This is a genomic window from Pseudomonas sp. NY5710 (genome assembly GCF_013305665.1).
Taxonomy (GTDB): domain Bacteria; phylum Pseudomonadota; class Gammaproteobacteria; order Pseudomonadales; family Pseudomonadaceae; genus Aquipseudomonas; species Aquipseudomonas juntendi.
Genome location: NZ_CP045554.1, coordinates 5,403,538 through 5,460,084, shown reverse-complemented (window position 1 = coordinate 5,460,084; position 56,547 = coordinate 5,403,538). Strand labels below are relative to the sequence as shown.

At 61.1% G+C, this 56,547-nt stretch carries 54 protein-coding genes (2 of these 54 cut by a window edge); 31 read left to right on the top strand and 23 right to left on the bottom strand.

Going from position 1 to position 56,547, the window contains the following annotated elements; translation table 11 throughout:
- Nucleotides 1-254 carry the final stretch of a multidrug effflux MFS transporter gene (locus GEV39_RS25105; protein ID WP_173891614.1) on the top strand. Its footprint begins 937 nt before the window's first position, so only the last 254 of its 1,191 coding nucleotides appear in the window; the start codon falls outside the window, past its left edge; it ends in the stop codon at nt 252-254.
- Between the two features lie 176 nt (nt 255-430).
- Here the strand turns inward: GEV39_RS25105 and lpdA are convergent, their stop codons facing one another.
- Complete coding sequence (lpdA, locus tag GEV39_RS25100; protein ID WP_173891613.1) at nt 431-1,831, bottom strand: dihydrolipoyl dehydrogenase; 1,401 nt, start codon at nt 1,829-1,831, stop codon at nt 431-433.
- Between the two features lie 207 nt (nt 1,832-2,038).
- Here lpdA and cfaB point away from each other — a divergent pair, with 207 nt between their 5' ends.
- Nucleotides 2,039-3,223, top strand: coding sequence for a C17 cyclopropane fatty acid synthase CfaB (gene cfaB / locus GEV39_RS25095; protein ID WP_173891612.1), 1,185 nt, complete (start codon nt 2,039-2,041; stop codon nt 3,221-3,223).
- 26 nt (nt 3,224-3,249) lie between these two features.
- On the opposite strand, the gene cls is transcribed toward cfaB, so the two are convergent.
- Complete coding sequence (gene cls, locus GEV39_RS25090; protein ID WP_173891611.1) at nt 3,250-4,689, bottom strand: cardiolipin synthase; 1,440 nt, start codon at nt 4,687-4,689, stop codon at nt 3,250-3,252.
- 131 nt (nt 4,690-4,820) lie between these two features.
- On the opposite strand from cls, the gene GEV39_RS25085 reads away from it, so the two are divergent.
- Entirely contained in the window at nt 4,821-5,348 is a 528-nt protein-coding gene (locus GEV39_RS25085) for a DUF3617 domain-containing protein (protein WP_009683544.1), read from the top strand.
- Here the strand turns inward: GEV39_RS25085 and folE2 are convergent.
- Both folE2 and GEV39_RS25075 read right to left on the bottom strand, forming a co-directional pair.
- Nucleotides 5,332-6,237, bottom strand: a complete 906-nt coding sequence (gene folE2 / locus GEV39_RS25080) for a GTP cyclohydrolase FolE2 (RefSeq protein ID WP_173891610.1) — start codon at nt 6,235-6,237, stop codon at nt 5,332-5,334. The two genes, GEV39_RS25085 and folE2, sit on opposite strands and share 17 nt — an antisense overlap.
- 22 nt (nt 6,238-6,259) lie before the next feature.
- Nucleotides 6,260-6,640 (bottom strand): glutamine synthetase, encoded by a 381-nt coding sequence (locus GEV39_RS25075; RefSeq protein WP_173891609.1) that lies wholly within the window; start codon nt 6,638-6,640, stop codon nt 6,260-6,262.
- A gap of 115 nt (nt 6,641-6,755) precedes the next feature.
- On the opposite strand from GEV39_RS25075, the gene zigA reads away from it, so the two are divergent.
- The 3 genes from zigA to GEV39_RS25060 are packed head-to-tail and all read left to right on the top strand — an operon-like array spanning nt 6,756 to nt 9,598.
- Complete coding sequence (zigA, locus tag GEV39_RS25070; RefSeq protein ID WP_173891608.1) at nt 6,756-7,964, top strand: zinc metallochaperone GTPase ZigA; 1,209 nt, start codon at nt 6,756-6,758, stop codon at nt 7,962-7,964.
- Nucleotides 7,961-8,587, top strand: coding sequence for a DUF1826 domain-containing protein (locus GEV39_RS25065; protein WP_173891607.1), 627 nt, complete (start codon nt 7,961-7,963; stop codon nt 8,585-8,587). The genes zigA and GEV39_RS25065 overlap by 4 nt, the downstream gene beginning before the upstream one ends.
- Nucleotides 8,588-8,626: 39 nt before the next feature.
- Entirely contained in the window at nt 8,627-9,598 is a 972-nt protein-coding gene (locus GEV39_RS25060; RefSeq protein WP_173891606.1) for a CobW family GTP-binding protein, read from the top strand.
- Here GEV39_RS25060 and GEV39_RS25055 read toward each other — a convergent pair whose 3' ends face one another.
- Entirely contained in the window at nt 9,599-9,991 is a 393-nt protein-coding gene (locus GEV39_RS25055; protein ID WP_009683538.1) for a DUF3301 domain-containing protein, read from the bottom strand.
- 121 nt (nt 9,992-10,112) lie between these two features.
- Here GEV39_RS25055 and pdxY point away from each other — a divergent pair, with 121 nt between their 5' ends.
- Nucleotides 10,113-10,985, top strand: a complete 873-nt coding sequence (gene pdxY, locus GEV39_RS25050; RefSeq protein WP_173891605.1) for a pyridoxal kinase PdxY — start codon at nt 10,113-10,115, stop codon at nt 10,983-10,985.
- Here pdxY and GEV39_RS25045 read toward each other — a convergent pair.
- On the bottom strand, nt 10,982-11,467 hold the full coding sequence (locus GEV39_RS25045) for an acyl-CoA thioesterase (protein WP_009683536.1): 486 nt from the start codon (nt 11,465-11,467) through the stop codon (nt 10,982-10,984). The two genes, pdxY and GEV39_RS25045, sit on opposite strands and share 4 nt — an antisense overlap.
- A gap of 136 nt (nt 11,468-11,603) precedes the next feature.
- Nucleotides 11,604-11,813: a hypothetical protein gene (locus tag GEV39_RS25040; protein WP_173887063.1), complete on the bottom strand. Its 210-nt coding sequence runs from the start codon at nt 11,811-11,813 to the stop codon at nt 11,604-11,606.
- Here GEV39_RS25040 and GEV39_RS25035 point away from each other — a divergent pair.
- A complete protein-coding gene (locus GEV39_RS25035; RefSeq protein ID WP_173891604.1) occupies nt 11,808-13,568 on the top strand; it encodes a cation:proton antiporter in 1,761 nt (586 codons plus the stop codon). The genes GEV39_RS25040 and GEV39_RS25035 overlap by 6 nt on opposite strands.
- Before the next feature lie 101 nt (nt 13,569-13,669).
- Here the strand turns inward: GEV39_RS25035 and GEV39_RS25030 are convergent, their stop codons facing one another.
- The 5 genes from GEV39_RS25030 to zwf form a co-directional block, all read right to left on the bottom strand.
- A complete protein-coding gene (locus tag GEV39_RS25030) occupies nt 13,670-14,077 on the bottom strand; it encodes an SMI1/KNR4 family protein (protein WP_173891603.1) in 408 nt (135 codons plus the stop codon).
- A gap of 114 nt (nt 14,078-14,191) precedes the next feature.
- Nucleotides 14,192-15,040 carry a Tim44 domain-containing protein gene (locus GEV39_RS25025; protein ID WP_115295151.1) on the bottom strand — a complete coding sequence of 283 codons (849 nt, stop codon included), beginning with the start codon at nt 15,038-15,040 and terminating at the stop codon, nt 14,192-14,194.
- A 176-nt stretch (nt 15,041-15,216) separates the two neighbouring features.
- A complete protein-coding gene (gene uvrD, locus GEV39_RS25020) occupies nt 15,217-17,403 on the bottom strand; it encodes a DNA helicase II (protein ID WP_009683531.1) in 2,187 nt (728 codons plus the stop codon).
- 133 nt (nt 17,404-17,536) lie between these two features.
- Nucleotides 17,537-17,845: a hypothetical protein gene (locus GEV39_RS25015; RefSeq protein WP_173891602.1), complete on the bottom strand. Its 309-nt coding sequence runs from the start codon at nt 17,843-17,845 to the stop codon at nt 17,537-17,539.
- Between the two features lie 88 nt (nt 17,846-17,933).
- Nucleotides 17,934-19,376 (bottom strand): glucose-6-phosphate dehydrogenase, encoded by a 1,443-nt coding sequence (gene zwf, locus GEV39_RS25010; RefSeq protein ID WP_173891601.1) that lies wholly within the window; start codon nt 19,374-19,376, stop codon nt 17,934-17,936.
- Between the two features lie 103 nt (nt 19,377-19,479).
- Here zwf and hexR point away from each other — a divergent pair, with 103 nt between their 5' ends.
- Nucleotides 19,480-20,346, top strand: coding sequence for a transcriptional regulator HexR (gene hexR, locus GEV39_RS25005; protein ID WP_009683527.1), 867 nt, complete (start codon nt 19,480-19,482; stop codon nt 20,344-20,346).
- 212 nt (nt 20,347-20,558) lie between these two features.
- Nucleotides 20,559-20,777, top strand: a complete 219-nt coding sequence (locus GEV39_RS25000; RefSeq protein WP_173891600.1) for a PA3496 family putative envelope integrity protein — start codon at nt 20,559-20,561, stop codon at nt 20,775-20,777.
- Here the strand turns inward: GEV39_RS25000 and GEV39_RS24995 are convergent.
- Nucleotides 20,719-21,666: a LysR family transcriptional regulator gene (locus GEV39_RS24995; protein ID WP_161891643.1), complete on the bottom strand. Its 948-nt coding sequence runs from the start codon at nt 21,664-21,666 to the stop codon at nt 20,719-20,721. The two genes, GEV39_RS25000 and GEV39_RS24995, sit on opposite strands and share 59 nt — an antisense overlap.
- A 205-nt stretch (nt 21,667-21,871) precedes the next feature.
- Here GEV39_RS24995 and GEV39_RS24990 point away from each other — a divergent pair, with 205 nt between their 5' ends.
- From GEV39_RS24990 to GEV39_RS24975, 4 genes are all read left to right on the top strand, one after another.
- On the top strand, nt 21,872-23,287 hold the full coding sequence (locus tag GEV39_RS24990; protein ID WP_009684483.1) for an acetyl-CoA carboxylase biotin carboxylase subunit: 1,416 nt from the start codon (nt 21,872-21,874) through the stop codon (nt 23,285-23,287).
- Nucleotides 23,288-23,384: 97 nt separating this feature from the next.
- Nucleotides 23,385-25,193, top strand: a complete 1,809-nt coding sequence (oadA, locus tag GEV39_RS24985; protein WP_173891599.1) for a sodium-extruding oxaloacetate decarboxylase subunit alpha — start codon at nt 23,385-23,387, stop codon at nt 25,191-25,193.
- A gap of 214 nt (nt 25,194-25,407) precedes the next feature.
- Nucleotides 25,408-26,733, top strand: a complete 1,326-nt coding sequence (locus GEV39_RS24980) for a type II toxin-antitoxin system HipA family toxin (protein ID WP_173891598.1) — start codon at nt 25,408-25,410, stop codon at nt 26,731-26,733.
- Entirely contained in the window at nt 26,730-27,008 is a 279-nt protein-coding gene (locus GEV39_RS24975) for a helix-turn-helix domain-containing protein (protein ID WP_009684487.1), read from the top strand. Before GEV39_RS24980 ends, GEV39_RS24975 begins: the two co-directional genes overlap by 4 nt.
- Before the next feature lie 49 nt (nt 27,009-27,057).
- On the opposite strand, the gene GEV39_RS24970 is transcribed toward GEV39_RS24975, so the two are convergent.
- Genes GEV39_RS24970 through GEV39_RS24960 form a run of 3 tightly spaced genes read right to left on the bottom strand, consistent with a single transcriptional unit; the run spans nt 27,058 to nt 28,823 of the window.
- Nucleotides 27,058-27,729 carry a GNAT family N-acetyltransferase gene (locus GEV39_RS24970; protein ID WP_173891597.1) on the bottom strand — a complete coding sequence of 224 codons (672 nt, stop codon included), beginning with the start codon at nt 27,727-27,729 and terminating at the stop codon, nt 27,058-27,060.
- Between the two features lie 5 nt (nt 27,730-27,734).
- Nucleotides 27,735-28,181, bottom strand: a complete 447-nt coding sequence (locus tag GEV39_RS24965) for a GNAT family N-acetyltransferase (protein ID WP_173891596.1) — start codon at nt 28,179-28,181, stop codon at nt 27,735-27,737.
- Between the two features lie 12 nt (nt 28,182-28,193).
- Complete coding sequence (locus GEV39_RS24960; protein WP_173891595.1) at nt 28,194-28,823, bottom strand: FMN-binding negative transcriptional regulator; 630 nt, start codon at nt 28,821-28,823, stop codon at nt 28,194-28,196.
- Between the two features lie 90 nt (nt 28,824-28,913).
- On the opposite strand from GEV39_RS24960, the gene pdxR reads away from it, so the two are divergent.
- Nucleotides 28,914-30,446, top strand: coding sequence for a MocR-like pyridoxine biosynthesis transcription factor PdxR (pdxR, locus tag GEV39_RS24955; RefSeq protein WP_173891594.1), 1,533 nt, complete (start codon nt 28,914-28,916; stop codon nt 30,444-30,446).
- Nucleotides 30,447-30,568: 122 nt separating this feature from the next.
- On the opposite strand, the gene GEV39_RS24950 is transcribed toward pdxR, so the two are convergent.
- From GEV39_RS24950 to aspA, 4 genes are all read right to left on the bottom strand, one after another.
- The gene (locus GEV39_RS24950) at nt 30,569-31,672 is read right to left on the bottom strand and encodes a polyamine ABC transporter substrate-binding protein (protein ID WP_054904323.1); all 1,104 of its coding nucleotides are present in this window, start codon (nt 31,670-31,672) and stop codon (nt 30,569-30,571) included.
- A complete protein-coding gene (locus GEV39_RS24945; RefSeq protein ID WP_173891593.1) occupies nt 31,672-32,715 on the bottom strand; it encodes a histone deacetylase family protein in 1,044 nt (347 codons plus the stop codon). The genes GEV39_RS24950 and GEV39_RS24945 overlap by 1 nt, the downstream gene beginning before the upstream one ends.
- A gap of 225 nt (nt 32,716-32,940) precedes the next feature.
- Nucleotides 32,941-33,933 (bottom strand): AraC family transcriptional regulator, encoded by a 993-nt coding sequence (locus GEV39_RS24940; RefSeq protein WP_173891592.1) that lies wholly within the window; start codon nt 33,931-33,933, stop codon nt 32,941-32,943.
- Between the two features lie 235 nt (nt 33,934-34,168).
- Entirely contained in the window at nt 34,169-35,593 is a 1,425-nt protein-coding gene (aspA, locus tag GEV39_RS24935; RefSeq protein ID WP_173891591.1) for an aspartate ammonia-lyase, read from the bottom strand.
- 182 nt (nt 35,594-35,775) lie between these two features.
- Here aspA and GEV39_RS24930 point away from each other — a divergent pair, with 182 nt between their 5' ends.
- Nucleotides 35,776-36,681: a LysR substrate-binding domain-containing protein gene (locus tag GEV39_RS24930; RefSeq protein WP_173891590.1), complete on the top strand. Its 906-nt coding sequence runs from the start codon at nt 35,776-35,778 to the stop codon at nt 36,679-36,681.
- A 6-nt stretch (nt 36,682-36,687) separates the two neighbouring features.
- Here GEV39_RS24930 and GEV39_RS24925 read toward each other — a convergent pair whose 3' ends face one another.
- The gene (locus tag GEV39_RS24925) at nt 36,688-37,305 is read right to left on the bottom strand and encodes a zinc metalloprotease (RefSeq protein WP_173891589.1); all 618 of its coding nucleotides are present in this window, start codon (nt 37,303-37,305) and stop codon (nt 36,688-36,690) included.
- A gap of 269 nt (nt 37,306-37,574) precedes the next feature.
- Here GEV39_RS24925 and purE point away from each other — a divergent pair, with 269 nt between their 5' ends.
- The 4 genes from purE to GEV39_RS24905 all read left to right on the top strand — a co-directional run bounded on the left by purE (nt 37,575) and on the right by GEV39_RS24905 (nt 40,083).
- Nucleotides 37,575-38,066, top strand: a complete 492-nt coding sequence (gene purE / locus GEV39_RS24920; RefSeq protein WP_009684500.1) for a 5-(carboxyamino)imidazole ribonucleotide mutase — start codon at nt 37,575-37,577, stop codon at nt 38,064-38,066.
- A gap of 10 nt (nt 38,067-38,076) precedes the next feature.
- Nucleotides 38,077-39,159: a 5-(carboxyamino)imidazole ribonucleotide synthase gene (locus tag GEV39_RS24915; RefSeq protein ID WP_029886439.1), complete on the top strand. Its 1,083-nt coding sequence runs from the start codon at nt 38,077-38,079 to the stop codon at nt 39,157-39,159.
- A 96-nt stretch (nt 39,160-39,255) separates the two neighbouring features.
- Nucleotides 39,256-39,501: a GlsB/YeaQ/YmgE family stress response membrane protein gene (locus tag GEV39_RS24910; protein WP_009684502.1), complete on the top strand. Its 246-nt coding sequence runs from the start codon at nt 39,256-39,258 to the stop codon at nt 39,499-39,501.
- 48 nt (nt 39,502-39,549) lie between these two features.
- The gene (locus tag GEV39_RS24905) at nt 39,550-40,083 is read left to right on the top strand and encodes a DUF3299 domain-containing protein (protein ID WP_029886438.1); all 534 of its coding nucleotides are present in this window, start codon (nt 39,550-39,552) and stop codon (nt 40,081-40,083) included.
- 492 nt (nt 40,084-40,575) lie between these two features.
- Here GEV39_RS24905 and GEV39_RS24900 read toward each other — a convergent pair whose 3' ends face one another.
- Nucleotides 40,576-41,472: a D-hexose-6-phosphate mutarotase gene (locus tag GEV39_RS24900; RefSeq protein WP_173891588.1), complete on the bottom strand. Its 897-nt coding sequence runs from the start codon at nt 41,470-41,472 to the stop codon at nt 40,576-40,578.
- A gap of 71 nt (nt 41,473-41,543) precedes the next feature.
- Nucleotides 41,544-41,942 carry an acyl-CoA thioesterase gene (locus tag GEV39_RS24895; RefSeq protein ID WP_003253317.1) on the bottom strand — a complete coding sequence of 133 codons (399 nt, stop codon included), beginning with the start codon at nt 41,940-41,942 and terminating at the stop codon, nt 41,544-41,546.
- Between the two features lie 361 nt (nt 41,943-42,303).
- Between GEV39_RS24895 and GEV39_RS24890 the strand changes: the two genes are divergently transcribed.
- The 11 genes from GEV39_RS24890 to GEV39_RS24845 all read left to right on the top strand — a co-directional run.
- Nucleotides 42,304-43,593: an MFS transporter gene (locus GEV39_RS24890; RefSeq protein WP_173891587.1), complete on the top strand. Its 1,290-nt coding sequence runs from the start codon at nt 42,304-42,306 to the stop codon at nt 43,591-43,593.
- 896 nt (nt 43,594-44,489) lie between these two features.
- Nucleotides 44,490-45,317: a hypothetical protein gene (locus GEV39_RS26295; protein ID WP_249414307.1), complete on the top strand. Its 828-nt coding sequence runs from the start codon at nt 44,490-44,492 to the stop codon at nt 45,315-45,317.
- A 50-nt stretch (nt 45,318-45,367) separates the two neighbouring features.
- Nucleotides 45,368-47,074, top strand: coding sequence for a pyocin-S2/colicin E7-DNase domain-containing protein (locus GEV39_RS24885; protein WP_283246102.1), 1,707 nt, complete (start codon nt 45,368-45,370; stop codon nt 47,072-47,074).
- On the top strand, nt 47,071-47,583 hold the full coding sequence (locus GEV39_RS24880; protein ID WP_173891586.1) for a DUF6392 family protein: 513 nt from the start codon (nt 47,071-47,073) through the stop codon (nt 47,581-47,583). Before GEV39_RS24885 ends, GEV39_RS24880 begins: the two co-directional genes overlap by 4 nt.
- 10 nt (nt 47,584-47,593) lie before the next feature.
- Complete coding sequence (locus GEV39_RS24875) at nt 47,594-49,111, top strand: S-type pyocin domain-containing protein (RefSeq protein WP_173891585.1); 1,518 nt, start codon at nt 47,594-47,596, stop codon at nt 49,109-49,111.
- Nucleotides 49,112-49,271: 160 nt separating this feature from the next.
- Nucleotides 49,272-50,270 (top strand): phosphate ABC transporter substrate-binding protein PstS, encoded by a 999-nt coding sequence (locus GEV39_RS24870; protein WP_173891584.1) that lies wholly within the window; start codon nt 49,272-49,274, stop codon nt 50,268-50,270.
- Between the two features lie 137 nt (nt 50,271-50,407).
- Entirely contained in the window at nt 50,408-52,696 is a 2,289-nt protein-coding gene (locus tag GEV39_RS24865) for an ABC transporter permease family protein (RefSeq protein WP_173891583.1), read from the top strand.
- 71 nt (nt 52,697-52,767) lie between these two features.
- Complete coding sequence (gene pstA, locus GEV39_RS24860) at nt 52,768-54,384, top strand: phosphate ABC transporter permease PstA (RefSeq protein WP_173891765.1); 1,617 nt, start codon at nt 52,768-52,770, stop codon at nt 54,382-54,384.
- Between the two features lie 101 nt (nt 54,385-54,485).
- Entirely contained in the window at nt 54,486-55,319 is an 834-nt protein-coding gene (pstB, locus tag GEV39_RS24855) for a phosphate ABC transporter ATP-binding protein PstB (protein ID WP_009684509.1), read from the top strand.
- A 130-nt stretch (nt 55,320-55,449) separates the two neighbouring features.
- Nucleotides 55,450-56,220 carry a phosphate signaling complex protein PhoU gene (gene phoU / locus GEV39_RS24850; RefSeq protein WP_009684510.1) on the top strand — a complete coding sequence of 257 codons (771 nt, stop codon included), beginning with the start codon at nt 55,450-55,452 and terminating at the stop codon, nt 56,218-56,220.
- Between the two features lie 162 nt (nt 56,221-56,382).
- Nucleotides 56,383-56,547: the beginning of a response regulator gene (locus tag GEV39_RS24845; RefSeq protein WP_173891582.1), read on the top strand. Its footprint extends 732 nt past the window's final position; 165 of the gene's 897 nt are visible here — the first part of the coding sequence; the start codon lies at nt 56,383-56,385; its stop codon lies beyond the right edge, outside the window.

Here is a 56,547-nt window from a genome sequence, read left to right as displayed (position 1 = left end):
TCGCGTTCGGTCAGGGCTTCATCTTCTCCAACGCCATGGCCAACTCGATGTCGCTGTTCCCCGACCGCGCCGGTGTTGCCGCCAGCCTGCAAGGCTGCCTGATGCTGGTATTCGGGTCATTGGTCTCGGCGCTGGTCAGCGCTTTGCCGCTGACCTCGAACCTGGCAATTGCCTGCGTGTTTCTGGTGCTTTGGTTGATCTCGTTGTCGGGCATGCTGAGCGTGCGCGTGCCGCGTCAAGCCTCGGTGGCCTGAAGCCTGCCGACCCCGGCGGTGCAGCGTATCTGCTGCCGGGGTCTGCCAGGTAGCCCTGAACAGTAGTCATCAACCAGCAGGGCCGAGTAACTGCTACGCACAAAACGCTTGCCTGCGCCGAAGGGGGCAGCAGCGGGCGCAAGCTCCCGCCCGCTGTTGCCCTCGGCGTGGTCGACTCAAATCTGCATGGCCATGCCATCCACATTCATCGCTGCCTGGCGCAACGCTTCGGAGCGGGTGGGGTGGGGGTGGCAGGTGAGGGCGACATCTTCGGCCGAAGCCGAGAACTCCATGGCCACGCAGAATTCACCGATCATTTCGCTGACGCTCGGGCCCACCAGGTGCACACCCAGCACTTCGTCGGTTTTGGCATCGGCCAGCACCTTGGCGAAGCCTTCGGTCTCGTGGTTGATCTTGGCGCGGCTGTTGGCCGTGAAGGGGAATTTGCCCACTTTGTATTCACGCCCGTCGGCCTGGAGCTGCTCTTCGGTCTTGCCCACGCTGGCTAGCTCCGGCCGGGTATAGATCACGCCAGGGATGAGGTTGTAGTTGACCTCGTGCGGTTTGCCGGCGATGCGCTCGATGCAGGCCACTGCTTCGTCTTCGGCCTTGTGCGCCAGCATCGGCCCGGAAGTGACGTCGCCGATTACCCAAAGCCCGGGCACTGAAGTGCGGTGATGTTCGTTGCCGAGCATGCCGCGCTTGTCGGTTTCCAGGCCTGCGCTTTCCAGGTTCAGGCCTTTGGTATAGGGGCGGCGACCGATCGCGACCAGTACATAATCGGCTTGCAGTGTTTCTGCCGCGCCACCCGCTGCAGGCTCCAAGGTCAAGGCCACGCCGTCGGCGCTGGCGGTCGCCTGGGTCACTTTGCTGCCCAGCTTGAACGCCATACCTTGCTTGGCCAATGCCTTCTGCAGGGTCTTGGCGGTTTCGCTGTCGGTGCCAGGGCAGATGCGATCAAGGTATTCGATGACCGTGACCTGGCTACCCAGCCGGCGCCACACCGACCCCAATTCGAGGCCGATCACCCCGGCACCGATTACGACCAGGTGCTTGGGCACCTGCGGCAGCGACAGCGCGCCGGTCGAGTCGATGATGCGCTGGTTGTCGATGGTCACGCCTGGCAGCGGCGTTGGCTCGGAACCGGTGGCGATGACGATGTCTTTGGCCTGCAGCGTGGTTTCGCTGCCGTCCTGTGCCTTCACGACCACTTTGCCGACGCCATCCAGGCGGCCCCAGCCCTTGATCCAGTCGACCTTGTTCTTGCGGAACAGGTACTCGATGCCTTTGGTCAGGCCGGCCACGCTCTCGTCCTTCTGCTTCATCATCTGGGCGAGGTTCAGCGTGGGTTTGACTTCGATGCCGAGGTGTGCGAACGCCTCACCGCTGGCGGCTTCGTAGAGTTCGGAAGCATGCAGCAGTGCCTTGGACGGCATGCAGCCGACGTTCAGGCAAGTGCCGCCCAAGGTCGAGCGGCCCTCCACGCAGGCGACACTGAGCCCAATTTGGCCAGCGCGAATGGCTGCGTTGTAGCCGCCAGGGCCACCGCCGATGATCACCACGTCATAGAATTTCATGGTTCAACTCCAGGGATGTAGAAACGCGACAGGGGCATAAGGTTAGGCTGAGCTCGTCAAGTTGTATACAATTTGCTGTGCATATCAGGTCAGTCGGGGCTAGGCCATGTTCGCGTCTGGAGGAAACATCCCACGAATGAACTACTCTGATCCGACGACGTTCGAAATTTCAGGCGTCGTGGCCAAATACGGACAGGAGGGTCGTTCATGCTTGCGCAACTTCCACCGGCACTGCAGAGCTTGCATCTGCCGCTGCGGCTGAAACTCTGGGACGGCAACCACTTCGATCTCGGGCCCAGCCCGCAGGTCACCATACTGGTCAGAGAACCCCAGTTGATCAGCCAGCTGACCCACCCGAGCATGGACCAGTTGGGTACGGCATTTGTCGAAGGCAAGTTGGAGCTGGAAGGCGATATCGGTGAGGCCATACGCGTTTGCGATGAGCTGAGTGAGGCACTGCTTACCGACGAAGACGACACGCCGCCCCAGCGCCTGGCGCATGACAAGACTACCGACGCGCAGGCCATTTCCTATCACTACGACGTATCCAATGAGTTCTACCAGCTGTGGCTGGACCAGGACATGGTGTACTCATGCGCTTATTTTCGCGAGCCGGACAACACCCTCGAGCAGGCGCAGCAGGACAAGTTCGAGCACCTGTGCCGCAAGCTGCGGCTCGAGGCGGGCGACTATCTGCTCGATGTGGGCTGTGGCTGGGGTGGCCTGGCGCGATTCGCCGCCCGTGAGTATGGCGCCAAGGTATTCGGCATCACCCTCAGCAAAGAGCAGTTGAAGCTCGGCCGCCAGCGGGTCAAGGCAGAGGGTCTGAGCGACAAGGTCGATTTACAGATTCTCGATTACCGCGACCTGCCTCAAGACGGCCGCTTCGACAAGGTTGTCAGCGTGGGCATGTTCGAGCATGTCGGCCATGCCAACCTGGCGTTGTATTGCCAGAAGCTGTTCGGTGCGGTGAGGGAAGGGGGGCTGGTGATGAACCACGGCATCACCGCCAAGCATGTGGATGGTCGGCCGGTGGGGCGAGGTGCAGGCGAGTTCATCGATCGCTACGTGTTCCCACATGGTGAGCTGCCCCACCTGTCGATGATCAGTGCCAGCATCTGCGAAGCAGGGCTGGAGGTGGTGGACGTGGAGAGCTTGCGCCTGCACTACGCCAAGACCCTGCACCACTGGAGCGAGAATCTGGAGAACCAGCTGCACAAGGCGGCGGCACTGGTCCCCGAGAAAACCCTGCGCATCTGGCGTTTGTACCTGGCCGGGTGTGCCTATGCGTTCCAGAAGGGCTGGATCAACCTGCACCAGATTCTGGCAGTGAAGCCCTATGCCGACGGGCATCACGACCTGCCCTGGACACGCGAGGATCTGTACCGCTGACACCTACCTCTGGTCGGCGGCACCGGTTACAGGATTGGGGATATCAAGCGTGCGATGCGCATCCCCAATTGCTGTAGCCGGTGGGTGTCGCGGCTGTCCTCAACGGTTATTTCTCGCGCCTGCTCGAAGTCTTCATTCAACATACGTTCCACCTGGTCGGCAAAGCCACGGTCGACCGTCAGCAGGGTGATCTCGAAGTTCAGGCGGAATGAACGGTTGTCCAGGTTGGCACTGCCGATTGCGCTGACCTCGTCATCTACCAGTACTACCTTCTGGTGCAGGAAACCCGGCTGGTAGCGGAACATGCGTACGCCTGCGCGTACCGCTTCGAAGGCAAACAGGCTGGAGGCGGCATAGACAACCCGGTGGTCGGGGCGTGCCGGGATCAATACGCGCACATCCACCCCACGCAGTGCTGCCAGGCGCAATGCCGCGAACACCGCTTCGTCAGGGATGAAGTAGGGGGTGGTTATCCACACCCTGCGCGTGGCGGAGTGGATGGCTTCAAGGAAGAACAGTGCGCAGGTTTCCTGTGGGTCCGCCGGCCCACTGGCCAAGGCCTGGCAGAGCACGCCGTCGTCCGGGTAGGCATCTGGCAGAATCAGCGGCGGCAGCTGGCGCGAGGCCCAGTACCAGTCTTCGGCGAACGACTCTTGCAGGCAGGCCAGCACTGGCCCGCCGATCTGCACATGAGTATCGCGCCACGGTGAAAGCTGCGGGTCTTCACCCAGGTACTCGTCACCTACGTTATGCCCGCCGATGAAACCGACCAAGCCATCCACCACCACGATCTTGCGATGGTTGCGGAAGTTGACCTGAAAGCGGTTGAACCAACCACGCCGGGTGGCGAAAGCGTGAACCTGTACGCCGCCATCACGCAGCGCCTGGCTGTAGCTGGCTGGCAAGGCATGGCTACCGACACGGTCGTACAGCACAAACACCTGAACCCCTTCAGCCGCCTTGCGCAGCAGCAGGTGCTGTAATGCCTTGCCGAGTTTGTCGTCATGGATGATGAAGAACTGCACAAGCACCACATCGTGGGCTTTTTCGATGGCCGCGAAAATGGCATCGAAGGTGGCCTTGCCATTGATCAGCAGCTTCACCTGGTTGTTCGCCAGGCAAGGCATGCGCCCCAGTTTGGGCATGGCGCGTAGCGCGGCGTAGCTTTCCGACTCGCGGGCGGTCAGGGCTTCTTCAACCCATGGCCGCCAGTTGAGGTTGGCCATTGCAACGTGCATTTCCTGGTTGGCTTGGCGGCGCGCCTTGATATACGCATTGAACGAACGGGCGCCGAACACCAGGTACGGTATAAGGGTGAAATAAGGAATGAAGAACAACGGCATCGCCCAGGCAATTGCGCCTTGGGCCGTGCGCACCGTGAACAACGCATGCAGTGCGGCTACGATACCCAGTAGATGAATCAGGCCAATTACATAACCAAAGAAATAGGGGCTGTGGTAATCCATATGCATCCTGCTCACCGAGTACTGTTGGCTAACAGAACACGTTCCCGGTGCACCTTGCAACCTGCGGATGGTTTTGGCGTCTAAGGCTCAGCCCGGCCCGCTTGGCCGGCTTTTTTCAGGAGTGTTCACCCATGAAGATTCGTCTGCCACTGTTGGCCCTGGTCCTCGGTATGAGCAGCCCGCTGGTGCATGCCCAGATGCTGCAACCGGGTTTGTGGGAGCTGACCACCAGCAACATGCAGGTCGATGGCAAGCCGTTACCTGACATGGGGTTCATGCTGGGCCAGCTCAAGAACCTGCCGCCGGAGCAGCGCGCGATGATGGAAGGCGTGCTGGCCAAACAAGGGGTTACGGTGGCTGGTAATGGCGTGCGTTCATGCCTGACCGCCGAACAAGTGGCGACCAACGACATCCCGCTGCAGGACCCCAAATCCGGTTGCACGCAGAAAATCACTGACCGTACCGGCAACGTGTGGAAGTTCGAGTTCAGCTGCCCGAAGGCACAGGGCAGTGGCCAGGCGACGTTCCTCAGTGATCGGGAGTTCACCACCCAGGTCAGCGGCACCTTCAACGCGTCGGGTGTTCAGCAGCAAGGCAGTATGAACACCCGTGCGGTGTGGCTGGGCAGTGATTGCGGTACGGTCAAACCGCGCAGTTGAGGTCCCACTGCCACTGGCTGGCGGCAACAGCGTCGTGGGCATGCAGGCTTTCTGCATGTTCCACCCGCAGCCTGAAAGCAGCACTCCACTCCAATTGTCGTAGCGCCTGGTGCAGGCGCCGGGCAGCATCTTCACAGAACATCAGGTTCTGCCCGTTGGCTAAAGCGAAGGCCTGTTCGTCTGCACGCTTGACCGCAGTCTGTACCGCTGTGCCCAAGCTCATTTCGATGCAATCAATCAGCTCGGTAATCGGCAGCTCACGCTGGCTGCTGCGCAGCCGTACCTGAATTTTCGCGCTACTGCGTTGGCTATGTGGGGTAGCGACGATGCCTTCGGCAGTGCCTAGCCAGTTCATTACCGCCGCAGTGTCGACCTGCGACCCGGGGAATTGCTGTTGGAACTGCTGTTGTATCAGTTGCCTGGCAAGCGCCGCCGAACATGGACAGGTGGACGAATAGGGCACGCATACGGATAGTTCCACGTGGAACATTTCATTCTCGATGCGTGCATCGATGGTCACGGGATAGCTCTTCCAGCCTGCCAATGGGCTGATCAAGGCTGGTCTTTTAAGCAGGTGATCAAAGCCCAAGCGCAGATAAGCAGCGGAAGACAGCCCTTCGTGGCTGGTCAAAAAATCCGCCAAAAGCTGCCGAATTGCCAGCGCCGTAAGGGGCTGGTTTTCCAGGGCCTCCAATGCAAGGTAGAGCCGCGACATGTGGATGCCACGTGAATGGCCGTCTATCAAACTGACGCCTGCGTCGACGGTGGCAGCAGCGGGGCGCCCTTCGAACTGCACGGGCAGGGCTATGCCACACATGCCCACCCAGTTCAGTGGCAAGGCGAACGCATGAGTCTGTGAGGCGATATCGGGGAGCGTGTGCTGGTTCATTGGGTTTCCACAGAAAAAGGTGTCAGCGGCAGCCGCCGATCATGCTGCAATGCAAATTGAAACGTTGCCCGCTGGAACTGGACACCCGGTTCAACGTGGTCCAGCCTACGCGGCGGCTGTAACCCACCCAGGCTTCGCCGTCACTGGCCAGGCCGGTGAAGAAGGTCAACGAACCGTAACGGCTGTTGGTTTGAGCCCATATCCGCCGCGTGACCGAGTCGAAACCGCGCAGGTAAAGCTCAGTGCCGTGCGTGCGTACGCTGTAGTAACTCCCTTTGCCGTCCTGGCAGGAGAGCAGCGTGGCGCTGCGGGTACACAACGCCAGTGCAGTGCTCTGCGGCATGGCAACCAGTGAGGTGGGCATGGCGAACAACACCAATGCCATGGCGCGTGACAGTTTCATGTTTTGTCCCTGGTGAGCATTCGTCCGTCGAGAACGACTTGGCGAAATTGTATTGTTACTTTATAACATTGTGCAATGCATCGTTTCGAATGCGCTCGCCTGAAGGGGTTTCGCCATGTCCAATCGTCTTCCCGTTACTGTACTGTCCGGCTTTCTGGGTGCCGGCAAAAGCACGTTGCTCAACCATGTATTGCGTAACCGTGACAACCTGCGGGTTGCCGTCATCGTCAACGACATGAGCGAAATCAACATCGATGCCAGCGAGGTGCAGCGCAACGTCAGCCTCAACCGCGCTGAAGAAAAGCTCGTAGAGATGAGCAACGGCTGCATCTGCTGCACCCTGCGTGAGGACCTGCTTGAAGAGGTAGCGCGGTTAGCCGCAGAAGGGCGCTTCGACTACCTGCTGATCGAGTCCACGGGTATTTCGGAGCCACTGCCGGTGGCAGAGACTTTCACCTTCCGCGACGAACAAGGCCGCAGCTTGTCCGACATGGCACGGCTGGACACCATGGTCACGGTGGTCGATGGCCTGAACTTCCTGCGCGATTACCAGGCTGCAGACAGCCTGGCTAGCCGTGGCGAAACACTGGGCGAGGACGATGAGCGCTCGATCAGCGACCTGCTGATCGAACAGGTGGAATTCGCCGATGTACTGCTGCTGAGCAAGATCGACCTGATCAGCCAGCATGAGCGCGAAGAGCTCGTGGCCATTTTGCGCAGCCTCAATGCGCGGGCAGAGATCGTGCCGATGGTCATGGGCCAGGTGCCACTGGAGCGCATTCTCGATACGGGCCTGTTCGACTTCGACCAGGCGGCCCAGGCGCCAGGCTGGTTGCAGGAGCTACGCGGCGAGCACGTACCGGAAACCGAAGAGTACGGAATTGCAGCCATGACCTGGCAAGCGCGGCGCCCGCTTCATCCACAACGGTTCTACGACTTTATCCACACGCACTGGAGCAACGGGCGCTTGCTCCGGTCCAAAGGCTTTTTCTGGTTGGCCAGCAAGTACCAGGAAGCGGGTAGCTGGTCGCAAGCGGGGGGCATGATGCGCCATGGCTTGGCGGGGCGCTGGTGGCGCTTCGTACCGCGCGACCAGTGGCCCGAGGATGTGGATAACACCAGTGCGATCCTTAAACACTGGACCGCTGAAGCCGGCGATTGCCGCCAGGAATTGGTGTTCATTGGGCAAAATATCGACTTTGCAAAGTTATCCACAGACCTTGATGCGTGCTTGTTGACCGACCAGGAAATGGCGCTTGGGCATATGGGCTGGTTGCGGTTGCCCGATCCGTTCGGGCCGTGGCATGCGGAGGCGGCAGCATGAGCCTGGCACTGAGGGCTGTGGATATCTTTCAGGTAGCTGGCGAAACACCGCAAATATTGGCAGAGGTCCTGCAGGATGGCGTCAACCTGGCCGTCTGGCGTCGGCGTTTGCCGGCGCAGTTGCAGGACTTTGCCGAACTGGTACTCAGCCTTGGCCAGCCTTTGGCCGATCAACGGGTAATCGAGGTGGACGAGCAGCGCCCGCCGGTGCTGCCGGACCTGCTGCGCGAAGCCGCTGACCTGCACGGCTATGAGTCATTTGTAGCCGATGTGACCTGGCTGGTCGCGGCCTACACCTGCCTGGTAGGTGCGCGTCGTGTCGGTCTGCGCCTGCGCGTACTGGATGGCCCCATGTGTCCGCGTTTCCATGTGGATAACGTACCCTTGCGCTTGCTCACAACTTACGTCGGGCCGGGCAGTGAGTGGTTGCCTGAGGCGATAAGCCCCCGGCGAGAGTTACACACAGCCCACCCTCCTGTGGATAAAATTCAGACCCTGCAAGCCGGTGACGTGGCGCTGCTCAAGGGCGAGAAATGGCAAGGCAACGAAGGTGCAGGCCTGGTACATCGCTCGCCTTCGGGCCAGCAGGGGCGCCTGCTGTTGAGCCTTGACTGGTTGGCCTGACGGCGCATAGTTAGGCTTTGCTACTGTTTGAACCAGGCCATGCTGCAGAACATACCTACCCACGTGATTGCTGGCCCGCTCGGCGCCGGCAAAACCACCCTGATCCGCCATTTGCTGGCGCAGCGGCCGCCCAATGAGCGCTGGGCGGTGCTGATCAATGAATTCGGCCTGGTTGGCCTGGATGCGGCGTTGCTCAGCCGGGATGAAGACGGTGTAGCCATTGGTGAAGTGGCCGGTGGTTGTCTGTGCTGCGTGAACGGTATGCCGTTTCAGGTCGGGCTAGGGCGTCTATTGCGCAAATCACACCCTGACCGTTTGTTCATCGAGCCTTCAGGTTTGGGTCACCCGTTGCAATTGCAGGCACAGCTGCAGGCAGCGCCATGGGCTGGAGTGCTGACAATTCAGCCACTTGTCATGGTTTTGGATGCTCAGGCGGTGGTTCGCAACCAGCGGCTTTCCGATGCGCAACAGCAGGCGTTGAACGCCTGCGAATGTGTGATTCTGAATAAGTCAGAGGCTGTGGATGAATCAACTAAGTTGTTGATAAGTAATAAATTTAGCAGCAGGAGAGTGCTGTGGGCGGTGCAGGGTGAAGTAGCGTTTTGTGGCCTACCCCAAGCACCTTCACAGATTGTTGACAGCCCGCTTTCCGCCGTCAGGATTGTCGACAATCTGGAAATAACCACAGGTGCGGTCTGGGCCGACCCCACCCAGCCGGTCTGCCTGGCCCAGCAAGGTGAGGGTGGTTGGAGTATTGGCTGGCGCTGGCACCCCAGCCAGCAGTTTTATCCACAGCGGCTAAGCACGTTCTTGCAGAATTTGCCCTGGCGACGCGCCAAGGGGGTTATCCACAGCCCGGAGGGGTGGCAGGCTTTCAACGGGCTGGATGGGGGCTTGCCCGCCTGGCAGCCCAGCGAGTGGCGCCGGGACAGCCGCATCGAGCTGATTTTCGATCAGGCGCAATCGCAAGCGGCGCTGCAGGCCGCTTTGCGTGAATGCTGCATCAGCTGATCAGTTACGCCAGCGGTTGTGTTCCTGGCGCCATTGCTGCATCTCGATAACGTTGTCGGTGCGCGGCGGGGTCTTGATCTCGAACGGGTAGGGTGCCAGTTCTATCTGCACGCTGTGCGCACCGAACTGTGTCACGCTACCGGGGTGGCGCTGCTCGCCAGTGACGGTGAACTCGAAGGCATAGATGCGGGCCAGGCGCTTGCGGCCATTGGCATCGCGCACAAAGCCGATGCGCTTGAGCGCCACGGCGTCGTCAAGCAACTCGAGGTCCAGTTTGGCGCAATGCTGTTTGACCCGTTCCAGGGCTTTCTCGCGCAACCCATGGTTGTGCCACAACCAGGCGCCTGCCGTGGCTACCAGCATCAGGACGAAGAGGTTCTCCAGGGTCAACATTTGCTTATGCTCCAAACAGGTAGATCCAGCTTAACTGCGTCCCTGGCCTGTCGTACAGGTAACAATCGAGTTCATACTGCGTCGCGCACCATTCTTTGAAACAGCTTTGGAAAACACCCGCATGAAACGTACTCCGCACCTGCTCGCCATTCAGTCCCATGTGGTGTTCGGCCACGCCGGCAACAGCGCCGCGGTGTTCCCCATGCAGCGGATCGGGGTCAACGTGTGGCCGCTCAATACCGTGCAGTTCTCCAACCACACACAGTATGGCCAGTGGGCGGGCGATGTGCTTGCTCCAGCGCAAATTCCTGCGTTGGTCGAAGGTATTTCCAACATCGGTGAACTGGGGCACTGCGATGCGGTGCTTTCCGGGTACCTGGGCAGTGCCGAACAAGGGCGGGCGATCCTGGCCGGGGTACAGCGGATCAAAGCGGTGAACCCCAAGGCGTTGTACCTCTGTGACCCGGTCATGGGGCACGCTGAGAAAGGTTGTATCGTACCGCCAGAGGTCAGCCAGTTCCTGCTCGACGAAGCGGTGGTCAAGGCCGACATCCTGTGCCCCAACCAGCTGGAGCTGGACAGCTTCTGTGGGCGCCGCGCGCAGTCGCTGGAGGATTGCGTGCACATGGCGCGCAGCTTGCTGCAGCGCGGGCCGCAGGTGGTCGTGGTCAAGCACCTGGCCTACCCCGGGCGGTGCGAGGACCAGTTCGAAATGCTGCTGGTGACGGCCCAGCACTGCTGGCACTTGCGGCGCCCGCTGCTGGCGTTTCCGCGTCAGCCAGTGGGGGTCGGCGACCTGACTTCCGGGCTGTTCCTGGCCAGGGTATTGCTGGGCGACAGCTGGGTGCAGGCATTCGAGTTCACTGCCGCCGCGGTGCATGAAGTGCTGTTGGAAACCCAGGCCTGTGCCAGCTACGAGCTGCAGCTGGTACGGGCCCAGGATCGCGTTGCCCACCCGCGTGTGCGCTTTGAAGCGCGGTTGCTGGCGTTTTAAATAGCGTCGGTTTTCAGGTCCTGGTAGCGCTTTTCCAGTTCCTGGCGGATCTGGCGGCGCTGCTGCCCCTGCAGGAAGCGGCGCTTTTCTTCGCTGCTTTGTGGCTGACGCGGCGGTACCGGCACCGGGCGGCGATTGTCATCCACCGCGACCATGGTAAAGAAGCAGCTGTTGGAGTGGCGCACCGAGCGCTCGCGAATGTTCTCGGTCACCACTTTGATGCCCACTTCCATCGAGGTATTGCCGGTGTAGTTGACGGACGCCAGGAACGTCACCAGCTCGCCCACGTGTACCGGCTCGCGGAAGATCACCTGGTCTACCGACAACGTCACCACATAGCTGCCGGCATAGCGGCTGGCGCAAGCATAGGCCACTTCGTCGAGGTATTTGAGCAGGGTGCCGCCATGTACGTTGCCAGAAAAGTTGGCCATGTCCGGGGTCATCAGGACGGTCATGCTCAGCTGGGCGTTTCCAGGTTCCATAAGGTGCTCACGGTTAGGTTGCGCTGAATCGGGCGAATGGAGGGGGTGATCTGCTGACACGGGTTTTCCCTCTTGTGAATTTGCCTCGTTGCTACGGGACGTTGCCGGGGGCGTAGCGGTCACGCTGATCATGCCATCAGCGGCGCTTTTCCAGCCGATCTGTTTCTGCATATTGCGTCGGCTTTTCGCAGCCGATCGCGATGTTAACCTGAGTACGCCCATGCACCATGGGCGTTCCTGCATTCAATACAGTATGTACTTGCTGCTCGCTCAGGTTTGCCCCGGCAGAGGAGCGATTTGCCCAGGCATTCATAAAAGACGAGAAAAGGAGTATCACGCCATGCATGCCATCAGCTTCATCCAGGACCTGGCAGTCATCATGCTGGTCGCTGGCGTGGTCACCATCCTCTTTCACCGCCTCAAACAGCCGGTAGTGCTTGGTTATATTGTCGCCGGCTTCATCATCGGCCCCCACACCCCGCCATTCGGCCTTATCCACGACGAAGACACCATCAAGACCCTCGCCGAGCTGGGGGTGATCTTCCTGATGTTCTGCCTGGGGCTCGAGTTCAGCCTGCGCAAGTTGTTCAAGGTGGGCGCCACGGCGTTCATCGCGGCGTTCCTCGAAATTGTGCTGATGATCTGGATCGGCTTCGAGATCGGCCGCTGGTTTGGCTGGAACACCATGGACTCGCTGTTCCTGGGTGCCATCCTGGCCATTTCCTCGACCACCATCATCGTCAAGGCGCTCAACGACCTGAAGATGAAGAACGAGCGCTTTGCCCAGCTGATCTTCGGCGTGCTCATCGTCGAGGACATTCTTGGCATCGGCATCATTGCCCTGCTCTCAGGTATCGCCGTCAGCGGCACGGTCAGCTCGGGGGAGGTATTCTCCACTGTCGGCAAGCTGTCATTGTTCATGATCGTTGCCTTGGTCATCGGTATCCTGCTGGTGCCGCGCCTGCTGGCCTACGTGGCCCGGTTCGAGAGCAACGAGATGTTGCTGATTACCGTGCTGGGGCTGTGTTTCGGCTTCTGCCTGCTGGTCGTCAAGCTCGAATACAGCATGGTCCTGGGCGCCTTCCTGATTGGCGCGATCATGGCCGAGTCACGCCAGTTGCTGAAGATCGAGCGCCTGATCGAACCCGTACGCGACCTGTTCAGCGCCATTTTCTTCGTCGCCATCGGCTTGATGATCGACCCGCAGGTCCTGGTCGAATACGCTTGGCCGATTGCGGTCATTACCCTGGCGGTGGTATTGGGCAAGATGGTGTCCTGCGGCATGGGCGCGTTCATCGCCGGTAACGATGGGCGTACCTCGCTGCGTGTGGGCATGGGGCTTTCGCAGATTGGCGAATTCTCCTTCATCATTGCCGCGCTGGGCATGACCCTGCAGGTAACCAGCGACTTCCTGTACCCCGTGGCGGTCGCCGTATCGGCTATCACCACCCTGCTTACGCCCTACCTGATCCGCGCAGCCGACCCGCTTTCGCAAAAGCTGGGCAATGTCGTGCCTGGGCGCCTGGCGCGGGTGCTGTCGTTGTATGGCGAGTGGTTGCGTAACATTCAACCGCAGGGCGAGGGTGCCATGCTCGCGGCAATGATCCGGCGCATCCTCTTGCAGGTTGGGGTGAACCTGGCACTGGTGATCGCGATCTTCTTCAGCGGCGGCTATTTTGCCGGGCGCATCGGTAACTGGCTCAGCGAATGGGTCAGCGACATCAGCCAGCAGAAGGCGATGATCTGGGGCGCGGCGTTGTTGCTGTCGCTGCCGTTCCTGATCGCGGCCTACCGCAAGCTCAAGGCGCTGTCGATGCTGCTGGCCGAGATGGGCGTGAAGCCGGAACTGGCCGGGCGGCACACCCAGCGGGTGCGGCGGGTGATTGCCGAAGTGATTCCGCTGCTGTCTTTACTGGTAATTTTCCTGCTGCTGTCGGCACTGTCAGCGAGCATCTTGCCGACCAACGAATTGCTGTTGGTGATTGCCGTGGTCGCTGCGGTGGTAGTGGCCTTGCTGTGGCGCTGGCTCATTCGCGTGCATACGCGCATGCAGATCGCCTTGCTGGAAACGCTGGAGAACAGCCGCGAGAACTCGCACTGAGTGCCACCCGGCTGCAGCGACAGCGGCGCCTACCGGTTCACCACACGCTTGGCCGTTGTGGGTACCTGTAGGCGCCGCTGCACCGGAATCGGTGGGGAAGATCAGCTTTCCAGCCACACATCCCGTGCCCAGTGCCATACCGATTCCCAGCTGTCCTCACCGACCTGCTCTTCCTCAGCCTCCCACAACACTACGGTGCCATCTTCCTCGACACAGTAGTAGTCGTCGCCGTCCTGGCACAACGGGATCAGCTCACGCGGTACGCCCGCATCCCAGGCGTTGGCCGCCACATCTGGCAGGTAGGTGTGCGACTGTGGATCGGTGCACGTTACCGGCTCCAGTGAGCCATACACCACATCGCTCACAGTCAGCAAAAACTCTTTGAACACGTATGGAATGTTGATGAACAGCTGCTCTTCGATCTCTACCAGCTGATCCTCATCGGGAAGCTCCAAAGGTACCGGCACCGGCTCGTTGGCTTCACGGAGTTGTTCGATCACTTCTTCCACGGTTCACTTCCTCTGACCTAGATGACAACTTTGCGCGTTATACCCTAGTAGGCCACTCTGACAAAAGCAAAAACCCCGGGCCATGCCCGGGGTTCTTGGTACGGCGCGCAGCGGTTAGCTGTTTTGACGGATACCGGCTACCAGCCAAGGCTGGTTCTCACCTGGGGCACGCACCATATGCCAGCTTTCGCTGAACACTTCGCCCTGGTCGAAGCGCGAGTTTTTCGACACGCCACGGAAGGTCAGGGTGGCGTCGGTGCGGTCTGGGCGGTCATCGACGCCGTCCAGTTGCACTTCGAGGTTGTCGATGTAGGTGGACTGGAAGCCATCACCCAACTCGGCGCGCTCACGCTTGAGGAACTCCAGCATCTGCGGCGTGACGAACTCGGCGATCTTGTCCATCTCGTTGGCATCCCAGTGCTGCTGCAGCGACTGGAAGTGGTTGCGAGCGGCGGCCAGGAAGCTCTGTTCGTTGAACCAGGCAGGTGCGTTGATCACCGGGGCGGCGGCAGGCGCGGCCGAACCACCGAACACCGACGGCTGGGCAGGCTGGCCGTGGGCTTCACGCTGCATCGGCGCGTGGCCTGGCATGGCCATTTGTGGTTGCTGCTGGCGACGACGCGCGGCAATGAAGCGGAACACCAGGAAGGCGATGAGCGCCACGATCAGGAAGTCCATGATCTGGAAGCCCTCGAAACCGTCGCCCATGAACATGGACGCCAGCAAGCCGCCGGCGGCCAGGCCAGCGAGTGGGCCCAACCAGCGCGAAGCACCGCTGGCGGCCGGGGCGGCACGACCAGGTGCGGTCGGCGCGGCGGCTGGCGCGGTTGGTGTGGCCTGGCGGGTCTGGTGAATAGGCGCGGAGCCCGAGCTCTTGCCGCCGCCGAAACGCTTGGCGTTGGCGTCCAGGCTCAGCGTCAGGCCGACGCAAAGCGCCAGTGCGATGCTAAGAAAACGTTGCATAATTGGGATATCCCCTGTTGTGGATTGCACGCGCGTCATGGTGCACAGGTTCCCGGGCACATGACCAGCGACATAATGTTTCCAGCTTTTGCCTGAATGTTACAACGCCGGCACCGCCGCCCTTGAGCGCGCTCCCAAAAAGGCAGCCGCTGCAAGGAACAGTACTGGCACAGGCGTCAGATCGCCTCGAGTTTGGCATACCCCAGCATCAGCCATTTGCTGCCTTCGGCAAAATTCACCTGCACCCGTGCCTGGGCGCCGGAGCCCTCGAAGTTGAGGATCACACCTTCGCCAAACACCGCGTGCTGCACCCGCTGGCCGAGGTTGAAGGCGGTTTGCGGGATGTTGGCGTTGTCGAACAGGTGGCTGTTGGTGGCTGTCTTGGGGGCGCCGAATGGGCGGCTGACGCTGTTGGAAAGGCGTACTTCCTGAACCAGCCCCGGTGGAATTTCGCGAACGAAGCGCGACACCTTGTTGTAGGTTTCGCTGCCATACAGGCGGCGTGTCTCGGCATATGTCATGACCAGTTGGCGCATCGCACGGGTGATACCGACATAGGCCAGGCGACGTTCCTCTTCCAGGCGGCCAGGTTCCTCGAGGCTCATTTTGTGCGGGAACAGCCCTTCTTCCATGCCGACCAGGAATACGTAGGGGAACTCCAGGCCCTTGGCGCTGTGCAAGGTCATCAGCTGGATGCTGTCCTCATGTTCGTCCGCCTGGCTGTCGCCGGCTTCCAGCGAAGCATGGCCGAGGAAAGCCGAGAGCGGAGAGAGGTCGGCATCTTCTTCGGTGGATTCGAAGTTGCGCGCTGCGCTGACCAGTTCCTCAAGGTTTTCTACCCGAGCCTGGCCCTTTTCACCCTTTTCTTCCTGGTGATAGGTAATCAGCCCGGACTGCTCGATGGTGGTCTGGGTCATGGTATGCAGCGGCATGTCCGCAACCTTGGCAGCCAGCCCTTCGATCAGTTCGATGAAGGCCCCCAATGCGCTGGCGGCGCGGCCTTTCAGCGCCTTGGCGGCGATCAGCTGGCACATGGCCCCCCACATGGAAAGCTGGCTGTGGCGGGCGTGCTCGCGGATGGCTTCGACGGTTTTTTCGCCAATGCCACGTGGGGGGACGTTGATTACCCGCTCCAGTGCGGCATCGTTGCCACGCCCTTCGATCAAGCGCAGGTAGGCCATGGCGTTCTTGATTTCGGCGCGCTCGAAGAAGCGTTGGCCGCCATAGATGCGGTATGGCACGCGTTCGCGCAACAAGGCTTCTTCCAGCACCCGTGACTGGGCGTTGGAACGGTACAGGATGGCAATGTCGTTGCGCGCGTTACCCTGCTTGATCAGGCCTTCGATGGTTTCTACCACGTAGCGCGCTTCGTCGTGCTCGTTGTAGGCCGCGTACAGGGTCAGGGGTTCGCCTTCACCCAGGTCGGTCCACAGTTCCTTGCCCAAGCGCCCGCTGTTGTTGGCAATCAGCGCGTTGGCAGCCTTGAGGATGCCGCCGGTGGAGCGGTAGTTCTGCTCCAGGCGGATCATTTCGGCGTCGGGGAAGTCGGCGGTGTACTGGTGGATGTTCTCGATCTTGGCACCGCGCCAGCCGTAGATCGACTGGTCGTCATCGCCCACCGCCATCAGGCTGGCGCCACCGCGCGCCAACAGGCGCAGCCAGGCGTACTGCACGGCGTTGGTGTCCTGGAACTCGTCGACCAGCACGTGCTGGAAGCGCCGCTGGTAATGCTCCAGCAGGCCCGGGTGGTCACGCCACAGGTCCAGTGCGCGCAGCAGCAGCTCGGAAAAGTCGATGACTCCGGCGCGTTCGCAGGCCTGCTCGTAGGCGGTATACACCTCGCGCATGGTGGCCAGGAACAGATCGCCGCCGGCCTGGATATGTTGCGGGCGCAGCCCCTCGTCCTTCTGGCCGTTGATGAACCACTGGGCCTGGCGGGCCGGCCACTTCTGTTCATCCAGGCCCAACTCGCGCATCACCCGCTTGATCAGGCGCTGTTGGTCGTCGCTGTCGAGGATCTGGAAGTTCTGCACCAGCCGCGCTTCCTGCCAGTGTGCCCGCAGCAGGCGATGGGCCAGGCCGTGGAAGGTGCCGACCCACATGCCAGCTGGGTTGATGCCCAGCAATTGCTCGATCCGCTGGCGCATTTCCGCGGCGGCCTTGTTGGTGAAGGTCACCGACAGGATCGAGTGCGGCGAGGCCTGCTCTACCTGGATCAGCCAGGCGATACGGTGCACCAGCACGCGGGTTTTACCGGAACCGGCGCCGGCAAGCACCAGTTGACGCCCGAGCGCGGCCGCTACGGCCTGGCGTTGGGCATCGTTGAGGGAGTTCAGCAGGAGGGAGAGGTCGTCTGTGTGCATCCGGCCATTCTAGGGCGCGGCAGGGAAGGGGTAAATGGTACTGTATAAATACTCACCTGCCCAAGCGCCGAACGGTGCATGCGCAAGCCCGCCACGCCGGGCGTGCAAGCTGACGTGGCGGTTGTCAGCGAAATCAAGCAGTGATCAGGATTTCGTCGATTTGTGCAAGCAGCGTGCCTTCGTGGAAAATCTCCACGCTGGCGATGGCTTCAGCGCCGGTTGGCATCTCGAAATGCACCTCCTTGTCACACAACATCTGGATGAAGCTGCCGCCTTCCGATTTCAATTCCAGGTCCAGGGCCAGGGTACCCGGTTGCCCGTCGCGCTTGACCAGCACGGGGTCGACGCCAGGGTTGGCAACGGTGACCGTACCTGCAACCCGCACCCGCGCCCCTGGGGGCATTCTGTCATGTTGGGCTTTCCAGTTCTTGCTGTTGATCATGTCTGCAGCTCCATTAGTGCGAAGGGCGAAATGCGCCTTCCGACCAGAGCGTGCAACAAGCCCCAGCCCAGCCACAGCGTGAAACTTTTCAGCTATGCCAGACCCTGCCATGGCGTGCCAGCAGGCTGTTAGCCTGCTCTGGCCCGTTGCTGCCAGCCGCATACGGGCGTGGGGCCTGGAAGTGTTCTTCACAGCCCTTGATCACGGGGTCGATCCAGGCCCAGGCGGCTTCAACTTCATCACGGCGCATGAACAGCGTGGAGTCGCCCTCCAGCACATCCAGTAACAGGCGCTCGTAAGCCTCCCAGCGGCGCGTCTGGCTGAAAACCTGGGCCAGGTTCAGGTCGAGGTCGACCGGCTCTAGGCGCATGCCCTTGCCAGGGCTTTTGGTCATCATGCGCAGGCTGATGCGTTCCTCTGGTTGCAGCTGGATCAACAGCTGGTTCACCTGGCCACCGTTGAACAGCTCATGGGGCACCGGCTTGAACTGAATGACGATTTGCGACGAGCGCCGTGCCATGCGCTTGCCCGTGCGCAGGTAAAACGGCACGCCGGCCCAGCGCCAGTTGTCGATGTGTGCCTCGATGGCGATGAACGTTTCGGTGTCGCTGTCATTGTCGACGTCTTTTTCGAAGTAATAGGCCGGCACTTCCTGGCCGCCGATGCGCCCCGGGCCATATTGGCCGCGGACCGTCTTGTCCTGCACGTCCTGGCCAGTGATCGGCTTGAGTGCGCGCAGTATCTTCACTTTTTCGTCGCGTACCGCTTCGGCCTCGAACTGCGCGGGTGGCTCCATGGCCACCAGGCACAGCAACTGCAGCAAATGGTTTTGCAGCATGTCGCGGATCGCGCCAGCCTTGTCGTAATAGCCGCCGCGGTTCTCTATACCCAGGGTTTCGCACACGCTGATTTGCACGTGATCGACCTGGTTGTTGCGCCACACCGGCTCCAGCAGGGCGTTGGCAAAGCGCAGCGCCATCAGGTTCTGCACGGTTTCCTTGCCCAGGTAGTGGTCGATACGGAATACCTGGGTTTCTTCGAACACCGCGCCAATCGCCTCGTTGATGGCGGTGGCCGATTCCAGCGAGTGGCCGATCGGCTTCTCCAGCACGATGCGCGCTTCGCCATCGGCCAGGCCGGCCGTGTGCAGGTGGTTGGCAATGGGGACGAACAGCTTGGGTGCGGTGGCCAGGTAAAAGATGCGCGTGAGCCCGCCGGGTTCGCCCAGGTAGCGCGCCAGGCGGCCGAAATCGGCGCTCTGCGACGCGTCCATGGGGAAGTAATCGAGGCGTGCGGAAAAACGCTGCCACACTTCTTCGTCAAAGTCGGTGCGGGCAACCTGTGCCCGGCAGTGGCGCTCGGCGAGCTTCAGGTAGTCATTGCGTGGCAGGTTGCGGCGGGCCAGTGCGATGACGCGTACTGCTGGGTTGAGGCGGGCCTCGCGGAACAGGTGGTAGAGCGCCGGAAGCAGTTTGTGCAGGGCCAGATCGCCGGTGCCGCCGAATACCAGAATGTCGCAAGGAATAGTCAAACCACCACTCTCCACGTTCGTTTAACTGGGCGGGTTGGCGTCCATGTAGTATAACTACAAGAAAGCTACAACCCGGCCAGCCGATCATAACCGAGTCCAGCCCGTGAATCTGTTGCAACATATCGCCCAATCGCGCCACCTGCTGCGCAAATCGGAACTCAAAGTGGCCGACCACGTGCTGCTCGACCCGGCTGCCGTCATGCACAGCTCCATGGCCGACCTGGCGCACAGCGTAGGTATCAGCGAACCCACCATCGTGCGTTTCTGCCGGGCCATTGGTTGCACGGGCTTTCAGGACCTGAAGCTGAAGCTGGCGCAGAGCCTGGCCGCCGGGGCCAGCTTCGGCCAGTTCGCCATCCACGAAGACGACTCGGTCGCCGACTACAGCCTGAAAATCTTCGACACTACCCTGCACACCCTGATGGAGGTGCGCGAGCACCTCGACCCGCTGGCGCTGCAGCAGGCGGTGAGCGCCATGGCGCAGGCCCAGCGTGTGGAGTTCTACGGCTTTGGTGCCTCGGGGGCTGTAGCGGCAGATGCCCAGCACAAGTTCTTTCGCCTGCTGCTGAGCGCGGCGGCGTATTCCGACCCGCACATGCAGGCCATGTCGGCGGTGACCTTGAAGCCGGGCGATGTGGCCGTGTGTATCTCCCAGTCCGGCCGCTCCAAGGACCTGCTGATCACCGCCAACCTGGTGCGCGAGAGCGGGGCCAACCTGATTACCCTGTGCCCCAGCCAGACGCCGCTGGCCGAATTGTCGACGGTCAACCTGGCGATCGACGTGCATGAAGACACCGAAATCTATACCCCGTTGACCTCGCGCATTGCCCACCTGGTGGTGATCGACGTGCTGGCCATGGGTGTGGCCATGGCGCGTGGGCCGAGCCTGGTCAACCACCTGAAAAGCGTGAAACGCAGTTTGCGCAGCCTGCGTTTGTCGCCCAAGTCGATCAAGGCTACAGACGACTGAATTCAATCTGTACCGGCCTCTTCGCGGGCGCGCCCGCTCCCACAGGTACTGTGCACCTTTTGCAATTGGCGCGATGCCTGTGGGAGCGGGCAAGCCCGCGAAGGGGCCGGCACCGGCAAAGCAGATTTCACTGTTTTGTCACCATTTCACCGCTAAACCGTAAACCTGCCAGGCCAGTCTGAAGCTCCCGCATCCTAACTGGGAGACAGGCAATGGCTCGTGACTTCGACGGTACGTACCAACCCAACGCCAAGGCTCGCAAGCAGCAGGAAAAGGATCAGCGCCGCATGGAATATCGGCGGGCGATCGAAAGCTATTGCGACCAGCGTCAATTGCTCCGCGAACTGGCGGACTACCCAGACCTGCAAGCGCTCACGGTGTGGCAGGCGTCTGCGGCAGTCTCCCCGAAAAACGCTCAACAAGCCCGCTGATCAGCGCACGTTCGCCGCGGATGAACGCCAGAAAGGCCAAGGCTACCGGCGACTGGCGCTTGGCCTTGGCCTGTACCACGCACCAGCTGCGGTACAGGGGCAGCTCTTCCACCGGCAGTTCGGTCAGCACGCCAGTGGCCAGTTCCAGGTTCACCGCGTGGCGGGTCAGCAAGGCTACCCCCAGACCCGCGATCACGCATTCGCGTTGGGCATCGGCCGACGCCACTTCCAGGGTCTGGGTGAAATGCACGCGCTTGTCCTTGAAGTACTCCTCGCATGCTTTGCGCGTTCCTGAGCCCTGCTCGCGGACCAGCAAGGTATGCGGTTCCAGATCTTGCAGGCGCAGCTGCTCCAGCTTGCACAGCGGATGCTGTGGCGGCGCCACGGCCACGATCGGGTTGTTGAGGAAGGGCAGAAACTCCAGGCCCATGTCCTGCGGCACCATTGACATGATGATCAGGTCATCGCGGTTGTCGGAAAGCCGCCGAATGGCCTGGGCACGGTTGACCACCGTCAAGGTCAGGTTGACCTCCGGGTGGCGTTGCTTGAAGGCCGCGAACAGGTGCGGAACGAAGTACTTGGCACTGGACTCGACCGCCAGCTTCAATTGACCCTGCAATGAGCCCTGCATGTCCGACAGCTGCATGTCCAGGCTTTCCAGCCGGCCGAAGATATCGCGGCTGGCACGCTGCAGGGCCTCGGCTGCTTCGGTCAGGTAGAGCTTCTTGCCAACGTACTCGAACAGTGGCTGGCCAATCAGCTCTTCGAGCTGCCGGATTTGTAGACTAACGGCGGGTTGTGTGAGCGCCATTTCTTCCGCAGCGCGGCTGTACGACCGCAAATCACATACTTCGTTAAAGATCTGTAGTTGACGTAAAGTCATACGCATCAAGGACTTACGCATATTCGTCGGCTCATCGGCAATACCTTGTTACCCAACTATAAGCTTTTGCTAATACAGCCCCTAACAAATATTGATTTTTGTTTATCAACCCACGGCGCTAGGGTGAATACGCGACTGGCCAGCCAACGTCTGGTCACGCGCCGACCGGTAGAACCGGCTCGACTGTTCCTACGGCTTTGGGAAGACTCCAGTGATAAAAAAAATCCTGATCGCCAACCGAGGTGAAATTGCAGTTCGGATCGTGCGTGCATGCGCCGAGATGGGCATTCGCTCGGTAGCGATCTATTCCGACGCCGACCGCCACGCCCTGCACGTCAAGCGTGCCGACGAGGCGCACAGCATTGGTGCCGAGCCGCTGGCCGGTTACCTGAACCCGCGCAAACTGGTGAACCTGGCGGTGGAAACCGGTTGCGATGCCCTGCACCCGGGCTATGGCTTCCTGTCGGAAAATGCCGAGCTGGCAGAAATTTGCGCCGAACGCGGAATCAAGTTCATTGGCCCGGCCGCCGACGTGATTCGCCGCATGGGCGACAAGACCGAAGCACGCCGTACCATGATCGCCGCCGGTGTGCCGGTAACCCCGGGCACCGAAGGTAACGTTGCCGATATCCACGAAGCCCTGAGCGAAGGTGACCGCATCGGTTACCCGGTCATGCTCAAGGCCACTTCGGGGGGCGGTGGCCGGGGTATCCGCCGTTGCAACAGCCGTGAAGAACTGGAACAGAACTTCCCGCGGGTCATTTCGGAGGCAACCAAGGCATTTGGCTCGGCCGAAGTGTTCCTGGAAAAATGCATCGTCAACCCCAAGCACATCGAGGCGCAGATTCTCGGTGACAGCTTCGGCAATGTGGTGCACCTGTTCGAGCGCGACTGCTCGATCCAGCGCCGCAACCAGAAGCTCATCGAAATCGCCCCAAGCCCACAGCTCACCCCCGAGCAGCGCGCCTACATCGGTGACCTCGCGGTGCGCGCAGCCAAGGCAGTGGACTACGAAAACGCCGGCACCGTGGAGTTCCTGCTCGCCGATGGCGAGGTGTACTTCATGGAAATGAACACCCGGGTGCAGGTGGAGCACACCATCACCGAGGAAATCACCGGCATCGACATCGTTCGTGAACAGATCCGCATTGCTTCGGGCCTGCCGTTGTCGGTGAAGCAGGAAGACATTCACCACCGCGGCTATGCGTTGCAGTTCCGTATCAACGCCGAAGACCCGAAGAACAACTTCCTGCCCAGCTTTGGCAAGATCACCCGTTACTACGCCCCTGGCGGCCCGGGCGTGCGCACCGACACGGCGATTTATACCGGCTACACCATTCCACCGTTCTACGACTCCATGTGCTTGAAACTGGTGGTCTGGGCGCTGACCTGGGAAGAAGCCATGGACCGTGGCCTGCGGGCCCTGGATGACATGCGTGTGCAAGGGGTGAAAACCACCGCTGCGTACTACCAGGAAATTTTGCGTAACCCGGAATTCCGTAGCGGCCAGTTCAACACCAGCTTCGTCGAAAGCCACCCTGAACTGACCAACTACTCGATCAAGCGCAAACCCGAAGAGCTGGCCCTGGCCATCGCCGCTGCCATCGCCGCCCACGCAGGCCTATGAATGCAGCAGCAAGCTGTAAGCGGCAAGCTGCAAGTAGAAGCAGATCAGCTTTTCTTGCAGCTTGTAGCTTGAAGCTTGCCGCTACGAGGAGATAACAATGTCCAAGAAAATTCACGTAACCGACACGATCCTGCGCGACGCCCATCAGTCCTTGCTGGCCACCCGCATGCGTACCGAAGACATGCTGCCGATCTGCGAAAAGCTCGACAAGGTCGGCTACTGGTCGCTGGAAGTGTGGGGCGGTGCCACCTTCGACGCCTGCGTGCGCTTCCTCAAGGAAGACCCGTGGGAGCGCTTGCGCAAGCTGCGCGCTGCGCTGCCCAACACCCGCCTGCAAATGCTGCTGCGCGGCCAGAACCTGCTGGGCTACCGCCACTACAGCGACGACGTGGTCAGGGCCTTCGTTGCCAAGGCCGCGGTCAACGGCATCGATGTATTCCGTATTTTCGACGCCATGAACGACGTGCGTAACCTGCGCGTGGCCATCGAAGCGGTCAAGGCCGCTGGCAAGCATGCCCAGGGCACCGTTGCCTACACCGTCAGCCCGGTGCACACCATCGAAGCCTTCGTGAACCAGGCCAAGCAGATGGAGGCCATGGGTTGCGACTCGATCGCGATCAAGGACATGGCCGGCTTGCTGACGCCGTTCGCCACCGGTGAACTGGTCAAGGCCCTGAAGGCCGAGCAGTCGCTGCCGGTGTTCATCCACTCCCACGACACGGCTGGCCTGGCTGCCATGTGCCAGCTCAAGGCAGTGGAAAATGGCGCCGATCACATCGACACCGCCATTTCCAGCTTCGCCTGGGGCACCAGCCACCCAGGTACCGAGTCGATGGTCGCTGCGCTCAAGGGCAGTGAGTTCGACACCGGTCTGGACTTGGAGCTGTTGCAGGAAATCGGCCTGTACTTCTACGCGGTGCGCAAGAAATACCACCAGTTCGAAAGCGAATTCACCGCGGTGGATACTCGCGTGCAGGTCAACCAGGTTCCCGGCGGGATGATTTCCAACCTGGCCAACCAGCTCAAGGAGCAGGGCGCCCTCAACCGCATGAACGAAGTGCTGGCCGAGATTCCGCGGGTCCGCGAAGACCTTGGCTTCCCGCCGCTGGTCACCCCGACCTCGCAGATTGTCGGTACCCAGGCGTTCTTCAACGTGCTGGCCGGCGAGCGTTACAAGACCATCACCAACGAGGTGAAGCTTTACCTGCAGGGTGGCTACGGCAAGGCCCCGGGCGTGGTCAACGAGCAGTTGCGCCGCCAGGCCATCGGCAGCGAAGAGGTGATCGACGTGCGCCCGGCCGATCTGCTCAAGCCGGAGATGACCAAGCTGCGTGGCGATATCGGTGCCTTGGCCCGGTGCGAAGAAGACGTGCTGACCTTCGCCATGTTCCCGGATATCGGGCGCAAATTCCTCGAAGAGCGCGAAGCCGGCACCCTGACCCCGGAAGCCCTGCTGCCGATTCCGGAAGCCGGTGTGGCTGCCGCCCCAAGCGGTGAAGGCGTACCGACCGAGTTCGTCATCGATGTGCACGGTGAAACCTACCGCGTCGACATCACCGGTGTGGGTGTGAAGGCCGAAGGCAAACGCCACTTCTACCTGTCGATCGATGGCATGCCGGAAGAGGTGGTGTTCGAGCCGCTCAACGAGTTTGTCGGCGGCGGCAGCAGCAAGCGCAAGCAGGCCAGTGCCCCAGGCCACGTCAGCACCACCATGCCCGGCAACATCGTCGATGTGCTGGTCAAGGAAGGTGACATAGTCAAGGCCGGCCAGGCGGTGCTGATCACCGAAGCCATGAAGATGGAGACCGAAGTGCAGGCGGCCATCGCCGGCAAGGTCGTAGCCATCCACGTGGCCAAGGGCGATCGCGTTACACCGGGCGAGATCCTGATCGAGATCGAGGGCTGATACAGGCCCTCATCTACAAGCGGTTTACCTCTGGGGAGCGAATGCTCCCCTTTTTTTGGGGTCGAATATGCATTTTAATGCAGGAATAGCGTGAATGTTTGGCCATGTCTGCATTAAATTGCAGAATTTAGACTGAAGCATCATGGATTCTGCACTATGATGCAGATTCATCGACCGAGTCGGTTGTCCGCATGCGGTAAATTGCAGGTGAACCATGTACAGACTCACGCTTCAACTCCATGATCAGGCGCAGTGGCATGATGCTGTGGCCATCGCCTTTGTCGAGCCTGAAAAGGGCCTCTCCAGCCCCTGCGAGTTCGGCTATACCTCCGAGTACGTCAAAACCCACCTGGAGGCATACGACAGCCTGTTCTGCCAGGCGGCAAGCGCGAGGCTGCCGGTGGATTTTGGTTCTCATCGTCTGCAGCATGCTCCCGCGTTCCTTTACGACATCGCACCCGCCGGTGCCGCCAAGCGCTTCCTGCTCCGGCATATCGGCCGTGAGAAACCAGAAGGCATGGGGGATGACCTGTTTCTCCTGGGGCGGTCCACTCCGGCGCCCATCGGCAACCTGCGCATCAAGGAGTCGGATGAGCTACTGGATTATGCCGACCCCATCGGGTTTGCCCGTCAGGATGTGATCACCCGCGATCAACGGTTTCTCGAATACGCCTATGAGCGAGGTGCTGCCATTGGTGGCGCGACAGGCGCCGGTGGGGAGGCGCCAAAGCTGTTGATGACCGAGGCAGAAAACGGCCTGTTGTATCCGGACGCGGTGCTGGCGGATGAACGTGCCCGGCGTCACTGGTTCATCAAGTTCGCCAGGAACCAGGCACTGGCTGATGATCAGCAGATACTGCGGGCCGAGTATCTCTACTACAAGGCGTTGCAGCAGCTTGGCATCGAAACGGTGGCCACTGAATACATGGCGCTGGAAGAAGGCACCAAGCCCAGCCTGTGGCTGGAACGCTTCGACCGGCAGGTTTGCGCGCAGGGTGTGCAACGCTTTGCTGTGGAGTCGATGTACTCCCTGTGTGGCGTGACCGAGCCTGGCAGCCGAATGGGGCACCTGGAGGCGATTGAGGCGCTTGCCGGGTTGTGGAAACTGGCCGGGCAGGGGAGACAGCTGCCTGACCTGGTTGCCGATTATCTGCGGCGCGACCTGATCAACAAGATCTTGGGTAATGCCGATAACCACGGACGTAACACTGCAATCATCCGTACCCGTGACACCGTGCGCCTCGCACCGATCTACGACCTTGCACCGATGGTGATGGATCAGGAAGGGATAACGCGAACGACGAAGTGGCCAGCCTCGATAGAGCGGGCTGGCGATATCGACTGGCAGGCTGCCTGTACTGCACTGACCGAATTTGTCGACCCGGGCGAAGCTTTTGAGCGTCTGCGGCTGGATGCCCGGCACCTGTTGGCATTGCCGGATATCTTGTCCGCCCTAGGGCTGCCTGATGCGGTGATGAATCACCCGGCAATTGTGCTGGGCAGGCTTGAGCGCCGGATGGCTGAATGGGGGTTGGCATGACGGTTTCCATCGATGCCCGTGGGCTACTGATCGACGGAGTACGCGAAGGGATCGCCAACGGCAGTCTTGAGCTGGGTGCTGCCGTGCGGCGGCTGCGTGTGGAGGTGGCGAAGATGCAGCAGACTCAGTTTGCACGCATGTGCAAGATTTCCGTGCGTACGCTGATCCAGATCGAGCAGGGCGGTGGTAACCCCACGCTGAACTCGTTGAACGCCGTGTTCAAGCCATTTGGCTTGCAGATGGGGGTCGTCAGGCGCGCGAGTCTGATCAGGTAAGCCACTGCACCGATCACAGGCCCGTGAGCCCGTGATCGGTTGTGCAGGGTCAGTTCCTGCGGCAGGCCTCAAGCGTTCGTGCCTGCCCTTGCGGGCGCTGGTTCTCGGCACTCAACCACCGCTCGAAGCCGGCCGCCACCTGCGGCCACTCATCATCGGTAATCGAGTACCACGCCGTATCACGGTTGTGGTCCTTCACCACCAGGTGCTTGCGGAACACCCCTTCAAAGACGAACCCGAACCGCTGCGCTGCACGCTTGGAGCGGGCATTGGCGTTATTGCACTTCCATTCCAGGCGGCGGTTCCCGAGATCGAAGCTCAGCTTGGCCAGCAGGTAGACGGCCTCGGTGCTCCTGGGTGTGCGCTGCATGGGCGCGCCGAAGGCGATGTGGCCGATCTCGATGCGGCCATGGTCAGGCACGATCGACATCAGGCTGAGAATGCCCTGAGCCATGCCGCTGGCGCGGTCGATCACGGTGAAATACAGCGGGTCGTGGCCGGCGGCGTTACCTTGCAGCCAGCGGTCGAAGTCAGCGCGTTCGGTAAACGGTCCGTAGGGCAGGTAATCCCACAGTACCGGGTCAGAGCCCGGGCCTTGCAGGGCAGCCCAAAGGTCGCCGCCGTGGCGCACCGGGTCGAGTTTTTCCAGGCGGATGAAGCGCCCGTCGATGGGCTCGGCCTTGGGGGATGCGGCGGGTTTCCAGTGCAGTGCGTCAGTCATGTGGCCTACAACCCTTTGCGGAATTGGATGAAGCCCGGGCGCTCGGCAACCTGTTCGTACAGGCTGATGGCGGTGGCGTTGGTTTCGTGGGTCAGCCAGTGCACCTTGTTGCAGTTGTCGGCCTTCGCTGCAGCATAGACATGTTCGATCAGCTGGCGGCCGATGCCCAGGCCCCGCTTTGCGCTGTGCACGTAAAGGTCCTGCAGGTAGCAGGCATTTTCGATGCTCCAGTTGGAGCGGTGGTAGATGAAGTTGACCATGCCCACGGCCGTGCCATCCACCCAAGCCAGGGCCGAATGGGTTGGCTCGTTGGGGTCGAGCAGGCGCTGCCAGGTACTGAGGCTGACGTCATCGGCCAGTTCGGTTTCGTAGAAGTGTAGGTAGGCCTGCCACAAGGCATGCCAGGCGGCGTGATCTTGAGCAGTGACGGGGCGCAGGGTAACGCTGGGCATTGGGCTAGTCCTTCACAGAAGGCGCATGTGCGCGGCAAGTTGATTGTCCAGGTGGTCGGGGCTGGCGCTCAGGCTTTCGCGCACGCCGGCAATGTCCTGCTCAGCGCGGTTCTGGCTCAGCTTGCGCGCGCCTTGCAACCGCTGGATCGGCAGGCGAATGCCGACAATGGCGCGGAGCATGCCGTCTATATAGTCGGCGGGCGCATCGCTCACCTGCCACGGCTCACTGCGGCCGTGCTCATGGCGGTCGGTAAGCCGGCTGACTATCGCCAGCAATGGCTCGGCGTCGTGGATCACGTCGGCTACCCCATAGGCGTGCACGGCCAGGTAATTCCAGGTTGGCACCACCTTGGGGTTCTCGGCCTTGCTCGGGTAGTAGCCGGGGCTGACATAGGCATCGGCCCCGGGAAACACCAGCAGCGCTTCGGCCCCCTGCGCCAGGTCCTGCCACTGCCGGTTGGCCCTGGCCAAGTGGGCATACACGGTGCCGAACTCGCCTTCTGCGGGGTCGAGCAACACCGGCAAGTGGGTGGCCAGCAGGCCCTGCTCGCCATGGCTGACCAGCACGGCCAGACGCGTGTCGAGCATGTGCCGCTGCAGCCGGGCGAGGTCGTGTTCCTGGTGTGGCTTACTGTTGTACATGGCCTGAGTCCTTGTCGAATGCTCCCATCCTAGGCAGGCTAATGGTTCTGGATAAGAGCCATTACTGCCTGTTTTCATAGGTCCAATGCCATGCACGAGAAGCCCCTCATTCTGCCTTTCGACCCGGCCGGGATTTCGCTTGATCGCCGCCGCGGGTTGAGCCAGCAGCTTTACCAGGCGCTACGCGAGCGGGTGCTGGACGGGCGGCTGTGCAGCGGCACACGGCTGCCTGCCACCCGAGACCTGGCAGCCGTGCTGGGGTTGTCGCGCAACAGCGTTGTGCGCGCGTATGACCAGTTGTACGCGGAGGGCTACATCGAAAGCCGAGTGGGTGACGGCACCTACGTAACCCAGCTACCAAAACTATCCACACAACTGTCCACAGGGTTATACCAGGGGTTATCAACAGGTTTATCCACATTCGGCCCTGAAAATACTGAGGATTTATCCAGCCAGCACGGTTGGAGCGAGCCTTTGCAGCGCCTGAAAAATCACCATCTGCCGCCCCCCAACCAGGGCGCGCCGCGGGCTTTTCGTGTGGGTATACCTGCCTTCGATCTGTTCCCCTTCGACGTTTGGGCCAAGCTGCAAGCGGGTTTCTGGCGTAACCCTGCGCCTGCACAGCTGGGTTATGGCGACCCGGCGGGTGAACCGGCACTGCGCGAGTTGATCGCTGCCTACTTGCGCCGCTCGCGGGGGCTGACCTGTACCGCTGAGCAAATAGTGATCACCAGTGGCGCGCAGCAGGCCATAAGCCTTTGTGCACAGTTGCTGTTGCAGCCTGGCGACAGGGTGGCTGTGGAAAACCCGGGCTACCGGGCGGCGGCGCACGCCTTTTCAGTGGCGGGTGCTCAGGTCGCCGGCGTCCCGGTGGATGAAGAGGGTATGGAGTGCGCACGGTTGGGCCAGTTGCCGGGTTGCCGGTTGGCCTATGTCACGCCCGCCCATCAGTACCCGACCGGGGTAACCATGAGCCTGGCCCGGCGCCTGGCGTTGCTGGGCTGGGCAGAACGCAACGATGGCTGGATCATCGAGGACGACTACGATGGCGAGTACCGTTACAGCGGCGCGCCCCTGGCCCCGCTGGCTGCACTCGACCGGGCCGGCCGGGTGTTGTACGTGGGCACTTTCGGCAAGATCGCCTTCCCGGCGCTGCGCTTGGGTTACCTGGTATTGCCGGCGCAGTTGGCACAGGCCTTCAGCCAGGGTAAGGCGTTGGCAGTACGGCATTCGGAGGTCAGCAGCCAGTGCGTGATGGCCGAGTTCATGGCCCGTGGGCATTTCCAGCGGCATATTCGCCGCATGCGCAAAGCGGCGTTGAGCCGACGCAATGTGCTCAAGGCCGGCTGGCCTGTGGATATTGCCGGGTTGGGTAGCATGCCCGCAGTGGCCGCTGGGCTGCACGTGAAAGTGTCTGTGGATAACTTTGCCCGCGAACAGGCGCTGGTGGCCAAGGCAGAGGCAGTCGGCGTTGAAGTGACAGCGTTGAGCAATTTCTGGCTGGCCGATAGCGAAGTGCCTGTGGATAAGCGTGCTGGCCTGGTGCTGGGGTTTGCCGCGGTGCCGGAAGGTGAGATTGCCGCGGCATTGATGAAATTGCGCAAGGCTTGGCGCAAGGGTTGAGGCTGCCTGCCTCTTCGCGGGTAAACCCGCCCCCACAGGTATGGCCGGGTGGTCTCAGGTGCGGCGCATATCCTGTAGGAGCGGGTTCACCCGCGAAGGGCTGCAAGGCAGCCCCAACTGCGTCAGGTCCCCGACTTGATCCGCGTCCAGGCCCGGGTTCGCGCCCGCTCGGCATCGCGCTGCAACGGCTTGAGCGTGTAAAGCTTGGCCATCGCCTCCGCCGTCGGGTACAGGTTGGGGTTGTTGCGAATCGCAGGGCTCACCTTGTCGGTGGCATCCTTGTTGGGGTTCGGGTAGCCGACAAAATCGCTGATCGGCGCAATTACCTCGGGCCGCAGCAGGTAGTTGATGAATGCATGGGCGTCTGCCGGGTTGGCGGCATTCTTCGGAATCGCCAGCATGTCGAACCAGATCGGCGCGCCTTCCTTGGGCAGGCGCATGTCGACCGTCACACCATTTTTCGCTTCGCGGGCGCGGTTGGCAGCCTGCGAGAAGCTGCCGCTGTAACCCACCGCCACGCAGATATCCCCATTGGCCATGTCAGCCATGTACTTCGAGGAGTGGAAGTAGGTGATGTACGGGCGAATCTTCAGCATCAGCGCTTCGGCCTTCTTGTAGTCGGCCGGCTTGTCGCTGTTCGGTGGCAGGCCGAGGTACTGCAGGGCCAGCGGCAGGATTTCCGACGGCGAGTCGAGCAGCGCTACCCCGCACTGCTTGAGCTTGGCGATGTTCTCTTCCTTGAAGATCAGGTCCCAGCTGTCCACCGGCGCGTTATCGCCGAGTGCGGCCTTGACCTTGGCCGGGTTGAAGCCGATCAGCACGGTGCCATACATGTAGGGCACGGCAAACTTGTTGCCAGGGTCGTTGGCCTCGATCAGCTTCATCAGCGCAGGGTCCAGGTGTTGCCAGTTCGGCAGCTTGCTGCGATCCAGCGGCTGGAACACCCCGGCCTCGATCTGCTTGGCGAGGAATACGTTGGACGGCACCACCACGTCATAGCCGGAGTTGCCGGTGAGCAACTTGGCCTCCAGCGCTTCGTTGGTATCGAAGATGTCGTAGATCAGCTTGACGCCGCTGTCCTTCTGGAAATCGGTCAAGGTCTGCGGGGTGATGTAGTCGAACCAGTTATACACTCGCAGGGTGCGCTGCTCGGCGTGCGCCTGCAGGGCACCGGTGAACAGGGTGGCAGCGATGAACGGGGCGAGCAGACGCCTGAGTCGGACCATTACCGGGCTCCTGGCTGGGCGCGCTGGAAACCTTCCAGCACATTGACTGCGTTGATACCAATTTCTTCCACAGCGTAGCCGCCTTCCATCACGAACAGGGTCGGCTTGCCAAGCTGGCCGATACGCGTGCCCATTTCCAGGTAGTCAGGGCTGTCGAGCTTGAATTGCGAGATCGGGTCATCCTTGAAGGTGTCCACACCCAGGGAGACCACCAGTACGTCGGCGTCATAGCTGGCGATGCGCTGGCAAGCCTCTTCCAGGGCAGCGCTCCAGGCAGACCAATCGCTGCCGGCGGGCAGCGGATAATTGATGTTGCAGCCCTCACCGGCGCCTTCGCCGGTTTCGTCGGCATAGCCGAGAAAGAACGGGAATTCGTCCTGCGGGTCGCCGTGGATCGAAGCGAAGAACACATCGTTGCGGCGGTAGAAGATGTCCTGGGTGCCATTGCCGTGGTGGTAGTCGACATCGAGGATGGCAACCTTGCGCCGGCCCTGGTCGAGGAATGCCTGGGCGGCGATGGCGGCGTTGTTCAGGTAGCAGTAACCACCCATCACCTCGCCAGCGGCGTGGTGCCCTGGTGGGCGGCACAGGGCAAAGGCGCTGTGCGCGCCTTGCTGGATCGCTGCCTGGGCGGTGAGGGCGACCTGGGCGGCACTGTAGGCCGCCTGCCAGGTGCCGGCGGTGATTGGCGCGCCGGCATCGAAGCTGTAATAGCCCAACTCGCCGTGCAGGCCGGTAGGTTTTACCCGGCGCAAGGTGCGTGCAGGCCAGGTGAACGGCAGCAGGTCGCCTTCCTGGCCCAGCGCCGCCCAGCGCGCCCAGGCGCCTTCGAAAAAGTCCAGGTAGTCGGCGCTGTGGATGCGCAGCAAGGGTGCGCGGCCGAAGTCGGTAGGGCCCTGGATGTCACCGAGGTTGCGTTTTTTGACCTGGTCGAGCACATGGTCAGCGCGCGAGGGCATTTCGAAACACGGCATCAGCTTGCCGTCGATCAGCTCGCAGCGGCCATGGTGCAGGCGGTGATCATCGGAATAGATCGTCAGCATTGTTGTTCTCCGGTGGGGACTGGCGTGGGACCATTTTCAGCGGTGGGCCAGTGGCGGAGAACGACGCAACTGGCCAAAAGGGGATCGATGTGGCCAAGCTCTATGGCCTGGTTTTCCTGTGCTGGCTTCTTCGCGGGCTCGCCCGCTCCCACAGGTATCCCACAGTACTCGGAGCTTGTGCAGTTCCTGTGGGAGCGGGCGAGCCCGCGAAGAAGCCAGCACAGGTCAGCCGCGGAAATGACTGGGTGCTACTCCGCTCCAGCGCTGGAAGGCATGCCGGAAACTGGCCGTCTCGCTGAACCCCAGGGTTTCGGCAATGCGGTAGATTGGCATCTGCTCATCGGTCAGCAACTGCTTGGCCCGCTCGAACCGCAGTTCGTCCAGCAACTGCTGGTAACTGCTACCCAGCGCCTGCAAATGCCGGCGCAGGGTGCGCGACGAGCAGTTCATCTGCCGCGCCAGCCCGTCCAGCCCTGGCGCGGCGTCCAGTTGTTGCGTGAGCAACTGGCGAATCCGCCCCAGCCAGGCCTGGCGACCCGTGAATTCCAGGTTCAGGCGCCGGCAGCGTTCGCTCATGGCTTTGTGGGTAATCGGGTCAGCCAACGGCAGCGGCGTATCCAGCCAGCGCCGCTCGAACGCAAAGGCATTGTCTTGCGCCGCAAACACCACTGGGCACTGGAACGCACCGGCATAGCGTGCATGGTAGTCAGGCCGAGGGTGCTCGAAGCGTGCCCCTAGCAGCGGCAACGGGCGGCCAAGCAGGTCGTCACAGATGACTTTCAAGGAGACCAGGCAGAACTCGGCATTGAAAGCGCTCAATGCCGGGTTGTCGTGGTACTCGCTGGCGCTGAACCAGACGCGTTGGCCGTCGTCGCGCAAGCGCAGCGAGAAGACTGTTCCCAGCAGTGCCGGATACTGCAGCGCCAGGCGCAGGGCGTCACCCAAAGTGGCACTGGAGAGCAGGGCGTAACCGAGCATGCCATAGCACGACACATGCATGCGCTGGCCCAGCTCCAGGCCGATGTCTTCGCGCCGGGCCACGGCGTTGGCACACACTTGCAGTTCCTGCTGTGTGGTGATGCGCGCGTCGGCGTGCCCCAGGTCTGCCGGGCCAATGCCGCTACCGGCGAGCAGCGCCGAAGCCTCAGCACCGTCTGCCTGGAAGACGTTGAGTATCAGCGAAACCGCATTGAGGGTGGTCAGGTGGCTGTGCAGCATGCTGGGTAATCCCGTGAGCCTGGAACACATTATGGAGCAAGTTGTGTGCCGATATTCAAAGGCGGTTGTGCAGCCCCTTTGCGGCACCAGGCCGATCCCACGTCTACCGGTATCGGCAGGGCAAGCGCCGCGCAAGCCAGCAGGCAAAAAAAAGCCCGGTGCATAAGCCCGGGCTTGGAAAGGTTGAGAGGTGTCTAGTCTCTTAACCTGGTGAGACAGTGTGGCAGCAGCCGGGTTACGCCTTCAGCGGAACCAAGCGTGGCGCGATCATGTTTTCCGGACGCAGGATGTCGTTGAGCATTTCTTCGTCCAGCAGCTTCTCTTCACGCACCAGTTCAAGCACGCCGCGGCCGGTTTCCAGGGCAACGCGGGCGATACGGGTGGCGTTTTCGTAGCCGATGTATGGGTTCAGGGCGGTGACCAGGCCGATCGAGTGTTCGACCAGCTCACGGCAGCGCTGTTCGTTGGCGGTGATACCGACGATGCAGTGCTCGCGCAGCATGTCCATGGCGCGTTGCAGCAGGCGGATCGAGTCGAAGATCTTGTAGGCGATCAGCGGCTCCATGACGTTCAGCTGCAGTTGGCCACCTTCGGCGGCGACGGTCAGGGCCAGGTCGTTGCCCATGATGGCGAAGGCGACTTGGTTGACCGCTTCCGGGATCACCGGGTTGACCTTGCCTGGCATGATCGAGCTGCCTGGCTGGCGCGCTGGCAGGTTGATTTCGTTGATGCCGGTGCGTGGGCCGCTGGACAGCAGGCGCAGGTCGTTGCAGATCTTCGACAGCTTGACCGCGGTGCGCTTGAGCATGCCGGAGAACAGCACGAAGGCACCCATGTCGGAGGTGGCTTCGATCAGGTCGGCAGCCGGTACCAGCGGCTGGCCGCTGATGATCGCCAGGCGTTGTACGGCCAGGGCTTGGTAGCCAGGGTCGGCGTTGATGCCGGTGCCGATGGCGGTGCCGCCCAGGTTGATTTCGGTCAGCAGCTCCGGCGCCAGCGAGCGCAGGCGCTGCAGGTCTTCGGTCATGGTGGTGGCGAAGGCACGGAATTCCTGGCCCAGGGTCATCGGCACGGCGTCCTGCAGCTGGGTGCGGCCCATCTTCAGTACGTGGTCGAATTCCTTGCCTTTGGCGGCGAACGCCTGGATCAGGCTTTCGAGGCTGGCCAGCAGGGCGTCGTGACCCAGCAGCAGGCCCAGACGAATGGCCGTCGGGTAGGCGTCGTTGGTCGACTGCGCCATGTTCACATCGTTGTTCGGGTGCAGGTACTGATACTCACCCTTCTGGTGGCCCATGGCCTCCAGCGCGATGTTGGCGATGACTTCGTTCGCGTTCATGTTGGTGGACGTACCGGCACCACCCTGGATCATGTCGACCACGAACTGCTCGTGGTAGTCGCCCTTGATCAGGCGGCCACAGGCGGCGCTGATGGCAGCATGTTTGGCATCGCTCAGGTGCCCCAGCTCACGGTTGGCGTCGGCAGCAGCCTGCTTGACCATCGCCAGGCCCACTACCAGTTTCGGGTAGTGCGACAGCGGAACACCGGAGAGGTGGAAGTTGTTGGCAGCGCGCAGGGTCTGGATGCCGTAGTAAGCATCAGCAGGTACTTCCAGGGTGCCCAACAGATCTTTTTCGACGCGGAACGATGCAGCAGCGGACATGATGTATATCATCTCGATGTTGACCCGGCACATGCCGGAATGGCGCCAATCCTAGGCCTTAAGGGGATTTTGCGGCCAATGCTGTTGCACGCTAACCTATGCACAAACGGCATAGTGATTCATGTGACGCCAATTGAAATTCGAGCGTGTTCCATTTTGGTGCACGACGGGAGATGTGCTTCGTGAACCTTGAAAGCAAATGGCTGGAAGACTTCAGTGCGCTGGCTGCCACCCGCAGTTTTTCCCAGGCGGCAGAGCGGCGCTTCGTCACCCAACCGGCCTTCAGCCGGCGTATCCGCAGCCTTGAGGCAGCGTTGGGCCTGCAACTGGTGAACCGTTCCCGCACGCCGATAGAGCTGACCGAGGCCGGGCAGCTGTTTCTGGTTACGGCGCGCACGGTTGTCGACCAGTTGGGCGAAATTCTCCGCCATCTGCATCACCTGGAAGGTGGTCAGGGGGAGGTGATTCAGGTGGCTGCCGCGCACTCGTTGGCGTCGGGCTTTTTCCCTCGCTGGGTAGCGCAACTGCGTAATGACGGCCTGAACATCGCCACTCGCCTGGTTGCGACTAACGTGGGGGATGCCGTGCATGCACTGCGCGAGGGTGGTTGCGACCTGATGCTGGCGTTCTACGACCCAGACGCCGCCTTGCAGATGGATGCCGAGATCTTCCCGTCGCTGCACATGGGCAATACCGAAATGGTGCCGGTATGCGCGGTGGACGCCGACGGCAGGCCGATGTTCGACCTGGAAGGTGAAAGTAGCGTGCCACTGCTGGCTTATACTGCCGGGGCCTTCCTCGGGCGGTCGGTCAACCTGCTGCTGCGCCAGCGCAATGTGCGCTATACCACCGTTTACGAAACCGCCATGGCGGACAGCCTGAAGAGCATGGCGCTGGAAGGCATGGGCATTGCCTGGGTGCCGCGGCTTTCGATGCGGGGCGAGCTGGAACGCGGTGAGTTGGCGATCTGCGGAGGAAGCCAGTGGCATGTACCCCTGGAAATCCGCCTGTACCGGTGCGCCTTGGTGCGCAAGGCCAATGTGCGGCTACTCTGGCGCAAGCTGGAAAATACGCCTGCGCCAGAGTGAGCCTCTTCAGTTACGAAGCGCGTGATCAAGGTGATTGACGATTGTCACTCTGTTCTGGTCGCTGTAGCGGTAGCAATTGGCCCGAAGCGAGAAGCGGGCCGGATAAACAAAGGTCTCGCATGGCCATGGGTTGTAGCGTATCTCTGCTGCCTCGTGAGTGGCGTTCATCAAGTGACCCAGTTCATGCCCCAGGGTGCCATAGCTGGCCATTGAGACGATCGCGTGGGCATAGCCCAATTTGGCCAGGCCAAGGTGTTCTGCGCCTTCGCTGTTGAGGCCGAAACTATCGCGCGTCAGCAAAATCGATTTCTGCCACCTGAACTGTGGATGCGCTGCAGCGGTGAAGACCCTGTGGGTATCTTCTGGAGGCATCTGGCGATAAGGAATATCGGTAATGCCTGCTACATCACGCGCGAAGACGATCTCAATTGAGTGATCGCTGATTCTGCGCATTTCTTCCAGCCACGGCTGCACGTAGTCTTTATCGATCTGTTTGTCGCTCACATCGGCTAGTTCATCGTGCGGATAGATAGTAACCACCAAGGTTCTCGCAGCCCATGTGGGGGAGGCCTGAAGGGCCATCGTCATGCAAACCAGCAGTGAGGCAAGAAATGATCTGGCCATCTTTTTCTCCGAGAAGGTTGAACAGGGGTGTTCAATCCTCTTGCAACTGCCGTTACGCATCGCAGCCGGAAAAAGTTGTCCCGCGAGACAGCTTGCCCTTTTATCTCTCATGTGCTTGCAGGGGTGGGCGGCCCGCCTGCAAGTACGCTACAATCCCGCGCCTTCGGCCACCGGGCCGATTAGAATCCGTATGACAAGCCACGCCGGCCTACCCGCGTGGCTTGTTGCTTTATAGCGCGCCAGAAGGCGCTTGCAGGAGAGGCTCGACGATGAGTGCACTGGTTGGCGTGATCATGGGCTCCAAGTCCGATTGGTCCACCCTTAGCCACACCGCCGATATGCTGGAAAAACTCGGCATTCCCTACGAAGTGAAGGTGGTGTCCGCCCACCGCACCCCGGATCTGCTGTTCCAGTACGCCGAAGAGGCCGAGGGCCGTGGCATCGAGGTGATCATCGCGGGTGCTGGTGGCGCTGCCCACCTGCCGGGCATGTGCGCCGCCAAGACCCACCTGCCGGTGCTGGGCGTGCCGGTGCAGTCGTCGATGCTCTCGGGCGTCGACTCGCTGCTGTCGATCGTGCAGATGCCCGCCGGCGTACCGGTTGCCACCCTGGCCATCGGCCGTGCGGGTGCAGTCAATGCGGCGCTGTTGTCGGCCAGCATCCTGGGCGCCAAATACCCGCAATTCCACGCTGCGCTGAAGCAATTCCGCACGGAACAGACCGACACCGTGCTGGACAACCCAGACCCGCGCCAGGCTTGAGGCTCAACCCATGAAGATCGGTGTAATCGGTGGCGGCCAGCTGGGCCGCATGCTGGCCCTGGCGGGTACCCCGCTGGGCATGAATTTCGCTTTCCTCGACCCGGCGCCCGATGCTTGCGCTGCGCCTCTGGGCGAGCACCTGCGGGCCGATTACGGCGATCAGGAGCACCTGCGCCAGTTGGCTGACGAAGTTGACCTGGTGACCTTCGAGTTCGAGAGCGTCCCGGCCGAAACCGTGGCTTTCCTCTCGCAGTTCGTACCGGTCTACCCCAGTGCCGAAGCGCTGCGCATCGCCCGGGACCGCTTGTTCGAGAAAAGCATGTTCCGCGACCTGGGTATTCCTACCCCGGCTTTCGCCGACATCCTCTCGCAAGCCGACCTCGACGCCGCAGTCGCCAGCATCGGCCTGCCGGCCGTTTTGAAAACCCGTACCCTGGGTTACGACGGCAAGGGCCAGAAGGTGCTGCGCACGCCTGAGGACGTGGTTGATACCTTCGCCGAACTGGGCAGTGTGCCCTGCCTGCTGGAAGGCTTTGTACCCTTTACCGGCGAAGTCTCGCTGGTGGCCGTACGGGCCCGTGATGGCGAAACCCGCTTCTACCCGCTGGTGCACAACACCCACGAGAGCGGCATCCTGCGCCTGTCGGTGGCCAGCCAGGCACACCCGTTGCAGGCATTGGCTGAAGACTATGTAGGCCGTGTACTGCAAAAGCTGGAGTACGTGGGCGTGATGGCGTTCGAGTTCTTCGAAGTTGACGGTGGCCTGAAGGCCAACGAAATCGCCCCGCGCGTGCACAACTCCGGTCACTGGACCATCGAAGGTGCCGAATGCAGCCAGTTCGAGAACCACCTGCGCGCGGTGGCCGGCCTGCCGCTGGGCTCCACTGCCAAGGTGGGCGAGAGTGCGATGCTCAACTTCATCGGTGAAGTGCCTGCCGTGGACAAGGTGATCGCCATCGATGGCTGCCACCTGCACCACTACGGCAAGGCTTTCAAGGCCGGCCGCAAGGTTGGCCACGCCACCCTGCGCTGCCACGACATGGCTACCCTCGAGCGCAAAATTGCCGAGGTAGAGGCCCTGATCAGCAACTGATCGAACTTCTACCAGTGGCTTGCCCTCTGAAATGGCAACAAGCCGAAGTGCTGACTAGGCTTTGGCTTGTTCCATTTTCACTGCAGAGGGATTGCCATGGGCATCATCGGAACCATCTTCATCGGCCTCATCGTCGGCCTGCTGGCCCGCTTCATCAAACCAGGCGACGACAGCATGGGCTGGATCATGACCATCCTGCTGGGTATTGCCGGTTCGCTGTTGGCCACCTATGGCGGCCAGGCGCTGGGCATTTACCAGGCTGGGCAGGCAGCGGGCTTCTTCGGCGCGCTGGTCGGTGCCATTGTCCTTCTGGTGATCTACGGGTTCATCAAGAAACGCTGAATACCGGTTAGAATGCTCGGCAATTCCATCGAGTTGCCGAGCATTGTCATGCGTGCCTTTTTTCTCCTGCCCCTGCTGTTGGCCAGCACCCTGGCCCATGCCGAACTGCCTGAAACCGACTGGCTGGAGCTGATGCCCAAGTCGGACCAGAAGGCGCTTGAGCAAATGCCCGAAATCGACCATAACTCGCCGGAAGCCATGGGTACCTTCACCGACAAGGGCGGCCTCAAGCAGAGCAAGGGCCTGCCGGCGGTGATGTATTCCACCAAGACCGTGCCAGCCATGAATGGCAAGGACATCCGCCTGGGCGGTTACCCGGTACCGCTGGAAAGCGATGCCAAGGGTAACAGCACGTTGTTCTTCTTGGTGCCGTACCCGGGCGCGTGCATCCATGTACCGCCTCCGCCGCCCAATCAGCTGGTGCTGGTGCGCTACCCGAAAGGCCTGAAGATCGATGACATCTACACCCCACTGTGGGTCACCGGCAAATTGAAGGTGGAGAAAGTCAGCAATGATCTGGCCGATGCCGCCTATGCGCTGGATGCCGGAAAGGTAAGAGTGGTGGAAGACGCCGACCTCTGAGCCCTCGCCAAACAAGGCCGCACCTGCAGCGGCACGCGATCGCCAGTAGGAGCAACTGTCTTTCCCAAAACTTGAAAAGCCTGCGCGATTCATTGTGGGAGCGGGCTTGCCCGCGAAGCAGGCGATGCGGTGTCTGGCACCGGCTGCGCCGGTGTTCGCGGGCACGCCCGCTCCCACAGGAGCCGTGTGATCTTCGAGTCCTGCATTTTGGCTGTTGATCTATACCCTCTTCGGCTGAGGCAACACCAGATCCAGCCAAGGCTCGCCAGTCCTGAGCATCGCATTGAGTCGTACCAGGAAGACTCGCACAGGGGTGTTCGCTGCGGGGGACGTGACCACCGTGCCGGTGAATGACAGCTTCTGCTCCTACTCGTGCTCTAGGCACCTGCGGCATTCAGCTTGTCATTCACCGCTCTCACTCCAGCTTCTAATCCTCTCTCAAGACACAAGCGGCCTTGCGTCGCGAAAGGACCGCGCAGTGGTCCCGGGGCCTCAAAGCGCTTCGCTAGCCAGCACCACGCCCAGCGAATGACTGGCCCCAGGCTTCAACTCCACCGGGTCATCCCATACATTCGCCGTCTCGATGCACAGCATCCCCTGCCAACCCTCATCGGCCATGTCCGGCAGCTCCCTGGCCCGTTCGGTCCAGGGGTTCCAGATAACCGCCGAACGCGAGCCGCTGCTGGTCAGGGTTATCCGCCGTTTCCAGTGCGGGTCGACAATGCTCAGCGTTTGCGGGGCGCCGAGGTAGATCCGGTCAGTCTCCCCGGTGAACGTGAGCGGCCCCTGCTGCTGGCGCTGTTGCCAGCCAGCCAAGGTTTCGATGTAACCCAGCCCCTCCACCCCTTCGACCCGGGCCTGGCGCACGTCACTGACCGCAAAGTAGCTGTGCAGGGCCTGGCTGATGGTGACTGGTGCAGTGCCCACGTTGCGACTGGTGAGGTTCAGTTTCAGGTCTGCGCCAAGCGCTACCATCAGTTTCAGTTCGACTGAATGCGGCCAGTCGGGCAGTTGACCCTGCGCTTCTGGCAGCGCGAATTCGATCTGCAGTTGCTGGCCGACTTCCTCGATACCCAGCAATTGCCAGTCTCGGGCGCGCGCAAGGCCGTGGGCAGGCGCCTGCGCACCGTTGTACATGGCCTGCACAGCCTGGGGGTTGCGCTGCAGGTTGCCGAACCACGGCCAGCACACGGGTACCCCGGCGCGCACCGACTTGCCCTTGCGGAAGATGGCCTGGTCGCTCAGCCACAGCAGCGGCGGCTCGCCCACCCGCTGGTAGCTGAGGATCTGTGCGCCCTGTTGGGCGATCAGGAGTTCGGCGTGGTTGCTGCTGATACGCCAGCAGTTCAGTTCGCCATGTTGCTCGGTTACGACCTGGAAGGTTGCCATTGCATTTGTCTCATTGATTGCCAGTGGGCCTTGGACCCGGGCACCTGCAATGAGTTTACCGCCGGCAAGGCTCAGCGACGAGGCACCGAGCGCGTGCGGCCGCTGCCGTCAATGGCGACGAAGACGAATACCGCCTCGGTGACCTTGCGCCATTCGCTGGACAGCGGGTCGTCGCTCCACACTTCGACCATCATCTGGATCGAGCTACGGCCGATTTCCAGGGTCTGGGTATAGAACGACAGCTGCGCACCCACGGCGACCGGCACGAGGAACGCCATGCGGTCGATGGCCACGGTCGCTACCCGGCCACCGGCGACACGGCTGGCCATGGCAGTGCCGGCCAGGTCCATCTGGGCGACCAGCCAGCCGCCGAAGATGTCGCCAAAGCCGTTGGTTTCCCGCGGCAGGGCGGTGATCTGCAAGGCCAGGTCGCCCTGCGGGATAGGATCTTCTTGTTCGAGCTCAATCATGCGATGGGGCCTCTGACCCGTGACGCTTTCGTTGGTGTGGCGCAAGGGCCGGGTAAACGATTCAGCCTGGAACATACTACGCCGATTTCGTTTCACTGGGCGGCCGTAGGGAAACTCTGCGAAACCGCCTGACAATAAAGACCGGCGTTTTCGCACAACATCCCACGTTAGGCGCAACCTTTTCCTACGAGTTGCCAGTATATAGAGCATAACGGCCAGCGACGACCGCACATTCGTGAATATCTGTTGGGTTTTTGTAGCGCTATCAGCACGCCTCGGCAATTTGCTATCTTCGCTGGTCTCCCAATCCAGAAGCCGCGCGCCAAGCGGCCTGCATGCCCTACAAAGAGAATAACCAGCGATGACTTCCGTGCCGAGCAGTATCGAGCAGCCCTCGCGGCCGCTGACCCGCAGTGACTACAAGACCCTCTCACTGTCCGCACTGGGCGGGGCGCTGGAGTTCTACGACTTCATCATCTTCGTGTTCTTCGCCACGGTGGTCGGCAAGCTGTTCTTCCCGGCCGACATGCCCGAGTGGCTGCGCCTGATGCAAACTTTTGGCATCTTCGCGGCCGGTTACCTGGCGCGGCCGCTGGGCGGCATCATCATGGCCCACTTTGGCGACCTGCTGGGGCGCAAGAAGATGTTCACCCTGAGCATTTTCATGATGGCCCTGCCGACGCTGATCATGGGGTTGCTGCCAACGTATGCCCAGATCGGCATGTGGGCACCCATCCTGCTGCTGCTGATGCGGGTTATCCAGGGCGCTGCGATCGGAGGGGAAGTGCCGGGCGCCTGGGTGTTCGTTTCCGAGCACGTACCGGCGCGTAACACCGGTTACGCCTGCGGCACCCTCACGGCCGGCCTGACCTCGGGCATTCTGCTGGGGTCGCTGGTCGCCACGCTGATCAACACGGTCTACAGCCCTGCAGAAGTCGCGGATTACGCCTGGCGCATACCCTTCCTGCTGGGTGGCGTGTTCGGCCTGTTCTCGGTCTACCTGCGCCGCTGGCTGCACGAAACGCCGGTATTCGCCGAGATGCAGCAGCGCAAGGCCCTGGCGGAAGAGCTCCCGCTGCGTGCGGTGCTGCGCGACCATCGTGGCGCGATCATCCTGTCGATGCTGCTGACCTGGATGCTGTCGGCGGCCATCGTCGTGCTCATCCTGATGACCCCGGCGCTGTTGCAGAGCATCTACCACGTCAGCCCCACCGATTCGCTCAAGGCCAATAGCCTGGCCATCGTACTGCTCAGCGTCGGCTGCATCAGCGCTGGCAGCCTGGCAGACCGATTTGGCGCGGGCCGAGTGTTCGTGATTGGTAGCCTGTTGCTGCTAATAACCTCCTGGACCTTCTACCACAGCTTGCCAACCCGGCCAGAGCTGCTGTTCCCGCTGTATGCGGTAACCGGCCTGTGCGTGGGGGTGATCGGCGCGGTGCCTTATGTGATGGTCAAGGCGTTCCCGGCGGTGGTGCGCTTCAGTGGGTTGTCGTTCTCGTACAACGTGGCCTACGCGATCTTTGGCGGGCTGACGCCGATGGTGGTGACGGCGCTGCTCAAGGTCAGCCCTATGGCGCCGGCCTACTATGTGGCGGGGTTGTGCGTCCTCGGCTTGCTGGTAGGGCTCTATCTGCTGGCGAAGAAACGTTGAGTTGAGGGTCCATCCCTGAAGACGGCCAAGTCGCAAACCTGTAGCTTGGTGTTGTATTGGCACATGATGCTGATGGGGGCGTTGTTTGTATTTTTCCATGCAAACACGTCCCAGCCTCCGGTATCGCCCAAAGGCAGGGGCATCCTTAGAGGCGGCTGAGAGCTGCGCCGAGGGCCCAACCTGTCGCGGGCTTCTGTTCGGGTTGAGAGCCCCTGTAAACGATCAGGCAGCATGCCTTGATAAGGTTGTTCTTGGCAAATCCTGCTAATCAAGTTGACATGCACGCATTCCAGAACCAAAGGCCCTGCAGAGAACCCTAGCTCCAGACCGGGAAGTGGTGTGGCGGTTTCTGATTCCTGCCCTATAAATACAAAACCAGGAGGGCTGGCTGACAAATAATTATTTGCCACCGCTTCAGTAATTGATGGGTGCGTTCGGCTGCGAATTAATATATATGCAAAATCGAAGTTTTTCAGTATGGCTACCGGCACTACAATCGAGGGTGTCTGTAATCATATCGCCTTTGTCTTCGCAAAGCTGATGATGGGGTAGTTTCGCTTCAGTAACTTAATAAGTATCTCAGGCCAGATTGTGGGTAACGTGAAGTCTTCTCTGTTGCTTAATCTATCGAACATTCTTTTACTCCTTTATCAAGTGCACGGGGAAGATTTGCCAAGTCCTTGCACTTGTTGAGCGTGGCTGCCAGTGTGGATTTGTTTCAATGTGTATTGATTTGGTGGTTGTAGGAAGCGTTGGCTTTGTATGTAGGGGTGTTCTTGTTTTAATTTGAGTGAGTATAGAGAGGGGGAGTGTGTTAGGTAGATCTCGATAAATATGTAGCGCAGCCTCACTCGGCTTTTTAACAACTATCGGCCATGCAGATAAGGAGACTCTGTATGGCTCAAAATACATTCAACGAAAATTCGACAGGTGAGGTTGTCATCACCCCGGGCTCTTCCGGCTCAAGCGGTGGTGGCGGAGGTTTCTTCAGCATTGGTGGCGGCGGCGGCTTCGGCGGAGGCTTTGGAGGCTCCAGCCGGCGTCGTCGGAAAAAGCGGGCGAGAGCTCGCGCTGCTGCGCTTGCCCGAGCGAAGGCCGAGGACCAGGCACGCCAGGCTGCCGCTGCGGCGGCTCGTGCCGAGGCACTGGAGTTAGCGCATCGCCAGCGGGTTGCTACATACGGCCAGGCACGAGAGGGTCGGAGGGCGCAACTCGATGCTCATTTCGCCCAACAGTCGAAAGCCCTGGCACAGGCGCTTCAGGATGAAATAAGCGCGGCGCGCAAGCGTCCAGAGTATGACGGCAGCGAACGCTGGCAGCTCTACCAGATCACCAAGGCGCGGAACGAGACAGAAGGGCTTATTGCCGCAAAACAAGGCGCGCTGGCCGAGTATCAGGCCCGAGCAGCTGCCTTCGCTGGCCCAGGTGCAAGCGCGGGCGCTTATGCTGCGCGGCTTTCAGGCTTGACGACCGAAGTGCAGATGCAGGAACTGCATCGCGACTGGGAAGCAGCCTATCTAGCATCCCACGAAGCCCGGTTGCTGCAAGAGGCCATCAGGCAATTGTCAGAGCGCTCGGCCGCTTTACGGGTGGAACCACACAGGAGCAGTTGTGGAGGGCTCGAGAGGCACGCTGGGAACAGCAGCGCCTATACGCTGAACAGCGCAAAGCGCGGATTCGTTACAAGCAACAGGCGGATGAAGACCGGCGCCTGCTCCGGTTAAAGGCAGCCTCCACGTTTGCGGCACCTGTTGCCGCTGCACAGGCCGGTGGTGTGTTGCTCAGCCAGGCTGGCGCGCAGGTTGCGGCGGATGTGGCTGCGGCCTTGGAGCAGGCAATCGCCAATGCGGCGAAGGAGGTGCTGAGGGTCGCGGCGATTCGTGCGGGGCAGGCTGTCAGCCTTTCGGCAACGGCCATGCTGTACTCGCCGACGCTGGCTAATGGCGAGTTGACCGAAGCCCAGCGCAGGCGGCATCTCGAAGGTTTGGGGATACGTGCTGATCTGCTGGGCGTAGAGGCTGGGCAGGATCTGCAGGCCATTGCCAATGCGGGTGGTTCGGCCCGTCTTAGTCATCGCATCCGAATCGAGCATCTGCCGGGTGGCAGTGCGATAGCGGTGGCTTCCACGGGAGCCGGAATCGCGTCCGAAGTACGGGTAAGGAATGCCGTTCTTGACCCCTTGACCGATACCTACCGGGTCGAGGCCGAGACGCCCACCGGCAAAACCATCGTGCTCGGCGAGGCGGCTGTATCAGCTAGTAGCGCACCCAGCGGCAGGGTGTTGGCGCTGGCTCCCGAAGCGGCCATCGTCGGCGCAGGTGTGGACCTTCGCTTCGATGACTGCATTGTCTGTGTGCCTGGCCAGCAACCTCAGTATTTCTCTTTCGCGGTTTCTCCTGCGGGTACCGGAATTGTCAGCGGCAAAGGTCAGGTGGCTGCTGCCAACTGGTGGTCCACCAGCGGCACCCCATCCGGCGTGGCAGTACCTGCCCAGGTCGGTGCCCAACTGCGCGGCCGATTGTTCACTGACACGCCGGCTTTCGAAAGTGCGGTATGGCGGGCTATCGCAGCGGATCTGGGGTTGCTCGATCAGTTCGACGAACTGAATCAGAGGCGCATCCTCAGCGGTTTTCCGCCTGTGGCACCGAAAGCGAGCTGGAATGGGGTCCGGCGCGAGTTCGAACTGCGCCATGTGGCAACTGCCGGGGTTGGCTCCGGGCTCTACGATCTGGATCAGCTGAGAATCCACAAGCCCAGCAACACTCAAGGTGTATTGACGGTTGTCCAACCGTTCAAGCCCTGGTTCGCATCCAGTGTGGCGCTCTACCTTGACCCTGCCATCGTTCAAGGCCAACCGCCGCGCACCTGGACACCGTTGGCGGCACCTGGCGCGGAACTCCTCGGTCCGACGCACTTGCCGGAAGTACCGCCACTCCCGGGTATTCTGCCTGGGGCACCCACCGAACCTGTAGGGCCAAGTCTTGAAATACTTCCGGGTGAGAATCCGGGTGAGACTGGGGCCATAATTCCTGGGTTTGGTGGCGATACAGACCTGCCGCAGCCAGGGTTGGTTAACTATGAACCAGCCAGGCCTCTAGAGGTCGGTGAATACAGGGATCTCCGGCGTCGAAGTATCAACGATAAGATGGATGTAGACCATATTGTTTCCCGTAAAGCGTATCAGTATTTTCTGAGCATTAATTTCCCACAGTTGCAACCTAGTGACATCAAGGAGTTGTTGGAAGCAGCGCCCAGTGTGGTGATTCCCGCGGAGGTGCACAGAAAGTTCAGCCAGACTTATGGTGGGAGGAATAATCAGGCCAGGCAGCTCAAAGATGCATCTGACCTTCGGGCAGCAGTAGATAACAACATGGATGCTTTAAAACCGGGTCTTCTTGAATACGGCTTTACTGAGGATGAAATAGAGGGCGCGCGGCGGAAATTGCATGAGTTGCACCAACAAAAAGGACTATATATATGAATGCGCAGCAGTTAGAGTCCTATCTTACAAATCTAGGTAGGCCGCACGCAAAACTAGTAGCCGAAGGTGTTGTGCCGGCTGTTGATTTTATAGAGATCTATCCTGGGGCTTTGACCTTGTATCTGGAGGCGGCGTCGGGTTTGAATTTGTGTTTTTGGGCGGAAAACAAAGAGTTTGAATCAGTGATTGTGTCGCTTGTCGAGACAGCCACAACGAATACCGTATATCAGCATGAACTTCCAGAGCCCTATATAAAGTGTATAACCCGTGATATAGCCTTAAATATTTTTGGCGAGCCAATTGAGTCGAGGGGCCCATTTAAAATGCCGCTGCCTATGGGCGAAGTAGGGGGTTGGGATAAATTCCACTTACTCGACCAGAAGTACCCTGGGATAATCGTTCTCTTCAAGTATGACGTAGCTATGAATGTCACCGGCGTGGCTTTTGCGTTGGAGAAAACTGGCTTCGATCGCATGCGTGATGAGGCTAAACAGCAAGCTGGCGAATAAGGAATATGTAATGGAACTTAGACCCGAGCTGAGTCAGTACGAAGAAAACTCCTTTCTTAGTCTGGTCGAAGCTATTTGGCATGCCGACGCCGACAAGGCCTCGCATGACGCGTGGATCGCCCACTTCGACAGCATTGTCGGCCACCCCGCCGGTAGCGATCTCCTGTTCTATTCAAACGCTGATGAAACCGACAGCATCAACTCGCCGAAGCACATAGTTGCTACGATAAAGTCCTGGCATCAGCAGAACGGCCGTGCGGCGTTCAAAGGCCAGACCTTGCAACCACCGCCCGTTCGCCAAATGCTGACCCCCGCGCAGCGAGCCAGCCAGTCCTCCAATCGCAATCTGGAAAAAGTGCGAAAACTGGCCGCTGAGATCCAGGCTGCCGAGCAGCAGGGCACACTGAAGTTTACCGCTCTGGAACAGCAATTGGCCCGCGCCCCAGCCGGCGGCACACCTGAGCAGCAACTGGCAGCAAGCCTCGCCGCTTTGCGCGCCCTGGAACTTGCCCAGCATCAAGCCAAAGCCGCCTTCGACAAGCTCACGCGTTTGCAGATGCCCGTCAAATTCGCCCTCGATGGCGCCAAGCGAGATGCCACCAGCCCGTTCCTCAATGCTGCGACTCAAGCCGTCGTGCTGCGTGAAATCACTGCCAGCAGCCAGTGTCATGCAGCAGCCTTGGCCTCGGCACAGGTGCGTCAACCCGCCTTGTACGCCCGCGGCGTAGAACTGATCGAAAGCCTGGAAACCTGTATAGCCCAGTTGGCGAAGGCCACGGCGACTGGCCCGGGCTATGGGTCTTTGACATTGGAAGCAGCAGCCCATTCAGCAAGTCTGCATCCCGCGTTGCTCACAGTTCAAGGCTTGCCCCGGGAAGTAGCCAAGCAGCAGCATCAACTTGTCAAAACGTTCCGTTCCGCAGTGGCTGAGCTGGATTGGCAAGCAGCATCGCTGCAGGGCGACCACCCCGGCACTTATGCGGATGTAGTCGAGTTCGTATTGAGTACCCCCAGTGACGACCCCCGCTTTGCCGTTACGGTGCCGTTGGTTGAGATGCTCGAGAGTGAGCGCACAGACTGGGCCGTGCTGGCAGCAGAGCGTGGCGAAGTGGATCTACCTGTGCGTCTTTGTTCAACCGTGGGCGGCGCCACAAATGGCACCTCTACAGGGGTCAAGCCTTTCACGCGTTACTCACATGTGGTCATGACCGCTACACAAGGCAAGATCGTCCCCTCACGTGTACGGGTTCGAGCGGCTGGTTGGGATGCCTCACTGCAGTCCTACCTATTCACAAGCGAGGGGGCCGCGCCTGTGACAGTGCAATGGCAGACGGGCAGAGCTCCCTATGCTCGCCGCGACCCTTCGAGCCCTCCCAGCATCGGATTTTTGAGCATGCCCCTGGTGCCGTTGATCGAGCGCTTTGCCGACCTGGCACAGGTTAAATTCGATGACTACATCGTGGTGTTTCCAGATGGTTCTGATCTGTGCCCCGTCTACATCATGTTCAGGGACCGCCGGGAGTTTTAGCTCACCGCTTGTTCACATCGATATACGCGCAGGCCATCGCGAATAATGGGTGATGGCCTTTAATCCATTTGTCACAATTAGGTCATATGGTGTTCATGCGGCCTGCCGATACTGGGGCCCGTTCCATCCAGCACCCCAATATTCCTGCTAGGAGCAAGGCATGAAACTGAAGCGTTTGATGGCGGCCCTCACGTTCGCCGCCGCTGGCGTTGCAACCGCCAACGCGGTGGCCGCTGTCGATCCTGCGATCCCGACCTACACCAAGACCACCGGTGTTTCGGGCAACCTCTCCAGCGTTGGTTCCGACACCCTGGCTAACCTGATGACGCTGTGGGCCGAGGCCTACAAGAAGGAATATCCGAACGTAAACATCCAGATCCAGGCGGCGGGTTCCTCCACCGCGCCACCTGCGCTGACCGAAGGCACTGCCAACCTCGGCCCGATGAGCCGCAAGATGAAGGACGTCGAGCTGCAAGCCTTCGAGCAGAAGTACGGCTACAAACCGACCGCCATTCCTGTTGCCGTCGATGCGCTGGCCGTGTTCGTGCACAAGGACAATCCGATCAAGGGCCTGACCATGGCGCAGGTCGATGCCATCTTCTCCTCGACCCGCTTGTGTGGGGGCAAGGCCGACGTCAAGACCTGGGGTGATGTAGGTGTGACCGGCGACCTGGCCAACAAACCGATTCAGCTGTTCGGCCGCAACTCGGTCTCCGGTACCTATGGCTACTTCAAAGAAGAAGCCCTGTGCAAAGGCGACTTCAAGCCTAACGTCAACGAACAGCCTGGTTCGGCCTCGGTCGTGCAGTCGATCAGCTCTTCGCTCAACGGCATCGGTTACTCGGGCATCGGTTACAAGACCGCCAGCGTCAAGACCGTAGCCCTGGCCAAGAAAGAAGGCAGCGCGTTCGTTGAAGACAACGAAGCCAACGCCCTGAACGGCACCTACCCACTGTCGCGCTTCCTGTACGTGTACGTGAACAAGGCGCCAAACAAGCCACTGGCGCCGCTGGAAGCCGAGTTCGTCAAGCTGGTGCTATCGCAGGCTGGGCAGCAGGTGGTGGTCAAGGATGGCTACATCCCGCTGCCGGCCAAGGTCGTCGACAAGACCTTGGCAGATTTGGGCCTGTCGCATGCCGGTAGTGTTGCCAAGCAGTAAGTAGTTGCGGGAGGCCGGTGCCACCGCCCGGCCTCTTCCCCTAATTCCCGGCCCGAAGCCAGGTAACCTGTGCGGCGGGCTTTCGCGCGTCACCATTTTGTAATGTTTTTGTCACACGGGACCGCTAGGGTGTGCGCATGAATGATCTGGCCAACTCCAACATGACCCAAAAACCCCAGCCCGTGCGCATTGATTTCAATACGCCCGAGTTGCAACGCAAGCGCCGCTTGCGCGCGCTCAAGGATCGCCTGACCCGCTGGTATGTCCTGGTGGGCGGCCTTGCCGTTTTGGCGGCTATTACGTTGATCTTCTTCTACTTGGCCTATGTGGTGCTGCCGCTGTTCCAGGGCGCCGAGCTGACGCGCAAGCAAGCCTTGCAGCCAACCTGGCTGCAGCAGGATGCCGGCAAGCCGCTGATGATCGCGCTGGAAGAGCAGAACCTGGTGGGCATGCGGGTTTCGGACAAGGGCCAGGCGTTGTTCTTCGATGCCAAGACCGGCCAAGCGCTCAAGCGCATCGACCTGCCGGTACCCGCCGGTACCCAGGTCACCTCTATCGGGGCCGACCAGCCGGGCAGCCCGCTGGTGGTGCTGGGCCTGTCCAACGGTCAGGCGCTGGTGTTCCACCACGCCTACAAGATCACCTACCCGAACAATCAGAAGGCGATTACCGCCAGCATCGACTACCCCTACGGCGAGCAGCCATTCGTGCTCGACGAGCAGGGCCGTGCGTTGGAGCACGTGAGCGTCAATGCCAACGGCGACACCCTGGTGCTGGCCGGCTCCACTGGTGCGCAACTGCAGGTGCTGGAGTTGACCCGTAGCGAGAACATGCTGACCGAAGAAGTCACCACGGAGCAGAACCGCATCGTCCTGCCGCAGATGACCGAGGTGGTGAAGAACATTTTCATCGATCCGCGGCAGCACTGGTTATATGTGATCAACGGCAGGGCCACGGCCGACGTGTTCAGCCTGCGCGACAAGAGCCTCAACGGCCGCTATAAACTGGCCGACAGTGCCGACACCGAAGTGACCGCCACGGGGCAGTTGGTGGGTGGCATTTCGCTGATCGTCGGTGACTCCAGGGGCGGCCTGGCCCAGTGGTTCATGGCCCGCGACCCGGACGGCGAATCGCGCCTCAAGCAGATCCGTACCTTCCAGCTGGGCAAGGCACCGATCGTGCAGATCGACGCCGAAGAGCGCCGCAAGGGCTTCATCGCGCTTGACGCGAACGGCCAGCTGGGTGTGTTCCACAGTACGGCGCACCGTACGCTGCTGGTCGAACCCGTCGCCGAAGGCGCGGGCATCCTGGCCCTGTCGCCGCGTGCCAACCGTATCATCATCGAACAAGGCGGCAAGCTGCTGCCACTGAGTCTGCGCAACCCGCACCCGGAAATTTCCTTCAGCGCTTTGTGGGGCAAGGTCTGGTACGAGAACTACGACGAGCCTAAGTACGTCTGGCAGTCGACCGCTTCCAACACCGACTTCGAGCCCAAGCTCAGCCTGTCGCCGCTGACCTTCGGTACGCTCAAGGCCGCGTTCTACGCCATGATCCTGGCAGCTCCGCTGGCGGTCGCCGCCGCCATCTATACCGCTTACTTCATGGCCCCGGGCATGCGGCGCAAGGTCAAGCCGGTGATCGAACTGATGGAGGCGATGCCGACGGTGATCCTCGGTTTCTTCGCCGGCCTGTTCCTTGCCCCCTACCTGGAAGGTCACCTGCCGGGGGTCTTCAGCCTGTTCCTGCTGATGCCGTTCGGCATTCTGCTGGTGGGCTTCACCTGGACCCGCCTGCCAGAGGCGATACGCCTGCGGGTACCTGACGGCTGGGAAGCGGCGATTCTGATCCCGGTGATCCTGCTGATCGGCTGGTTCGCCCTGGCCATGAGCCCGCACCTGGAAAACTGGTTCTTTGCTGGCGACATGCGCCTGTGGATCACCAACGATCTGGGCATCACCTATGACCAGCGCAATGCCCTGGTGGTCGGCATCGCCATGGGTTTTGCGGTCATCCCCAACATCTACTCCATCGCCGAAGACGCCGTGTTCAGCGTGCCGCGCAGCCTCACCCTGGGCTCGCTGGCGCTGGGCGCCACCCCCTGGCAGACCCTGACCCGTGTGGTCATCCTCACCGCCAGCCCGGGCATCTTCTCGGCGCTGATGATCGGCATGGGCCGCGCAGTGGGCGAAACCATGATCGTGCTGATGGCCACCGGCAATACGCCGGTGATGGAAATGAACCTGTTCGAGGGCATGCGCACCCTGGCCGCCAACGTAGCCGTGGAAATGCCCGAATCGGAAGTCGGCGGCAGCCACTACCGCGTGCTGTTCCTGGCCGCGCTGGTACTGCTGATGTTCACCTTCGTCATGAACACCTTGGCCGAGCTGATTCGCCAGCGTCTGCGCAAGAAATACTCGTCGCTTTGATAGAAAGGTAGCGATCCGTGAAAAAGGATTCCCTCAAAGGCTGGTTCAAGAGCGGCGCCCCCGGTGTGTGGATGAGCGGCGGCGCAGTGGCCATGGCGGTGATCATGACCGTGGGCCTGTTGGCGGTCATCGCCGTGCGCGGCCTGGGCCACTTCTGGCCGGCCGACCTGGTGCAGGCCACCTATCAGGTGCCGGGCCAGGCTGACCAAGTGGTGATTGGCGAAGTGGTGCAGCAGGAGGACGTGCCGCGTGCCCGCCTCAAAGGTGCCGGGCTGCCGGTACCGGACCAAGGCCCGGAGTTCATGAGCCGTGAACTGATCAAGGTGGGTAACCGCGACCTCTATGGCAGCGATTTCACCTGGGTGGTCGGCGATTGGCTGGTCGACGAGCAGCACCCGGCCGACCTGATGGCCCTGGAGCGCCGCGAGTGGGGCAACTTCTATGGCTACCTGGTCAGCGTCAAGGAACAGGGCCGGGTGGTTGCCGAAGGCCCGGCTGCCTGGAGCGAGTTGCAAGCGCGGCTCAAGCGTGCCAACCAGCTCAACGGTGAATTGCAGCAGCTGGAAAAGAGAGACATCGGGGCCATCAACCATGGCCTGGAGCGCCTGCGGCTGCACGCCCGCAAGCTGGAACTGGACGGCAAGCTGGACGCTACCGCCCAGGCGGACATGGACGCCGAGCGCGCCGAATTGAACAGCCGCTACCAGGCTATCGAAGCCCGCCTCGGCGGCCTGCACCAGGCACTTGCGCGTGATAGCCTGGTGGCCCGCGATGGTAACGGCCGTGAAGTGGAAATCAGCCTGAACAAGGTGGTGCACGCCCTCCAGCCTAACGGCATGTCTGCTTTTACCAAGCTGCGCACCTACTTTGCCAAGGTCTGGGAATTCCTGAGCGATGACCCGCGTGAAGCCAACACCGAGGGCGGCATCTTCCCGGCCATCTTCGGTACTGTGATGATGACCCTGATCATGGCCGTGATCGTCACACCGTTCGGCGTGCTTGCGGCAGTCTACTTGCGTGAATACGCAAGACAGGGGCCGGTAACCCGGCTGATTCGCATTGCCGTGAACAACCTGGCGGGGGTGCCGGCGATCGTCTACGGCGTATTTGGTTTGGGTTTCTTCGTGTATGTGCTGGGTGGCTCGATCGACCGCCTGTTCTTCCCCGAAGCCCTGCCCGCGCCTACTCTGGGTACGCCAGGCTTGCTGTGGGCGTCGCTGACCCTGGCGCTGCTGGCAGTGCCTGTGGTGATCGTGGCCACCGAAGAAGGCCTGGCGCGCATCCCGCGTACGGTGCGTGAAGGCTCGCTGGCGCTGGGTGCGACCAAGGCCGAAACGCTATGGCGGATTGTCTTGCCCATGGCCAGCCCGGCGATGATGACCGGCATGATCCTCGCCGTGGCCCGCGCTGCGGGCGAGGTGGCGCCGCTGATGCTGGTGGGTGTGGTGAAGCTGGCGCCGTCGCTGCCGGTTGACGGTAACTACCCATACCTGCACCTGGACCAGAAGATCATGCACCTGGGCTTCCACATCTATGACGTCGGCTTCCAGAGCCCCAACGTAGAAGCCGCGCGGCCGCTGGTCTACGCCACGGCGCTGTTGCTGGTGCTGGTGATCGCGGCCCTGAACCTGTCGGCGGTCTGGATCCGCAACCACCTGCGCGAAAAATACAAGGCGCTGGACAGCTGATTGAAGCTTTAAGCCACAAGCGGCAAGCTCCAAGCAGATTGCCGCTTTGCCCAAACTTGCAGCTTGCAGCTCGAAGCTTGCAGCTACAAACGGAGTCAACCATGCAGAACGAATCCCACACCCACGGCATCGACATGTCTGCCCTGGGCCGCAGCAAGCAGGGCCTGCGCCTGGCCGAAGAAACCGTGGCCATCGAGGTACCGGGGCTGAGCCTGTTCTACGGCGACAAGCAGGCCTTGTTCGATGTCAGCATGAACATCCCCAAGCAGCGCGTGACGGCTTTCATCGGCCCGTCCGGCTGCGGCAAGTCGACCTTGCTGCGCACGTTCAACCGCATGAACGACCTGGTTGACGGTTGCCGCGTGCAGGGTGCCGTGAACTTGTATGGCAACAACATCTACCGCAAGGGCGAAGATGTCGCCGAGCTGCGCCGCCGTGTGGGCATGGTGTTCCAGAAGCCCAACCCCTTTCCCAAGACCATTTACGAAAACGTGGTCTATGGCCTGCGCATCCAGGGCATCAACAAGAAGCGCGTGCTCGACGAGGCCGTTGAATGGGCGTTGAAGGCCGCGGCGCTGTGGGACGAGGTCAAGGACCGCCTGCACGAGTCGGCCCTGGGCCTGTCTGGTGGACAGCAGCAACGTCTGGTCATCGCCCGCACCATCGCCGTGGAGCCTGAGGTGCTGCTGCTGGATGAGCCGTGCTCGGCGCTGGACCCGATCTCGACCCTCAAGGTCGAGGAACTGATCTACGAGCTCAAAGCCAAGTACACCATCGTCATCGTGACCCACAACATGCAGCAGGCTGCCCGTGTTTCGGACTACACCGCGTTCATGTACATGGGCAAGCTGGTCGAGTTTGGCGACACCGATACCCTGTTCACCAACCCGGCGAAGAAGCAGACCGAAGACTACATCACTGGTCGCTACGGCTAAGAGCGCCTTTGGCGCAGCTGCAAGCTTCGAGCTGCAAGCTGCAAGATGAAGCGGTTAGCGCGGAGCCAGGGAACGACACGAACCACTTGAAGCTTGCAGCTAGCGGCTAGCAACTTCGCGGAGCGACAGCATGATCAACAAAGAAAGCCTTACCCACCACATTTCCCAGCAGTTCAACGCCGAGCTGGAAGAGGTGCGCAGCCACCTGCTGGCCATGGGCGGGCTGGTTGAAAAACAGGTCAACGACGCGGTCACCGCGCTGATCGAAGCCGATTCGGGCCTGGCCCAGCAAGTGCGCGAGGTTGACGAGCAGATCAACCAGATGGAGCGCAATATCGACGAGGAATGCCTGCGTATCCTTGCCCGTCGGCAGCCGGCGGCCTCCGACTTGCGCCTGATCATCAGTATCTCCAAGTCGGTGATCGACCTGGAGCGCATTGGTGACGAATCGACCAAGATCGCCCGCCGGGCCATCCAGCTGTGTGAAGAAGGCGAGTCGCCACGTGGCTATGTGGAAGTGCGCCACATCGGCGACCAGGTGCGCAACATGGTCCGCGATGCACTGGACGCCTTTGCCCGCTTCGACGCCGACCTGGCACTGTCCGTGGCTCAGTACGACAAGACCATCGACCGGGAGTACAAGACCGCGCTGCGTGAACTGGTGACCTACATGATGGAAGACCCACGCTCGATTTCGCGGGTACTGAGCGTGATCTGGGTGCTGCGCTCACTGGAACGGATTGGCGACCATGCACGCAATATCTCCGAGCTGGTGATTTACCTGGTCCGCGGTACCGATGTGCGTCACATGGGCCTCAAGCGAATGACTGCAGAAGTGCAGGGCACCGCGCCCGCCGATGGCGAAAAGGCTAATGTTCCTGGTGAATCTGACGATAAGTAAGGTTGCCCCCGAGCAGCGACGCCCGGCCTTGGCCGGGCGTTTTAGTTTACGGCCGAGAGCCGGCAGGCACCCGCGAACGATCGGATGAACGCCCGGCGTTACCAGGTGGTAGCAAGTAGCCAGTATTTGGCAGTAGGCTAGTCGGGTTCAGAAGGAGTTTCGATGAGTAAAGTGAATGTGCTGGTCGTGGATGACGCCCCGTTTATCCGCGACCTGGTCCGCAAGTGCCTGCGCAGTGCCTTCCCGGGCATGACGATCGACGATGCCGTCAATGGTCGCAAGGCCATGGCCATGCTGGGCAAGGAGGCGTTCGACCTGGTGCTGTGC

Bases quoted from the DNA above. Each gene is read 5' to 3' on its own strand.
- lpdA (WP_173891613.1), bottom strand. From the start codon at position 1,831: ATGAAATTCTATGACGTGGTGATCATCGGCGGTGGCCCTGGCGGCTAC.
- cfaB (WP_173891612.1), top strand. From the start codon at position 2,039: ATGCTTGCGCAACTTCCACCGGCACTGCAGAGCTTGCATCTGCCGCTG.
- cls (WP_173891611.1), bottom strand. From the start codon at position 4,689: ATGGATTACCACAGCCCCTATTTCTTTGGTTATGTAATTGGCCTGATT.
- GEV39_RS25085 (WP_009683544.1), top strand. From the start codon at position 4,821: ATGAAGATTCGTCTGCCACTGTTGGCCCTGGTCCTCGGTATGAGCAGC.
- folE2 (WP_173891610.1), bottom strand. From the start codon at position 6,237: ATGAACCAGCACACGCTCCCCGATATCGCCTCACAGACTCATGCGTTC.
- GEV39_RS25075 (WP_173891609.1), bottom strand. From the start codon at position 6,640: ATGAAACTGTCACGCGCCATGGCATTGGTGTTGTTCGCCATGCCCACC.
- zigA (WP_173891608.1), top strand. From the start codon at position 6,756: ATGTCCAATCGTCTTCCCGTTACTGTACTGTCCGGCTTTCTGGGTGCC.
- GEV39_RS25065 (WP_173891607.1), top strand. From the start codon at position 7,961: ATGAGCCTGGCACTGAGGGCTGTGGATATCTTTCAGGTAGCTGGCGAA.
- GEV39_RS25060 (WP_173891606.1), top strand. From the start codon at position 8,627: ATGCTGCAGAACATACCTACCCACGTGATTGCTGGCCCGCTCGGCGCC.
- GEV39_RS25055 (WP_009683538.1), bottom strand. From the start codon at position 9,991: ATGTTGACCCTGGAGAACCTCTTCGTCCTGATGCTGGTAGCCACGGCA.
- pdxY (WP_173891605.1), top strand. From the start codon at position 10,113: ATGAAACGTACTCCGCACCTGCTCGCCATTCAGTCCCATGTGGTGTTC.
- GEV39_RS25045 (WP_009683536.1), bottom strand. From the start codon at position 11,467: ATGGAACCTGGAAACGCCCAGCTGAGCATGACCGTCCTGATGACCCCG.
- GEV39_RS25035 (WP_173891604.1), top strand. From the start codon at position 11,808: ATGCATGCCATCAGCTTCATCCAGGACCTGGCAGTCATCATGCTGGTC.
- GEV39_RS25040 (WP_173887063.1), bottom strand. From the start codon at position 11,813: ATGCATGGCGTGATACTCCTTTTCTCGTCTTTTATGAATGCCTGGGCA.
- GEV39_RS25025 (WP_115295151.1), bottom strand. From the start codon at position 15,040: ATGCAACGTTTTCTTAGCATCGCACTGGCGCTTTGCGTCGGCCTGACG.
- uvrD (WP_009683531.1), bottom strand. From the start codon at position 17,403: ATGCACACAGACGACCTCTCCCTCCTGCTGAACTCCCTCAACGATGCC.
- GEV39_RS25015 (WP_173891602.1), bottom strand. From the start codon at position 17,845: ATGATCAACAGCAAGAACTGGAAAGCCCAACATGACAGAATGCCCCCA.
- GEV39_RS25000 (WP_173891600.1), top strand. From the start codon at position 20,559: ATGGCTCGTGACTTCGACGGTACGTACCAACCCAACGCCAAGGCTCGC.
- GEV39_RS24995 (WP_161891643.1), bottom strand. From the start codon at position 21,666: ATGCGTATGACTTTACGTCAACTACAGATCTTTAACGAAGTATGTGAT.
- oadA (WP_173891599.1), top strand. From the start codon at position 23,385: ATGTCCAAGAAAATTCACGTAACCGACACGATCCTGCGCGACGCCCAT.
- GEV39_RS24980 (WP_173891598.1), top strand. From the start codon at position 25,408: ATGTACAGACTCACGCTTCAACTCCATGATCAGGCGCAGTGGCATGAT.
- GEV39_RS24975 (WP_009684487.1), top strand. From the start codon at position 26,730: ATGACGGTTTCCATCGATGCCCGTGGGCTACTGATCGACGGAGTACGC.
- GEV39_RS24970 (WP_173891597.1), bottom strand. From the start codon at position 27,729: ATGACTGACGCACTGCACTGGAAACCCGCCGCATCCCCCAAGGCCGAG.
- GEV39_RS24965 (WP_173891596.1), bottom strand. From the start codon at position 28,181: ATGCCCAGCGTTACCCTGCGCCCCGTCACTGCTCAAGATCACGCCGCC.
- GEV39_RS24960 (WP_173891595.1), bottom strand. From the start codon at position 28,823: ATGTACAACAGTAAGCCACACCAGGAACACGACCTCGCCCGGCTGCAG.
- pdxR (WP_173891594.1), top strand. From the start codon at position 28,914: ATGCACGAGAAGCCCCTCATTCTGCCTTTCGACCCGGCCGGGATTTCG.
- GEV39_RS24950 (WP_054904323.1), bottom strand. From the start codon at position 31,672: ATGGTCCGACTCAGGCGTCTGCTCGCCCCGTTCATCGCTGCCACCCTG.
- GEV39_RS24945 (WP_173891593.1), bottom strand. From the start codon at position 32,715: ATGCTGACGATCTATTCCGATGATCACCGCCTGCACCATGGCCGCTGC.
- GEV39_RS24940 (WP_173891592.1), bottom strand. From the start codon at position 33,933: ATGCTGCACAGCCACCTGACCACCCTCAATGCGGTTTCGCTGATACTC.
- aspA (WP_173891591.1), bottom strand. From the start codon at position 35,593: ATGTCCGCTGCTGCATCGTTCCGCGTCGAAAAAGATCTGTTGGGCACC.
- GEV39_RS24925 (WP_173891589.1), bottom strand. From the start codon at position 37,305: ATGGCCAGATCATTTCTTGCCTCACTGCTGGTTTGCATGACGATGGCC.
- purE (WP_009684500.1), top strand. From the start codon at position 37,575: ATGAGTGCACTGGTTGGCGTGATCATGGGCTCCAAGTCCGATTGGTCC.
- GEV39_RS24915 (WP_029886439.1), top strand. From the start codon at position 38,077: ATGAAGATCGGTGTAATCGGTGGCGGCCAGCTGGGCCGCATGCTGGCC.
- GEV39_RS24910 (WP_009684502.1), top strand. From the start codon at position 39,256: ATGGGCATCATCGGAACCATCTTCATCGGCCTCATCGTCGGCCTGCTG.
- GEV39_RS24905 (WP_029886438.1), top strand. From the start codon at position 39,550: ATGCGTGCCTTTTTTCTCCTGCCCCTGCTGTTGGCCAGCACCCTGGCC.
- GEV39_RS24900 (WP_173891588.1), bottom strand. From the start codon at position 41,472: ATGGCAACCTTCCAGGTCGTAACCGAGCAACATGGCGAACTGAACTGC.
- GEV39_RS24895 (WP_003253317.1), bottom strand. From the start codon at position 41,942: ATGATTGAGCTCGAACAAGAAGATCCTATCCCGCAGGGCGACCTGGCC.
- GEV39_RS24890 (WP_173891587.1), top strand. From the start codon at position 42,304: ATGACTTCCGTGCCGAGCAGTATCGAGCAGCCCTCGCGGCCGCTGACC.
- GEV39_RS26295 (WP_249414307.1), top strand. From the start codon at position 44,490: ATGGCTCAAAATACATTCAACGAAAATTCGACAGGTGAGGTTGTCATC.
- GEV39_RS24880 (WP_173891586.1), top strand. From the start codon at position 47,071: ATGAATGCGCAGCAGTTAGAGTCCTATCTTACAAATCTAGGTAGGCCG.
- GEV39_RS24875 (WP_173891585.1), top strand. From the start codon at position 47,594: ATGGAACTTAGACCCGAGCTGAGTCAGTACGAAGAAAACTCCTTTCTT.
- GEV39_RS24870 (WP_173891584.1), top strand. From the start codon at position 49,272: ATGAAACTGAAGCGTTTGATGGCGGCCCTCACGTTCGCCGCCGCTGGC.
- GEV39_RS24865 (WP_173891583.1), top strand. From the start codon at position 50,408: ATGAATGATCTGGCCAACTCCAACATGACCCAAAAACCCCAGCCCGTG.
- pstA (WP_173891765.1), top strand. From the start codon at position 52,768: ATGAGCGGCGGCGCAGTGGCCATGGCGGTGATCATGACCGTGGGCCTG.
- pstB (WP_009684509.1), top strand. From the start codon at position 54,486: ATGCAGAACGAATCCCACACCCACGGCATCGACATGTCTGCCCTGGGC.
- phoU (WP_009684510.1), top strand. From the start codon at position 55,450: ATGATCAACAAAGAAAGCCTTACCCACCACATTTCCCAGCAGTTCAAC.